At 56.5% G+C, this 57,671-nt stretch carries 53 protein-coding genes (1 of these 53 running past the window's edge); 18 read left to right on the top strand and 35 right to left on the bottom strand.

All coding sequences use genetic code 11. The features are described from left to right. The 3 genes in view from hflK to hfq are tightly spaced (at most 44 nt apart) and all read right to left on the bottom strand, a layout consistent with a single transcriptional unit that may run on beyond the window. A protein-coding gene (hflK, locus tag AB4090_RS10245; protein ID WP_369573776.1) for a protease modulator HflK crosses the window boundary here: on the bottom strand, nt 1-279 show its start. Its footprint begins 852 nt before the window's first position; the window shows 279 of its 1,131 coding nt (coding positions 1-279); it begins with the start codon at nt 277-279; its stop codon lies off the left edge, out of view. Between the two features lie 20 nt (nt 280-299). Continuing rightward, nucleotides 300-1,562: a ribosome rescue GTPase HflX gene (hflX, locus tag AB4090_RS10240; protein WP_369573796.1), complete on the bottom strand. Its 1,263-nt coding sequence runs from the start codon at nt 1,560-1,562 to the stop codon at nt 300-302. A gap of 44 nt (nt 1,563-1,606) precedes the next feature. Next, nucleotides 1,607-1,879, bottom strand: a complete 273-nt coding sequence (gene hfq, locus AB4090_RS10235; RefSeq protein ID WP_369573775.1) for an RNA chaperone Hfq — start codon at nt 1,877-1,879, stop codon at nt 1,607-1,609. Nucleotides 1,880-2,065: 186 nt separating this feature from the next. Between hfq and ppc the strand changes: the two genes are divergently transcribed. After that, the gene (gene ppc / locus AB4090_RS10230) at nt 2,066-4,867 is read left to right on the top strand and encodes a phosphoenolpyruvate carboxylase (RefSeq protein WP_369573774.1); all 2,802 of its coding nucleotides are present in this window, start codon (nt 2,066-2,068) and stop codon (nt 4,865-4,867) included. Further along, on the top strand, nt 4,833-5,441 hold the full coding sequence (locus AB4090_RS10225; RefSeq protein WP_369573773.1) for a nucleoside triphosphate pyrophosphatase: 609 nt from the start codon (nt 4,833-4,835) through the stop codon (nt 5,439-5,441). Before ppc ends, AB4090_RS10225 begins: the two co-directional genes overlap by 35 nt. A 3-nt stretch (nt 5,442-5,444) precedes the next feature. Here the strand turns inward: AB4090_RS10225 and pstA are convergent, their stop codons facing one another. The 21 genes from pstA to rluC form a co-directional block, all read right to left on the bottom strand. Further along, entirely contained in the window at nt 5,445-6,359 is a 915-nt protein-coding gene (gene pstA, locus AB4090_RS10220; protein WP_369573772.1) for a phosphate ABC transporter permease PstA, read from the bottom strand. Further along, nucleotides 6,356-7,315 carry a phosphate ABC transporter permease subunit PstC gene (gene pstC / locus AB4090_RS10215; protein WP_369573771.1) on the bottom strand — a complete coding sequence of 320 codons (960 nt, stop codon included), beginning with the start codon at nt 7,313-7,315 and terminating at the stop codon, nt 6,356-6,358. Before pstC ends, pstA begins: the two co-directional genes overlap by 4 nt. Nucleotides 7,316-7,435: 120 nt before the next feature. After that, nucleotides 7,436-8,521 carry a phosphate ABC transporter substrate-binding protein PstS gene (gene pstS, locus AB4090_RS10210; protein WP_369573770.1) on the bottom strand — a complete coding sequence of 362 codons (1,086 nt, stop codon included), beginning with the start codon at nt 8,519-8,521 and terminating at the stop codon, nt 7,436-7,438. Nucleotides 8,522-8,673: 152 nt separating this feature from the next. Then, nucleotides 8,674-9,309 (bottom strand): molybdopterin-dependent oxidoreductase, encoded by a 636-nt coding sequence (locus tag AB4090_RS10205; RefSeq protein ID WP_369573769.1) that lies wholly within the window; start codon nt 9,307-9,309, stop codon nt 8,674-8,676. Between the two features lie 12 nt (nt 9,310-9,321). Continuing rightward, nucleotides 9,322-9,897, bottom strand: a complete 576-nt coding sequence (locus AB4090_RS10200; RefSeq protein ID WP_369573768.1) for a cytochrome b/b6 domain-containing protein — start codon at nt 9,895-9,897, stop codon at nt 9,322-9,324. 172 nt (nt 9,898-10,069) lie between these two features. Next, a complete protein-coding gene (locus tag AB4090_RS10195) occupies nt 10,070-10,555 on the bottom strand; it encodes a histidine phosphatase family protein (protein WP_369573795.1) in 486 nt (161 codons plus the stop codon). After that, entirely contained in the window at nt 10,542-10,952 is a 411-nt protein-coding gene (locus AB4090_RS10190) for a hypothetical protein (RefSeq protein ID WP_369573767.1), read from the bottom strand. Before AB4090_RS10190 ends, AB4090_RS10195 begins: the two co-directional genes overlap by 14 nt. After that, a complete protein-coding gene (der, locus tag AB4090_RS10185; RefSeq protein ID WP_369573766.1) occupies nt 10,949-12,295 on the bottom strand; it encodes a ribosome biogenesis GTPase Der in 1,347 nt (448 codons plus the stop codon). The genes AB4090_RS10190 and der overlap by 4 nt, the downstream gene beginning before the upstream one ends. Nucleotides 12,296-12,300: 5 nt before the next feature. After that, entirely contained in the window at nt 12,301-13,500 is a 1,200-nt protein-coding gene (gene bamB / locus AB4090_RS10180) for an outer membrane protein assembly factor BamB (protein WP_369573765.1), read from the bottom strand. Beyond that, nucleotides 13,500-14,108, bottom strand: coding sequence for a YfgM family protein (locus tag AB4090_RS10175; protein WP_369573764.1), 609 nt, complete (start codon nt 14,106-14,108; stop codon nt 13,500-13,502). Before AB4090_RS10175 ends, bamB begins: the two co-directional genes overlap by 1 nt. A 43-nt stretch (nt 14,109-14,151) precedes the next feature. Next, the gene (gene hisS, locus AB4090_RS10170) at nt 14,152-15,420 is read right to left on the bottom strand and encodes a histidine--tRNA ligase (protein WP_369573763.1); all 1,269 of its coding nucleotides are present in this window, start codon (nt 15,418-15,420) and stop codon (nt 14,152-14,154) included. A gap of 12 nt (nt 15,421-15,432) precedes the next feature. Continuing rightward, a complete protein-coding gene (gene ispG, locus AB4090_RS10165; protein WP_369573762.1) occupies nt 15,433-16,533 on the bottom strand; it encodes a flavodoxin-dependent (E)-4-hydroxy-3-methylbut-2-enyl-diphosphate synthase in 1,101 nt (366 codons plus the stop codon). After that, nucleotides 16,502-17,497 carry a helix-turn-helix domain-containing protein gene (locus AB4090_RS10160; RefSeq protein WP_369573761.1) on the bottom strand — a complete coding sequence of 332 codons (996 nt, stop codon included), beginning with the start codon at nt 17,495-17,497 and terminating at the stop codon, nt 16,502-16,504. The genes ispG and AB4090_RS10160 overlap by 32 nt, the downstream gene beginning before the upstream one ends. Further along, entirely contained in the window at nt 17,490-18,299 is an 810-nt protein-coding gene (locus AB4090_RS10155) for a tetratricopeptide repeat protein (RefSeq protein WP_369573760.1), read from the bottom strand. The genes AB4090_RS10160 and AB4090_RS10155 overlap by 8 nt, the downstream gene beginning before the upstream one ends. A gap of 54 nt (nt 18,300-18,353) precedes the next feature. Beyond that, a complete protein-coding gene (gene rlmN, locus AB4090_RS10150) occupies nt 18,354-19,436 on the bottom strand; it encodes a 23S rRNA (adenine(2503)-C(2))-methyltransferase RlmN (RefSeq protein ID WP_369573759.1) in 1,083 nt (360 codons plus the stop codon). Beyond that, nucleotides 19,433-19,861, bottom strand: coding sequence for a nucleoside-diphosphate kinase (gene ndk, locus AB4090_RS10145; RefSeq protein ID WP_369573794.1), 429 nt, complete (start codon nt 19,859-19,861; stop codon nt 19,433-19,435). The genes rlmN and ndk overlap by 4 nt, the downstream gene beginning before the upstream one ends. A gap of 97 nt (nt 19,862-19,958) precedes the next feature. Continuing rightward, nucleotides 19,959-20,813, bottom strand: a complete 855-nt coding sequence (locus AB4090_RS10140; protein ID WP_369573758.1) for a DUF1641 domain-containing protein — start codon at nt 20,811-20,813, stop codon at nt 19,959-19,961. 59 nt (nt 20,814-20,872) lie between these two features. Further along, nucleotides 20,873-22,159 carry an NAD(P)/FAD-dependent oxidoreductase gene (locus tag AB4090_RS10135; protein ID WP_369573757.1) on the bottom strand — a complete coding sequence of 429 codons (1,287 nt, stop codon included), beginning with the start codon at nt 22,157-22,159 and terminating at the stop codon, nt 20,873-20,875. A gap of 112 nt (nt 22,160-22,271) precedes the next feature. Then, the gene (locus AB4090_RS10130) at nt 22,272-23,282 is read right to left on the bottom strand and encodes an ABC transporter ATP-binding protein (RefSeq protein ID WP_369573756.1); all 1,011 of its coding nucleotides are present in this window, start codon (nt 23,280-23,282) and stop codon (nt 22,272-22,274) included. After that, nucleotides 23,283-24,008 carry a molybdate ABC transporter permease subunit gene (locus tag AB4090_RS10125; RefSeq protein WP_369573755.1) on the bottom strand — a complete coding sequence of 242 codons (726 nt, stop codon included), beginning with the start codon at nt 24,006-24,008 and terminating at the stop codon, nt 23,283-23,285. Between the two features lie 180 nt (nt 24,009-24,188). Next, nucleotides 24,189-25,133, bottom strand: coding sequence for a 23S rRNA pseudouridine(955/2504/2580) synthase RluC (gene rluC, locus AB4090_RS10120; protein ID WP_369573754.1), 945 nt, complete (start codon nt 25,131-25,133; stop codon nt 24,189-24,191). A gap of 189 nt (nt 25,134-25,322) precedes the next feature. On the opposite strand from rluC, the gene AB4090_RS10115 reads away from it, so the two are divergent. Beyond that, nucleotides 25,323-27,647, top strand: coding sequence for a ribonuclease E/G (locus AB4090_RS10115; RefSeq protein WP_369573753.1), 2,325 nt, complete (start codon nt 25,323-25,325; stop codon nt 27,645-27,647). Between the two features lie 21 nt (nt 27,648-27,668). Here AB4090_RS10115 and AB4090_RS10110 read toward each other — a convergent pair whose 3' ends face one another. Genes AB4090_RS10110 through gltX form a run of 3 tightly spaced genes read right to left on the bottom strand, consistent with a single transcriptional unit; the run spans nt 27,669 to nt 30,933 of the window. Beyond that, nucleotides 27,669-28,124 carry a low molecular weight protein-tyrosine-phosphatase gene (locus tag AB4090_RS10110; protein WP_369573752.1) on the bottom strand — a complete coding sequence of 152 codons (456 nt, stop codon included), beginning with the start codon at nt 28,122-28,124 and terminating at the stop codon, nt 27,669-27,671. 4 nt (nt 28,125-28,128) lie between these two features. Next, nucleotides 28,129-29,520, bottom strand: coding sequence for a cysteine--tRNA ligase (cysS, locus tag AB4090_RS10105; RefSeq protein ID WP_369573751.1), 1,392 nt, complete (start codon nt 29,518-29,520; stop codon nt 28,129-28,131). 18 nt (nt 29,521-29,538) lie between these two features. After that, complete coding sequence (gene gltX / locus AB4090_RS10100) at nt 29,539-30,933, bottom strand: glutamate--tRNA ligase (RefSeq protein ID WP_369573750.1); 1,395 nt, start codon at nt 30,931-30,933, stop codon at nt 29,539-29,541. Between the two features lie 75 nt (nt 30,934-31,008). Between gltX and AB4090_RS10095 the strand changes: the two genes are divergently transcribed. Next, nucleotides 31,009-33,495, top strand: a complete 2,487-nt coding sequence (locus AB4090_RS10095; protein ID WP_369573749.1) for a penicillin-binding protein 1A — start codon at nt 31,009-31,011, stop codon at nt 33,493-33,495. A gap of 26 nt (nt 33,496-33,521) precedes the next feature. On the opposite strand, the gene purL is transcribed toward AB4090_RS10095, so the two are convergent. From purL to AB4090_RS10065, 6 genes are all read right to left on the bottom strand, one after another. Then, on the bottom strand, nt 33,522-37,379 hold the full coding sequence (gene purL, locus AB4090_RS10090) for a phosphoribosylformylglycinamidine synthase (RefSeq protein ID WP_369573748.1): 3,858 nt from the start codon (nt 37,377-37,379) through the stop codon (nt 33,522-33,524). A gap of 42 nt (nt 37,380-37,421) precedes the next feature. Next, nucleotides 37,422-38,135, bottom strand: a complete 714-nt coding sequence (purC, locus tag AB4090_RS10085) for a phosphoribosylaminoimidazolesuccinocarboxamide synthase (RefSeq protein WP_369573747.1) — start codon at nt 38,133-38,135, stop codon at nt 37,422-37,424. Next, the gene (purB, locus tag AB4090_RS10080) at nt 38,132-39,439 is read right to left on the bottom strand and encodes an adenylosuccinate lyase (RefSeq protein ID WP_369573746.1); all 1,308 of its coding nucleotides are present in this window, start codon (nt 39,437-39,439) and stop codon (nt 38,132-38,134) included. Before purB ends, purC begins: the two co-directional genes overlap by 4 nt. Further along, a complete protein-coding gene (gene bamC / locus AB4090_RS10075; protein WP_369573745.1) occupies nt 39,436-40,611 on the bottom strand; it encodes an outer membrane protein assembly factor BamC in 1,176 nt (391 codons plus the stop codon). The genes purB and bamC overlap by 4 nt, the downstream gene beginning before the upstream one ends. Beyond that, nucleotides 40,608-41,510, bottom strand: coding sequence for a 4-hydroxy-tetrahydrodipicolinate synthase (gene dapA / locus AB4090_RS10070; RefSeq protein ID WP_369573744.1), 903 nt, complete (start codon nt 41,508-41,510; stop codon nt 40,608-40,610). The genes bamC and dapA overlap by 4 nt, the downstream gene beginning before the upstream one ends. Nucleotides 41,511-41,608: 98 nt before the next feature. Next, on the bottom strand, nt 41,609-42,418 hold the full coding sequence (locus tag AB4090_RS10065; protein WP_369573743.1) for a tetratricopeptide repeat protein: 810 nt from the start codon (nt 42,416-42,418) through the stop codon (nt 41,609-41,611). Between the two features lie 177 nt (nt 42,419-42,595). Between AB4090_RS10065 and AB4090_RS10060 the strand changes: the two genes are divergently transcribed. The 5 genes from AB4090_RS10060 (at nt 42,596) to AB4090_RS10040 (ending at nt 49,201) form a co-directional block, all read left to right on the top strand. Beyond that, a complete protein-coding gene (locus AB4090_RS10060) occupies nt 42,596-44,116 on the top strand; it encodes an efflux transporter outer membrane subunit (protein WP_369573742.1) in 1,521 nt (506 codons plus the stop codon). Between the two features lie 48 nt (nt 44,117-44,164). Continuing rightward, entirely contained in the window at nt 44,165-45,250 is a 1,086-nt protein-coding gene (locus tag AB4090_RS10055) for an efflux RND transporter periplasmic adaptor subunit (RefSeq protein ID WP_369573741.1), read from the top strand. A 9-nt stretch (nt 45,251-45,259) separates the two neighbouring features. Then, a complete protein-coding gene (locus AB4090_RS10050; protein WP_369573740.1) occupies nt 45,260-48,361 on the top strand; it encodes an efflux RND transporter permease subunit in 3,102 nt (1,033 codons plus the stop codon). Between the two features lie 142 nt (nt 48,362-48,503). Next, a complete protein-coding gene (locus AB4090_RS10045; protein WP_369573739.1) occupies nt 48,504-48,794 on the top strand; it encodes a type II toxin-antitoxin system HigB family toxin in 291 nt (96 codons plus the stop codon). Continuing rightward, on the top strand, nt 48,794-49,201 hold the full coding sequence (locus AB4090_RS10040) for a type II toxin-antitoxin system HigA family antitoxin (protein WP_369573738.1): 408 nt from the start codon (nt 48,794-48,796) through the stop codon (nt 49,199-49,201). The genes AB4090_RS10045 and AB4090_RS10040 overlap by 1 nt, the downstream gene beginning before the upstream one ends. A 222-nt stretch (nt 49,202-49,423) precedes the next feature. Here the strand turns inward: AB4090_RS10040 and AB4090_RS10035 are convergent, their stop codons facing one another. Beyond that, nucleotides 49,424-49,900: a tetratricopeptide repeat protein gene (locus AB4090_RS10035; protein WP_369573737.1), complete on the bottom strand. Its 477-nt coding sequence runs from the start codon at nt 49,898-49,900 to the stop codon at nt 49,424-49,426. Between the two features lie 292 nt (nt 49,901-50,192). Beyond that, nucleotides 50,193-50,603 (bottom strand): helix-turn-helix domain-containing protein, encoded by a 411-nt coding sequence (locus AB4090_RS10030; protein WP_369573736.1) that lies wholly within the window; start codon nt 50,601-50,603, stop codon nt 50,193-50,195. 313 nt (nt 50,604-50,916) lie between these two features. Here AB4090_RS10030 and AB4090_RS10025 point away from each other — a divergent pair, with 313 nt between their 5' ends. From AB4090_RS10025 to AB4090_RS09985, 9 genes are all read left to right on the top strand, one after another. After that, on the top strand, nt 50,917-51,411 hold the full coding sequence (locus AB4090_RS10025) for a prepilin-type N-terminal cleavage/methylation domain-containing protein (RefSeq protein ID WP_369573735.1): 495 nt from the start codon (nt 50,917-50,919) through the stop codon (nt 51,409-51,411). 80 nt (nt 51,412-51,491) lie between these two features. After that, nucleotides 51,492-52,010, top strand: coding sequence for a prepilin-type N-terminal cleavage/methylation domain-containing protein (locus AB4090_RS10020; RefSeq protein ID WP_369573734.1), 519 nt, complete (start codon nt 51,492-51,494; stop codon nt 52,008-52,010). A gap of 28 nt (nt 52,011-52,038) precedes the next feature. Beyond that, nucleotides 52,039-52,218: a hypothetical protein gene (locus AB4090_RS10015; RefSeq protein ID WP_369573733.1), complete on the top strand. Its 180-nt coding sequence runs from the start codon at nt 52,039-52,041 to the stop codon at nt 52,216-52,218. A gap of 21 nt (nt 52,219-52,239) precedes the next feature. Beyond that, complete coding sequence (locus AB4090_RS10010; protein WP_369573732.1) at nt 52,240-53,760, top strand: diguanylate cyclase; 1,521 nt, start codon at nt 52,240-52,242, stop codon at nt 53,758-53,760. 69 nt (nt 53,761-53,829) lie between these two features. Further along, nucleotides 53,830-55,386 carry a diguanylate cyclase gene (locus AB4090_RS10005; RefSeq protein ID WP_369573731.1) on the top strand — a complete coding sequence of 519 codons (1,557 nt, stop codon included), beginning with the start codon at nt 53,830-53,832 and terminating at the stop codon, nt 55,384-55,386. A gap of 240 nt (nt 55,387-55,626) precedes the next feature. After that, nucleotides 55,627-55,992: a type II toxin-antitoxin system RelE/ParE family toxin gene (locus tag AB4090_RS10000; RefSeq protein ID WP_369573730.1), complete on the top strand. Its 366-nt coding sequence runs from the start codon at nt 55,627-55,629 to the stop codon at nt 55,990-55,992. Then, nucleotides 55,985-56,311, top strand: a complete 327-nt coding sequence (locus AB4090_RS09995; protein WP_369573729.1) for an XRE family transcriptional regulator — start codon at nt 55,985-55,987, stop codon at nt 56,309-56,311. Before AB4090_RS10000 ends, AB4090_RS09995 begins: the two co-directional genes overlap by 8 nt. 590 nt (nt 56,312-56,901) lie before the next feature. Then, nucleotides 56,902-57,171: an AbrB family transcriptional regulator gene (locus tag AB4090_RS09990; protein WP_369573728.1), complete on the top strand. Its 270-nt coding sequence runs from the start codon at nt 56,902-56,904 to the stop codon at nt 57,169-57,171. A 29-nt stretch (nt 57,172-57,200) separates the two neighbouring features. After that, nucleotides 57,201-57,521, top strand: a complete 321-nt coding sequence (locus AB4090_RS09985; RefSeq protein WP_369573727.1) for a type II toxin-antitoxin system PemK/MazF family toxin — start codon at nt 57,201-57,203, stop codon at nt 57,519-57,521. Nucleotides 57,522-57,671 lie beyond the last annotated feature (150 nt).

The raw sequence follows: 57,671 nt of genomic DNA, 5'->3' as shown, positions 1-57,671 counted from the left end.
CCCTTCCTGCCCAGTACCCACTTCGTAGAAACCGGAAAGGAGCCAGATACCGATCAGCACCACAATAGCGATAAGAGGCAGCCAACGGAGAAAGGGCATTTTGTTTCGTGGACCAGAACCTGGGGCTGACGAAAACTTGCCACCCAACTTGCGCAGTTCTTTCGTGATCTTATCGATATCCCACGTCGCACCCGGTTTTTTGGGACGCTGCCCCCAGGGGCTCTTAATACCGCCGTTACCGTTTTGCTTACCGTTTCCGCCCGGATCACTCCATGGCATCCCGCTCTCCTTACCCCGGACTATGGGCGCATTGTAGAAGGCAGATCCTCCTGCTGACAACTCTCTGCCCCGCAGTGTTTTTGCAATCCTGCCCAAACTTGTTCGTCTATCTCAATGAGCAAGTGATTGCTCCCATCGCTGTCAAAACGTTCCTCCAACACCGAGGCCACGCGAAACAGGCGCGCCCGCAGCGCGCCCTCTCCCGGCCGCAAAGCACAGCGCAAGCGCAATCGCGCGCCATGCACTCGCCGCGCAATGACCTCACGGAGCCGCGCAACGCCTGCACCAGTATAGGCACTGAGCCACAGATCACTTACCTTGCCATTTTCATCAAAGCGCTCTCGCGCCTCCTCAACCAAGAGATCGATTTTGTTGAATATCCGAATGCGCGGCACAGCGGCAGCTCCAATCTCGGCAAGGACATTTTCTACTGCGAGGATTTGTTCATCTCGATCTGGCGCTGCAGCATCGATAACATGAAGCAGCAACTGCGCTTGGCTAACTTCCTCTAAAGTAGCGCGAAATGCGGCGATCAGTTCAGTCGGAAGATCACGCAAAAAACCCACCGTATCGGCCATCAGCGTACTCGGGCCATTGCCGGCGAGGCGGCGAATAGCTGGATCAAGGGTAGCAAAAAGCTGATCAGCGGCGTACTGTTCATTAGCGGTCAGCACATTGAACAGAGAGGATTTACCCGCATTAGTGTAGCCCACCAACGCAACTGTCGGTGCTGGAGCTCGCATCCGCGCTCTCCGTTGCGTAGCACGCTGCGCCGAGACTCGTGTCAAACGTTCACGTAAGACACGAATGCGCACACCAATCAGTCTACGGTCTGTTTCCAGCTGGGTCTCGCCCGGCCCGCGCAAACCGATACCACCCCGCTGTCGTTCCAAGTGTGTCCAACCGCGTACCAATCGCGTACGCAGGTGATCCAATTGCGCCAACTCCACTTGCAGTTGCCCCTCGTGGGTGCGTGCACGGCGGGCAAAGATATCGAGAATGAGGCCCACGCGATCAATCACACGTGCCCCACAGGCGCGCTCCAGGTTACGCTCTTGAATCGGACTCAGTGGCCGATCGAAGAGAATCAAATCAATCGCGTTGGCCTGCACAAAATCAGCTATCTCTTGCACCTTGCCACTACCAATACAGGTGGCAGGGTCCAAACGAGCGCGCGAAACCGTCCACAGAGCTAGAATCTCTGCTCCAGTATCCGCAGCCAATTGCTGAAACTCATCCCCCCCGTCGTCAGCTTGCACCCCTGGGGTCGAAACGTGGATCAGTAAAGAGCGGTCCCGATGTGACCGCTGAATCCCGAGACTCTGACTCAGTCGGCGGCCTCGTCTCCGGCACTTGTCTCACCTTCCGATTCGGGCAAAGGCAAGCGCACGTCGCGGCTGGGAACCACCGTAGAAATAGCATGCTTGTAGATCATCTGGCTGACATTGTTTCGCAACAGCACGACAAATTGATCGAACGACTCTACAAACCCCTGCAGCTTGATGCCATTAACCAGATAGATCGCGACTGGAACGTGCTCCTTGCGCAACAGATTGAGGAAAGGGTCTTGCAAAATTTGCCCTTTTTGCTGACTGGCCATTATTGTCTCCTTTTTGACTTGCATCATGCCATCGGCTAGTCATATTAGACTATCTCAAAAGTCGCGATGATGCTACGGGTAGGATGCAATTGGGTTCGCGCGGCGATGGTGGTGCTTTGACCTCTCGCCGGATTACCGATAAGTTCTCTCCATATCAATGCCGCCGTTCTGTACTGGGGAGAGTCTGTGGACGCAAAAAAACCGACCAGCGACCGCGCCCTGCGCGCTCGCGTAAAACGCTTGGGCAACATTTTGGGCGATGTGCTACGCGAACGCGCCGGCGAACGGGTGTTCAGCGCCGTTGAGCAGCTTCGTCAGGGCTATATCCGCCTACATCGTCGTGACGACCCCAAGTTACGCCAGCGCCTCGCCCGCTTTATCGATGCGCTACCCCAGGATGATCTCGTACTCGTCATTCGCGCCTTTAACACTTACTTTAGCTTGGTCAACATTGCCGAGGAAGAGTTTCAGCACGTGCAGCGGCGGCGCATGTTACAGCGCGGCAATGGGCTCTGGGTTGGATCCTTCGAAGATACCTTTCGACAGTTGCAAAGTACCGGAGTAAACGCCGGGCAGCTTCAATACCTGTTGGGGCAGCTCCGTTATCTGCCGGTATTCACGGCGCATCCTACGGAGTCCAAGCGGCGCACGGTACTCCATGCACTGCGCCGCATCTTCCTTACCAGCAAGGCACTGGATGACCCGACCCTGACAGAAGAGGAAGAAAATGACATCCTGCGCCAGTTACAGGCGCAGATTCAGATTCTTTGGGAGACCGAGGAGGTGCGTACCAACCGCCCGCACGTACAGGACGAGGTGGAAAACGGCCTCTTCTACTTCCGTGACAGCCTCTTTACAGCCGTCCCCATGGCCTATCACGCGGCCAGGCGTGCCGCCCGCCGTGTGTATGGCGAAAGTCAGGTGGATATTCCCGCCTTCATACGCTTTGGCTCGTGGATCGGAGGGGATCGCGACGGCAATCCAAACGTTACGGCGGCGATTACGGGCTGGACCTTGCGCACCCAAAGTGTGGAGGTGCTGCGCGAGTACCAGCAACGCCTTTCCGAGCTCTATCCACTGCTCGGGCACTCGGCGCGCTTCTGCACCATCTCACCGATTTTGCTCGCCTCTCTCGAAAAGGATGCGGACGATTTTCCCGAACTCGCCGAGTGGGTGAACCAAAGGTTTCCAAGCGAACCGTATCGGCGAAAATTGCGCTACATGATCACCCGCCTCGATCTGCGCCTACGCCAGTTGGAAAACGGTCAAAGCAGTAATGGCTTTGCGGCTAATGGCCCGGCCTACGCAAGCGATCAGGATTTTCTCGCTGATCTGCTCTTGGTGCGCGACTCTCTGCGCGGTCATGGTGATGACTATATTGCCAATCATTCAGTGCAGGACTTGGTCTGGCTCGTCGAGACCTTCGGTTTTCACCTGGCCTCCCTTGATATCCGTCAAGAATCGACCGTACACACGCGCACCGTTGCAGAGCTCTTTGTAAAGCTGCCGGAATTTCAGGGTTATATGGAGATGGACGAAGAGCACAAGCTTGCCCTTCTCAGCAATGCCTTGCGCAAACCGGGAAAACTCGTGGAAGACCTGCCGGAACAGTTATCACCGCTCGCGAGTGAAACCTGCGCGATGTTTAAGTGCATCGCGCAGCTCCGCCGGGAGATCGGTGAGCGTTCCTTTGGTCACTACGTAGTATCGATGACGCACGAGGCGAGCCATATACTGGAAGTTCTGGTATTGGCGAAAGAATTTGGCCTTGCGGGCTGGTCACGCCAGGGCCTGTACAGCGAGATCTCGGTCAGCCCTCTTTTCGAGACAATCCACGATCTGGAGCGCATGGAAACGGTGATGGGTCGTTTGCTGGACGACCCGGTATACGCAGAGATCTTACAGAGTCAGGAAAATATCCAGGAAGTCATGCTCGGCTATTCTGACTCTTGTAAAGATGGCGGCATTCTCTCCTCGAGTTGGTCGCTGTATCAGGCACAGCTCGAGTTAGCGGCTCTAGCGGACCGGCGGCGCATTCATATCCGTGTCTTCCATGGCCGGGGCGGAAGTGTCGGTCGCGGCGGCGGCCCCACCCATGAGGCCATCCTAGCCCAGCCGGCCAACACCGTACGTGGGCAGATCAAGATTACCGAGCAAGGTGAGGTGCTCTCGTTCAAGTACGCCAACCTGGAAACTGCAGTCTACGAGCTCACCGTGGGCGTGACTGGATTGATGCGCGCCAGCGTTGGTTTGGTGCAAACGGTGCCCGCCGATGAGCCCACTTTTCTCGAGGTCATGGCGGCCCTCACCAAAAGCGGTGAGACCGTCTATCGCGAACTCATTCAAGATACCGAGGGTTTCATCGACTATTTTTACGAGGCTACGCCTCTCAATGAAATTGCCCACATGAATATTGGCTCGCGGCCTTCCCATCGCCAGCGTGGCGACCGCTCCATGAGCTCCATTCGGGCGATCCCCTGGGTCTTTGCCTGGGCACAGTCGCGCCATGTGCTTCCCGCTTGGTATGGACTCGGTTCCGCTATTCGCGCATGGCGTGGCGATGACCCCAAGCGTCTGGAAACGCTGCAGAAAATGTATCAACACTGGCCCTTTTTCCACGCCTTGCTGGGCAACATCACTATGGCCATGGCGAAGGCGGACATGACCCTCGCGGCCGAGTATGCCACCCTACCCAATGATCAAAAATGTGCACAAAAGATCTTTGCGAAAATCCGCCAGGAATTCGAGCTCAGTCTTAGCGAGATGCTTCACATCCAAAACCAAGTGGAGTTGCTCGCCGAAGTGCCCGGCCTCGCTTTTTCCCTGCAGCGGCGCAATGTCTACATGGAACCGTTAAATCATATTCAGTTGGCCCTACTCCGTCGCTACCGCAACGAAGACACCCCACCAGAGTTTCGCGAAACTTGGCTCGACCCCCTGCTGCGCAGCATTAATGCCATTGCGGCTGGCCAGCGTAACACCGGATGATATGCAACTGATTCTGGCCTCATCCAGCCCTTATCGACGGGAACTCCTCGCTCGCCTCGGACTGCCCTTTACCTGGCAGTCTCCCGCCATCGATGAAACGCGGAAGGCAAACGAGGAGCCGGAAGCCCTGGTGAAACGCTTGGCATACGAAAAGGCATATGCGGTGTGGCATGAGCACCAGCAAACCTGGGTAATTGGTGCGGATCAGTTGGTTCGATGTGGCAATGTGCTACTGGGCAAATCCGGCTCTCGGGAAAAGGCCTTCACCCAATTACAGGCGATGCAGGGCAAAACAGTCGAGCTGTTGAATGGCCTTTGCCTATTAGCACCAAAGGGAATGGCGCAGGTAGAACTGGTTTCCTACCATGTTGTTTTGCGCAGCCTCAGCGAAGCCGAGATCCGCCGCTATATCGACAAAGAACAACCCTTCGATTGCGCCGGTAGTCTGCGCGCCGAGGGGCTGGGCATTTGCCTGATTGAACGCATGGAGGGGGAGGATCCCAATGCCATTATCGGCCTCCCCCTGATTCGCCTCTCCGCCATGTTGCGCACGGCAGGATTCTCTCTACCCTGAGATCTAACGATATGCCCCGCGTTTGCGTAGTTGCCGCACCATCAACCAGCGCCCAAAGAGGATCAAACTCAGCACCACCATAGTAATCAAAAAGGCAGCAGCGAAGGCCAATATGTGGGCCTCTTCAAACGGCTCATTGATGAAAGTCCAGATGACATAAGTGAGGTAACCAATTGGCTCATTGGTAAAATGACCAGTCCACATATAGTTGGACCAGCCTGCCGTGTAGATTAGCGGCGCGGTCTCGCCCATTGATAACGCCAGAGCGTAAAAGAGGCCGGTCATCACGGCGGGCATGGCCCCCGGCATAAGGATGCGAAGGATGACCGTCCCTTCACCCGCACCAATGCCAAAGCCCGCCTCGCGCACCGCCTGAGGAATGTTACCCAGAGCCATCTCCGTGGTGCGAGCGATGTAGGGTAAGAGCATGATACTCAGGGTAATGATGCCAGCGGCGACGGAAAACTGCCAGCCGAGATATATTACCATGGTGATATATCCCACATAACCAAGCACGATGGAAGGCACACCGACGAGGACGTCCGACAGAAAACGTAACGATTTGCCCGCCATGCCTTTGCCAAACTCGCAGAGATAGATCCCCGCGGCGATGCCAACTGGGGCAGCAATGAGCAGCGAGCCAAGCGATAGCACCAGAGTGCCTTCGATGGCGTTTTTCAGGCCACCGCCCATTCCCGTACTCACTTCGGTGAGCAGGCTTAACTTCAGGCCGGGCAGTGCTTTGAGGAAGACATCCAGGATGATGGACAGAAAGGCAATGGCTACAACCGTAAAACTAAACCAGACGAAGGCGATTCCACTAGCACGGAAGAGGTGGCGTTTCCAGGAAACGCGGATCTGCCGATGGGTGTCGCTGGCGCTTGTTGTCATCGTGGTTGTGAGATCGGTAATACTCATGACCGTACCTTCGCCCCCCAAAGTATCATACGCGCGACAACATTAACGATAACCGTCAGCAAGAGGAGTACCAGGGCGATTTCAGCCAGGGCTTCGACCGCCATGTTGGTCGGATCCTGCAATGCGCTCTCTAACTGCGACACAATAAACGCGGCCATCGTAGAGATCGGCGTATAGATATTATTGGGCAAATAATTTAGAGCATTACCACTGACCATAACGACTGCCATAGTCTCGCCCAAAGCACGTCCCAAGGCCAAAATCGACACACCTACCAAGGTCGTTTTGAGCTTGGGCAGGATGATGTTCCACAGCACTTCCAGGCGGTTGAGGCCCAAACCCAAGCCCGCCTCCTTGAGCGAGGGCTCAATCGCGCTAATGCCTTCGCGCATCGTTGCCGAGATGAGAGGAATAATCATAAACGCCAGCACGATAGCCGTCGTCAGCAAGCCATAGCCACTGCCGGCACTCCCGCCAAAATACGGGATGAAACCAATATGTTGGGTCATCCATGGGTAGACCGTCTGACCGAGGAAGGGAATCAGCAATGCGTAGCCCCAAAGCCCAAATACCACGCTGGGAATGGCAGCCAGCAAATCGACCAGCAAAGCAAGTGGTCCAGAGAGCCACTTGGGCACCATCTCCACCAGAAAATAGGCGGCACCCACGGCAATGGGCAACGCAAAGAGCAACGCCAAAAAGGAGCTAGCCAAAGTGCCCACCACCAGAAACCGAATTCCGTAGCGTGCCCCGGGCATGACCTGCTGGCCATGAATTTCTACGGGGTTACCGTAAAGGTTCCCAAGGTTCCAATCGTTAGTCCAGAGGAATTGTAGACCGTTGTAGTGAATGGCAGGCCAGGAGTAGGCCGTAAGAAAGACAACAAGGGCTATAAGCGACAGGGGCAAAAAACTGGCCGTACCGACCAAACCGATACGAAAGACGGAAACCTTCATGCTCTCCCTCCGTAGGAGTAGGCATCATAATAAACGCGCGGCACTTTGGAAAAAAGGGCCGCGACGTTGATTATGTTTGGCGCCGGGCGCCAAACGGGCCCAGCACCTGATGCCGGCGATTTACTGAATCTCGGCAACCTGCTTGCGGGACAATTCCGCAGCACTGGCAGGTAGCGGAACAAAATGCACCGCTTCCATGAAGTGCAGCGCATTGCCACCCTTCGGATCCAACGCCCAGTTGAGGAAGTCGCGCATGGCAGTCGCAGTTTCTGCATTGGGCTGTTGCTTCTTCACAATGGCATACTCGTAGTTGATGATCGGGTAGGCATTCTTGCCCGGTGCGAAAACCAGACTGATGCGCTCATCGGCCGGTGTCTTGCTGACCATTTCACCCGCCGCAGCCTTGGCATTTTCTACGGTCGGCAACACAAAGTTACCAGCGCGGTTCTGCAGCATGGCGATGCCTAAACCAGCCTTCTCCACCGGCGCTTTCCAACTGATGCCAATGTAGGCCACGCCATAGGGGGTAGACTTCAGAGCTTCGACCATACCTGGGTTGCCATCCGCACCGATTCCACCCTGCACCGTCGGCCAACTGACCGTGGTGCTGTAACCGATGTTCTTCGACCACATTGCATCGGTATCAGACAGATACGTGGTAAAAATAAAAGTATCTCCAGAACCATCAGTACGATGGATGGGGATAATCTTGTGATTGGGCAATTTGACGCCAGGATTGATTTTCGCGATCTCCGGGGCGTCCCAGTTGCTGATTTTGCCGGAGTAAATGCCCGCTAAAATCGGCCCAGAGAGTTTGATGTGCTGCTTGTTCAGGCCCGGCAGATTGTAGTTGATCATCTGGATGGAGATGGCCAATGGAATGTTGAGCATGGGGCGCATCTTCACCTGCGCGTCCGACATATACGCGTCGGAGGCACCGATTTGCGCTACACCAGAAATGGATTGGGCGATACCCGTGCCACTGCCAGTACCCTGGGTGGTGATCTTCACGTTCGGATGCATCTTGGTGTACACCGGCACCCACAGGTTGAACAATGGGTATAGCAGCGTAGAACCCGTCTCCAGCAAGCTGACTTGCGGAGCGGCAACAGCGGGTGTAGCGGCAACGGCGGCAAGACCGAGGAGGGAAGCAGCAACAGCACCCTTCATGGCACGGGCGACAGTCTTCTTGGAACCTAGCAACATAAAACCTCCGAAGATGGCGTTATCGAGTGTACTCAAGCACAGTAGAGAATTTCGCTATCTGAAACCCCTACGCGAGCGCCATCATACCGAAAGTTCATGACAGTATCATGAACCTTTTATGACACTTTTATGACATTGTACTTTAGAAAGTACTAGAGAAGATCGCTCCAACTGAAGCCTTTCTTGATGTAAGCGTTGCTCGGATACCCATCTCGTTCCCAAGTACCCTCGGGTCTTTTCGCAACTAGCTCAATGCGATTAACCCACTTTACACTTTTGTAGCCATACATCTGCGGGACTAGCAAACGCAATGGGTATCCGCCTTTGCGCAAAAGAGGCTGGCCAGAGATGTGGGTAGCGAGCATTACCCCTGGCGCCCGCGCCTGCTCCATACTTAGGCTGTCGACATAGACACCATCGGCACTGTGAAAGACGACATAACGAGCCGCATCGTTGGGCCGCAGATCACTGAGAAAGTCCGCCAGTAAGATGCCCTGCCAATGTACGTCAGCCACCGTCCAGCCCGTCACACAATGGAAAGTGTGGACTTCAGGGAGAGCACTGCGCTTATAGAGCTCAGCGAGCGTAAAGCTCTTGGGTTCTTCTATCAGACCGCCGCAATGCAAGCGATACAGTTGCGGATCGATTTTCGGATAGAAGCCCGTATAGGTGTAGTACTCGGGAAAGATTGGGATGGTAGCTGCGCGCGCCCAGGCTGGCAGTAACAAGCCGCTCGCTGCCCCACTCAGTAGGCCGGCACTCCGGAGAAGAAAGTCACGTCTTTGCATTGCTTTTCTCCCTTACCAAATCACAAAAATGGACCACAAAGGCTGGCGCCGCAAGGCGTGGTAAAAAGCCATTGCTACATGCCCTAGCCAGAAGTACAACAATATGGGCGTACCGAGACGCATGGAGCTGAGGCCAATATGCGTTAGTCCGGGAACAGTCAGGTAGCCCTGCATGGTCATCCACGCTCCGAGACCGGCATAATTCACCCAACTGACAAGTAACAGGAACATCCCCTGCCACCAGGACGAAAGCCCAGGCTCTGGACCATGACCGGGTAGCTGGCCACGCAACAGGCGACCTAGATCGCGGAAAACGACTACAAGGTTACCCGGCCAGTACCAGACATAGAGTAAACGACGCCCCCAAGGGGTTGCGCAGTAAATAACCCAGGACAAAGTTAGCCAAGCTGACAAGGCCAAGCCGGCCAAGACGTGCCATTGAAATAGGGAAAAATGCTGAAACCAAAGGGCCAGAATCGAGTTGAGCAACTCAAAGCTGAAGAGCAATACCAGCCCCAAATGCAAGACGCGCGCCCCGCGTGGATAGCTCGCAGATTTCTGCGTAGGTTCTACGATGGAAACTGCCATGGTCACCCCGTCTCCGCGTACTATTTTAGAATACGCATGACCTCGTCAGACAGATGCAAGCGTGCCCACCCAGGCGCAGGCATACTGATTACCAAAGCTTGACTGGAAAATGTAAACCCACAACAGGAAGAGTTCGGCCAAAATTATCTCGGACGATTACTCTATCCTTTCGTCAGGATAATTTCCCGCCAGAATTGTCCCCAAGCGTGAAAACATTCTGGAAAAGCTCTTCGCGAAAATAACCAAGGAGCTGGAAGTGCCCATTGGAAGATTTTTCACGCAAGAAACTCACGCTCGCTTTGGCAACCGGCAGATGCAGGCCGCCAAGTTCTGCAATCCAAACACCAAGAAACGGTTGATGACCAACGAGAATCACATGTTCAGCGTGCGATTCCTGCCAAGCGAACTGCAAAAGAGCAAAATTGCCCGTAGCCAGGGCATCCTGTGCTTGATAGACCGGTGCATGCAATTCTGCCTGCAGTGCTGCCGCGGTCTGACGCGTACGCTCCTTGGGGCTATACCAAATTTCTGCATTGCGCAACCCAAAACTACGCAGGGCGCGGGCCACCGTCGCCGCCTGTGCCTCGCCACGGGCGGTTAGGCGACGTCCAGCATCAGTCCCATCGGCACTGTGATCTTCTGCTTCAGCGTGGCGAATAAGGACGAGATCCAGGTTTCACCTCCTGCCCAAACCAGAGCTTACTCCATGTCGTTGGCACGAAACGCGCTAAAATCGAGACCAACGCAATGCCGATGAGGGCAGTCATCCAGGTATCAATGCGCTGTGCCGATGCCGGTCCCGGCCCCGTGAACACGTCGATGCCCGACAGGATCGCGCCAAGAAAAATCACTAGCGGTCGCCAAGCATAAGGCGTGAGCGTAGGCCAACTGCGCGCGATGGCACCCAAGGCCAGTGCCGCCCAAAACGCGTAGGCAACGGCCGGGCCCCAGTGCCAAGCGGGCAATTGCAGAATATTCATAAAGTGCTGCAACAAGTAGGCGGCGTATATGATCCAGGTCGGTAACCACCAGCGATAGGATTGCGCCAAATTCACGCGCGCGCTCCCTGGGGAGCATAGGGATTTTCCCCTTGGCGGAAGACCAAACGAATAGGTACGCCATCGAGCTTCAGCGCCGTGCGAAAGGCGGTCTCCAGATACCGCTTGTACGCACCAGGCAAGCGGTCGAGCTGATTGCCGTGGAAGACCAGAGTGATGGGCTGGGTGCCACCCTGATGGCAATAGCGTAGTTTGATGCGCCGTCCCCCGACGAGAGGGGGCTGGTGCGTATTAATAACGTCTTCCAGCATGCGGTTGAGTTCGCCGGTGGAGAAATGTCGCTGGCTATTTCTCCACAATTTGTCGATGCTGCGGTACAGCTCCCCTACCCCACTTCCGTGCAACGCCGAAATACTGTGAAACGGTGCATAGCGCAAAAACACCAGGCGGCGTTCCAATTCTGCTTTGATACGGTCACGCTCGCGTGCGTCTAGTCCGTCCCATTTGTTCAGCACCAAAACGATAGGGCGCCCGAGCTCGACGGCTACACCCACCAGATGCGCATCCTGATCACTGACTCCCGCATGCGCGTCCATCACCATCAGCACGACATCGGCCTCGCGCAGAGCGGCCAGGGTCTTGAGTACCGTCAGTTTCTCTAAGCCCTCCCCGACACGCGCGCGCCGCCGCACTCCAGCAGTATCGATCATCACATAACGCCGCCCCTGGCGCTCGTAGGGAATGCGGATACTGTCGCGTGTAGTACCCGGTTGATCGAAAACAATGACCCGCTTTTCGCCAAGCATGGCATTGACCAAAGTAGACTTGCCAACATTAGGCCGCCCGAGAACCGCTATCGCCGGCCCATCTTCCATCTCCTCGGACGCGACCGACCCCTCCGGCTCTTGCCCAACAGCGTCACTGATGGCCGACCAAAGCTGATCCATACCATGCCCGTGGGCAGCAGACAGTGTAATGGGGGCGCCGAGCCCGAGGCGGTGAAACTCCGGCAACTCCGCGACGGCATGGCGTACATCCATCTTGTTGACCAAGAGCAGAACCGGTTTGCCACTGCGCCGCAATTCGCGAGCAATCTCGTCATCCTGTGCCGAGAGCCCTTCTTTGGCATCGACCAGAAACAAGAGGACGTCGGCCTCAGCAATGGCCTGGCGCGTCTGAGTAGCCATTGCTGCCACCAGTCCCTGTTTCTCTTCCGGCTCAAAGCCGCCAGTATCAATGACGAGATAATCGCGATCCTGATGCCGTGCCGTGCCGTAATGTCGATCCCGGGTGAAACCCGGCAGGTCTGCCACCAAGGCCTCGCGACTTCGGGTAAGCCGGTTGAATAGTGTTGACTTGCCGACATTGGGTCGACCCAGGAGCGCGAGGATAGCAGCCATATGAATTACGGCTTCTGGAACTGGAGCTGGTACAGGGTGCCGACGCCACTCAATACCAGGAAGCTACCCTTGCCGACACAGACGGGTGCGGTTTGGATACCACTACTGGAGACGGTTTCCTGCCCGGTACGATGGCCCGTTTGCGGATCGAGGGTAATCACCTGTCCGGCGTAATTGCTTAGCAGGAGTTTGCCATCGCAAAGCGCCATTCCGCTCAAGGATTGCCCTTTAAGTGCAGTATTGCGCCATTCCACGGTTCCACTGCTGGGATCCATGGCGTAGACCTGACCATCGCTCCCGGCTACAAAAAGTTTGCCATCGTGCAAAATGGGGGTAATGACGGTCGACATGGGCCGACTCCAGTCTTCTTCACCGCTATCCCTGCTGAACGCGGAAATATTGCCCTGATAGGCAGCAGCAATCACGCGATTACCATCAAGAACTGGTGTTGCCGCAACGTCGACCATGCGTGCCAGCTCGTTGTTGCCGTGCGGGATAGCGACCGTGGCGCGCCAGAGCTCGGCTCCGTTGCTGGCATCGAGGGCAATCAGTTTACCATCGGCAAAACCCGTATACAGAGTTTGCCCAGCGATAACGATTCCGCTATTACGACGCAGCAACAAAGAAGGTTGCGGGAGGGAGAAGGTCCAATCTATTGCGCCGTTGCTGGTGTTCAGGGCGAGCAGATGGCCATTCGACAACTGCAGAAAAAGCCGATGATCAGCGACGCTGATGGGACTTGTGGGTTCAGCACCCAACTGCACATCCCAGAGTTTTTTTCCATCCTGCGCGGAGATAGCGTACAGCTTGCCACGATCCGTGCCTACATAGACGACTCCGCTGGCAACTGTCGGTCCGCGCGGACTTTTGCCATCCAGGCGGTACTCCCAACGCAAACTTCCACCACGAGTAAGCGCGAGAAGATGCCCAGAGTCATCGCTTAGATAAATTTTGCCATCCGTCACCGCCAGTTGTGTGGCGTTATAGGGATCTAAACGCCAATCACCGTACAGGCGAGCCTGCCAATTGGTGCCAAAGCCGACAGTGACCTGTTCCTTGTGCATAGCCTTGACCGGTTTGGGGGCAGGTTCTGCCGGACCAAAGGCCCAATTCCAAACACCGCAACCGCCCAAAGCGAAGAACACCCCCAGCATAGCGGCGGCACGCAGTCCGGTACGCACACCATGGGTCTTAGCATAGCTCATCAAGAAACTCCCAAATTTGCCATTTTCATTTGCAGGTAAGCCACGTATGGATCGGTCGCCGGTAGTGCTGCAATCGCTTTTTGATAGTCGTCACGCGCCTGGCTGTAGTGCCTCAATCCCGCCTCTGCATCTCCACGCAGCTCCCAATCTACCACCGCAAAAGCGCTATCTGACTTTTGCAACAACTGCAGGACTTGCTGATTTTTCCCATTCTGCAGATACAAGCGCGCTAATGCTACACGCGCCATGGGCTGCATGCCCGCTGGCAAGCCACTGTGATCGCTAAGCCACTGCAATTGTGCTTCTGCTTTGGCATCTTGCTTGGCCTCGGTGTCGATACGCGCCAGATAAAAACGCGCCATGCTTGCATAGGGGGTAGCACCATAGTCGTGAACCAAGGTTTCGGCACTGGCGCGCACCATGGCATCGTTATTGCTCGCCAGACTATCGCTCATTTCGCTATAGAGGACACCTGCGCGCTCCATTTGATGGCGCTGATATTTGTCATAGGCAAAAAAAGCCAGAACTCCGGCGATAATCAGCACGAAGAGGATGATCAAAAGCTTACGATGACGTTGAAGAGATTCGGTAAATTCTGGGCCAGTCATGATTTTTTGCCTAATGCGCTTGGCGCGTAGTATGGCGGGGTGGCTACGTGAAATCAACGCCGAGGGCGGTCAGACCACGGTGCAATTCATCCCAGGGACCCCGCCACTCGCCCTGCCCCTCCTGCTCTTTGAGCAACACATCTCCAGCGGCAAGGTCGGCGGCACCGACCAATACCTGATAACGCGCCGCGCTACGCTGGGCCTGTTTCAACAAGGACTTCACCGATCCGGGGCCAGCTACTACAACACTGAGTCCGTTCGCCCGCAATCCCTCCGCCTGCCGAAACACAGCGGTCAAGGCCGCATCGTCCAAGGCACCAAGAAAGAGAGCAGGTACTGCGTCCGCCTCCGCCAATTGCGCGAGTGCTCGCAGGGCCAAGATCCGCTCCATGCCGAGCGCAAAACCGATAGCCGGCGTTTCCGGCCCACCGAGCTGCTCTACCAAACCGTCATAGCGTCCCCCGGCCAGGACCGTACCCTGCGAACCCAAGCCTTCTGCCACCCATTCAAAGACCGTGCGATGATAATAGTCCAGACCACGCACCAAACGCGGGTTGATGACATAGGCAATACCCATCCCCTGTAAAAGTTCCTGCAACAGGGAAAAGTGCGCGGCTGATTCGGGGTCGAGATGCTGCAGCAACTGTGGCGCATCCTTGGCGACCAGCTGACAAGATTCGACTTTGCAGTCGAGGACTCGCAGCGGATTGCGCTCCAGTCTCTCCTGACAATCACCGCAAAGTTTTTCTGCTTGGGGACGCAGGTACTGAAGGAGAATTTCGCGATAACTGGCACGCGATTCTGGCGTACCCAAGGAATTCAGTTGCAGCTGTGCGGGTATCCCCGCTGCGGCCAAAAGACGCGCAGACAGTGCAATGATTTCTGCATCGGCACTTGCACTGGCAATGCCAAAAAACTCGACCCCGAGCTGATGAAACTGGCGGTAGCGCCCGCGCTGTGGCCGCTCATGGCGAAACATCGGGCCCAGGTAATAAAGCCTGGGGGTCTGCCCACGCAGACCGCCATGTTCGATCAGGGCACGCACTACACCCGCGGTGCCTTCGGGGCGCAGCGTCAGGGAGTCGCCATTGCGATCGGCAAAGGTGTACATTTCCTTCTGTACAATATCTGTAACGTCACCAATGGCACGGGCAAAGAGCGCGCTTTGTTCGACAATGGGCAGGCGAATCTCGGCACAGCCATAACGGGAAAGTACGCTACGGAAGGACTGCTCGAGTTGCTGCCAAGCAATTGTCTCTGGGGGGAAGATATCATTCATCCCCCGCACGGCAGTGAGGGTAGGTTTTGCCACCGGAAGCTATCCTCAGGCGTCGTTGCGTGCAGCGCGACGCTCCGCTACTTCGGCGCGAATCCGCTTTTCAAGAACATCGACAATATCCTGGTTTTCGACTCTATCCACCTGCTTGCCACGATAGTACAGGATACTGCGTTTGTCGCCGCCGGTCAGACCAATGTCTGCTTCCTTCGCCTCGCCAATACCGTTGACCACGCAGCCGATCACCGAAACATCCATGGGCTCGAGGATATCCTCCAAGCGTCCTTCCAAGGCATTGATGGTTTTGATCACGTCAAACTCTTGCCGCGAGCAGGAGGGGCAGGCAATCAGGTTGATGCCTTTTTGCCGCAGGTGCAGGCTCTTCAAGATATCAAAGCCCACCCGAATTTCCTCGACCGGGTCTGCCGCAAGAGAAACGCGGATGGTATCACCAATCCCTTCATTCAAGAGCAAACCTAATCCGATAGCCGATTTGACCGTGCCGGAACGTAGACCACCGGCCTCGGTAATCCCGAGGTGCAACGGGTAGTCGACCTGTTGTGCGAGCAGACGATAGGCGCCGACGGCAAGGAAGACGTCAGATGCTTTGACGCTGATTTTCACGTCGTGAAAGTTGAGCTCGTCGAGAATGGCCACATGGCGCAGCGCTGACTCTACCAACGCCTCCGGGGTCGGCTCACCATATTTTTCCTGCAGGTCTTTTTCCAGACTGCCGGCATTCACGCCTATGCGGATGGGTATCCCCTTGTCTTTGGCCATTTCCACAACCAGGCGCGCCTTGTCGATGGTCCCGATATTGCCCGGATTGATGCGTAACCCATCGACACCATCCGTCATCACCTGCAGGGCAATGCGATGATCAAAATGAATGTCGGCAACCAAGGGGACCTCTACTTGGGCACGAATGGCCTTGAATGCCTCCGCCGCGTCCATACTCGGTACAGATACCCGCACGATGTCAGCACCAACCGCCTCCAGCCTACGAATTTGGGCAACCGTCGCCGCTACGTCGCGGGTTTCGGTGTTGGTCATGCTTTGCACAGAGATCGGCGCGCCGCCTCCAATGGCGACCTTGCCCACTTGGATCTGCCGGCTCTTACGGCGCTGAATGGGTGACTGATGTTGCATGAGCTACCTCGCTGAAAGTGGATTCGTCACTCGCTACGGCGGAAACGCGAGAGGACGCGGTAGTAGCGGAGGGGCGAAGGGATTTAACCGATTGTGCCGCGGTAAGTGGGTGCTGGGCAAGTTTCACCGAAGTAGTTGGCGCTGCCACTGGCGCCGCACCCACTTGTACACGCGCGACATTGAGGGCGTTCGCCGGAAGGGCCACGGGTTTGCCAGCATAGGTAATCTGCACGGCACTCGCCTTACCAATCAGGATACGATAGGGAGGCTGGCCTTGTGTTACGGTAACGTCCTGCCCAGCCTTGCCCAATGTCGAGAGAACAATATTGCCGCTGGCATCACGTACCTGCACCCAGCAATCCCCGGTAAAATGAAAGACCAGGGCGCCACTCATGGCAGATAGGGTCATAGCGGTAATGGGAGACGGCGACGCCGCAGCAGCAGTGGTGGTGGTAACCGAAAAAGCGGGGCTGGTAAGAGCCGCGGTTTCCACTGGCGTAGACATTACCACTTGCGCGGCACTCCGATTGCTGGCGGAGGCACTAGCAGCAACAGCGGCTGGCGCCGACACTGCCGAGCTGCCCCTACCCCAAAGCCACCATCCAAGAATAATCAGGGCAATGGCTAACAGGATGGAAAAAAACAGCATTTTTCGACTGTAATCCAGAAGCGGTAGTTCGCTGCGCGGCAGCACTTCTTCGCTCGGTCGCAGACCAGAACTGCCGTGGTAGCGATCATATGCAGCAAGCACGCCCTCCACGTCGAGATCGAGAAGACGCGCGTAATTGCGGAGGTACCCTCGGGCAAACGCAGCGCCCGGCAATTCTTGGAAGCGGCCCTCTTCAAGGGCGGCAACCTGCGTGCTGGTAATGTGCAATTTTTGCGCGACTTGTGCGAGATCCCAGCCACGCGCTACGCGTGCCGACCGTAACTGCGTCAAAAGCTCCGCGAATACCTCATCCATTATTGCCTGCACCGTGCTGTAAGAGCAGTGTTTGTGCCTCTTTCCCAGCAGCCGAATAAGGGCTGGAGTTGACACAACGCTCCCATAACGAGCGCGCGCGGACCTGCTGTCCTTGTTGCCAGGAGATTTGGCCAGCCAAGAGCAACGCTTGCGCGTTATCTGGCTCCTGTGCCAAAACACCTTGCAAATGCCCATATGCGGCCGTTAGATCATGATCCTGGTATTCCATTTCTGCCCACAGCAACAGGGCGGGCGAATAGCCAGGCTTGAAATAGAGCGCCTTCTGCAACGCCACAATTGCCAGGTTTTCTTGCTTGAGTCCGCGATAGGCGGCCGCCAGATTGGTCCAGGCAAACTCCGGTGTGCTGTATAGAGGGTCTTTAGTGGCCTTGCTGAGCTGTTCTACTGCGGCAGAGAACTTCCCTTGCTCCAGAAGAAATGCGCCGTAATTGTTCAAAAATTGGGGGTCGTCGGGTTCTTCGCCGAGGGCGCTGCGAAAGGCATCCTCTGCCAAATCCGCCTGTCCTAAGGCCTGATAGGCCAAACCTAGGATGTTATAGGCGTCACCGTGCTTGCCAGGCAAACTTATGGCCTGCTTCAACTCGCGCACCGCGGCACGCGGATGGCCGCCTTGCAAATACGCTGTACCGAGAGAGGTATAGATGGCCACCTGATCGGGAGGCGCAGCGCGCAAAGAGGCAGCGGGGTTGGGTGGCGCATTCCGTGCCGCCGCTGCCGCTTCTTCCGCTGGAGTCAGTTTCTGGTGGCTAGAAAACAAGGCGCAGGCACTTGATGAAAGCACCAAGCCAACAAGCAAACCCGTACGAATAAATGTCAGATTTTGTCTCTGCATCGGTTAATTCAACACCCGTAAAGGTACACTACGCCGCCCCTGCTGCACCTGTCCGGCAAGCTGGCCGCATGCTGCAGCAATATCGTCACCGCGGGTCTTGCGTGTAACCGTCATCAAGCCAGCGCGTAGGATAATCTCGCGGAAGGCATCAATGCGTGCCTGCGAACTGCGACGGTAGCGCGCTTCAGGAAATGGGTTGAAGGGAATCAAATTTACCATCGCTGGAATCCCAGCCAGCAAACGCACTAACTCCCGTGCGTGCTGATCTTGATCATTAATGCCATCCAACATCACGTACTCAAAGGTAATCCGTCTACGTGGCGGAAGAGGATATGCGCGGCAGGCCGCAAGTAGCTCACGTAGCGGGTAATGGCGATTGATGGGGACCAATTCATCACGAATATCGTCACGCGTTGCGTGTAGGCTGATAGCCAAGTTCACCGGACTTTCCCGACCCAACTGTGCCAAGCCGGGCAGCACCCCCGCCGTACTGACGGTAACCCGTCGCGAACCCAAGCCATAACCGTAGTCATCCAAAAGTAGTCGGATTGCGGGAAGAACCTGTTTCAGGTTGAGCAGTGGCTCACCCATTCCCATAAATACCACGTTACTGATGGCATCCAGGCCGAGCTCACGCCGCGCGACGCGAATTTGCGCGATAATTTCGTGGGTTTCCAGGTTGCGGTTGAGACCTTGAGCGCCGGTAGCACAAAAGCTACAAGCCAGGGAACAGCCTACCTGAGAGGAGATACACAGAGTGCCACGCTCGTCTTCGGGAATGAATACCGTCTCGATGGCATTGCCATCCGGCAGCCCAAGCAACCATTTACGCGTACCATCGCCAGCGTGCTGTTCGCGCAACACAGCAAGCTCACCCACCTCGCAATTTTCTTCCAAGCGCTCGCGCAGCACTTTGTTGACATTGCTCATTTGCGCAAAATCGCCAACTTGCCGCGCATGCAACCATTGTAAGACTTGCGCCGCGCGGAAACGTGGCTCGCCCCACTCAACAAACAGCGACTCCAACCCGATCCTATCTAGGCCAAGGAGCTTGGGTCGGTCAGACGCTTGCGCGGATACGCTCATGGGCGTGGGCAAAGCTCCCGTTGCGAAAAGAAATACGAAATTTCCCAAGCTGCGGTGTCGGCGCTATCAGAGCCATGCACGGCGTTGGCATCAATACTCTCGGCAAAATCCGCGCGGATCGTGCCTGGGGCGGCATCCTTGGGATTGGTGGCGCCCATCAGATCACGATTCTTGGCGATTGCATTTTCCCCTTCCAGAACCGAAACCAGTACCGGGCCACTGCTCATAAAGGTGCACAACTCACCATAAAATGGCCGTGCTTTGTGCACCGCATAGAAACCACCAGCGTCTTCGGCACCGAGATGCAACATGCGGGCCGCAACAACCTGCAACCCCGCATTCTCAAAACGGCTCAAAATAGCACCGACGGCGTTTTTCTGCACGGCATCAGGCTTGATAATGGACAGGGTGCGCTCGAGAGCCATAAACATCCTCTTCAGTAGGCTATAAAATGGCGCAATCCTACCATCAGGCTCCTCCGTGAGCAATTTCCAGCGCTGCCCACAACGGATACCCTGTGAACTAGGCAGCAACCTCTTTGGGCAGCACCCCAGCCTTCTGCAAATATACCGGCAAAACCGCCACGACCCGCATGCCACGTTGTACATCGGGATCCTTCAGCATGTGGTAAAGGCCAGAGATTCCGCCTGCCTTGCCACGCGCTTCATGCTCTGCAGCATCTGCCAACGCCTTGCTCATTGCCTTACTAGAATGCATCAGTGTTGCAAAGGCACTCAGCAAGGGACCACTTTCTTGTTCCTGTAGAAGCTGACCCATGAGCGATTCGACTGGGATAGTTTCGGCAAGCAAACCAATCTGTCGGCTGAGATCGGCGACACGCTGCAAATTACCGTCGTCCTGTAGTTGACGAAGCAAACGTAGCGCCGCGACCACACTCTCATCGGCTCGTGTCTCTTCCCAGAGATCGCCCAATTTTTTCAGTTGCGCAACCAAGTCATTGCCGGCGCCGGTTTGCAAAAATCCCCACAGCGCTTCCACGCGCGGCAAAACATCACTGAACAGTTTCAGTGTCTGCGGCAAAATCGCCCAGGGGATCTCTTGCATTACCTTGAGTAATTGCGGGCCAAACCCTTGCAACAATTGGACGTTGTCGCGCACGAAGTCTGCATTATCCCGAACCCATTTCAAAATGCCCGCATCGCGCAAGGCATTAAGGGTCGCCAACAATTCCTCAACTGAGGCATCTAACTGATAGCGCTCATTCCAGTCACCAAAACGTAATGCTAGGCCGATGACGGCACTACTCGCGGGGCTACCAAGAAAAGACTCCGTACTGCTAACCATATCTCCCAAACGTGCCAAGCCTGCCCACTGTTCTGGGCTGAGGCTGGGCATGACATTTTGTTCCGTGGTCATTCTGCTCTCCTTTTTCTAGTACTCTATGGAAGAAGGGGCTCGCGCCCCCCGACCTCCCATCAAGCGGCAAAGATCTTTTCCGCCAGAAGCTTCGAGGCATCCAAGCCCCATTCCGGCATCTTTCCACGTGTCTTGAAGAAGAGATTTTTGTATTGCATCTTCAGCAAAAACGGAACATGACCCATTTTCAGGATCTGATCCGGACCGCCGAACCAGCTATTGGAACGAATGTAGAACGCTTGGTTTGCGCCCATGTCGCCAATACAGTAAACCACCGGCTCCAACTCTTTATCGGCATCTGCCGCACTCATCCGCCGCAAATCCTTGGCGATCTGTTTTGCGACAATCTCAGCCTCGGCATGGCCAATGCCACCCAGCTTCGGAACAGTGATGGCTGCCGCGTCACCAGCCGCAAACACATTGGGATACTTGGGGTTACGCATAGTGGTGTCAGTAACCACGAAACCCTCGCTGTCAGAAATCGGGAGACCCTTGAGGAAGTCGTGCGGCACCCAATCGGGGAAGATGATCTTCAGCTCCGCCTCAATGGTCTTGCCACTCGCCAATTCAACGCCATCCTTGGTGATGCGGGTGATGTCCTTGCCATTATTGACGTAGTTGAAGCCCATCCCAGACGCAATCTTCAGCAGGCTACCGACCACCTCTTCACCGGCATCTTCGGCAATCAGGTTAGCAGGGGTGAACACCGTGATCTTCTCGGGACCACCCATGCCATGTTCCTTGAGCCAAGTAGCGGTCGCCAACATGGTTTCTACTGGTGGCCCCTCACAAGCTGCCTCGGCACTCGGGAAGGCATGCCCACCATAGAGCTTGATATCCTTGGTGCCGTCACCCTGATGAAAACGCGCCGAACCTATCGCTACCGGCCCACCCTTGTATTCTTCGTGCAGATAGCGACGCAGCTTGTTGCCATAATAAAAGTCTGTGCAGGTTTGACCATGCTCGGCAAACCCTTCGATTTTGTCGAAGGCCAAACGATTACCAACACCAACGACGACATAATCGTAGGACATTGATTCACTTGCCGCACCAGGGCGCTCATTGGGGACAAAATCGACACGCTTGGCGTCCACATCCAGTGCCTTCACTTCGCCCTGAATGAAGTCGATATCATCCTCGGCGAGGGTGCTGCGTAAATCCATCGCCAATGTTTTGCTGGGATCACGGTCCTCATACACTTCCGCCGGAATATTTGGAACAAACAATAGATAATCCTTACGATCCAGCACGGTGATGCGCACAGTATCGCCACAATATTGGCGAATCTTCTGGGCGGAACCTAGGCCAGCGAAGTTACCCCCTAAAACGACTACATGCGGTTTCATACGTTACACTCCTCCGTTTTCATCGGAACCAAATACATCACGCTTTAAGTGTAGTATATGAATGCAAGTTGTGCGGAAAAGTAATATTCTAAAAAGACATATAAAACTATTGTTATTCTTTAGGCCACAGCAATAATCGCTCGGCGGGCAGTACGATCCGAACTCCTTCTCCTGAGACTCCCTCTCTATCTCGAGCAAGAAAGCGCCCGTGCAGCACCAGCGGCGCACTCGTGATAAAGCGCTGCCACAAGGTCTCTCGCCGCCATTCCTGCAGGGTAGTGGCTATTAGATTCTCTGCTGCGATTTCTCCATCGCTAAGTAGCATGACATCCTCGGCCCTTATGCCCAAAGTGACTTCTTCACCTGCCAAAAATCCCGGCATACCCGTTGCGCGCAAACGATGCTGTGCAACACGGACCCAATACCTGCCATCGCTGAGCGTTTCTTCGATCCTTCCAGAAAGAAAATTCTCCATGCCCAGCAATTGCGCCGCACGAGGATTGGGCGGACGGGAAAAGATCCCAGATGGATCGCCTTGGGCCGATATTTTCCCGCCCTGCAAAATCGCCATACGCTGCGACCGCGCGCAGATGCCGATGTCGTGGCTTACTACTAGCAGCGGTACGGCAAACATTTCTGCCTCTTCCACCAAGGCACCGATGATTTCATCGCGAGTTTGCAGATCCAGACTGGAAGTTGGTTCGTCGAGCAGTAGTAAACGCGGCTTGCGTGCCATAGCGCGCAGCAGAGCAACGCGCTGACGCTGACCACCGGAGAGGGCAGCAGGATAATGCTCCGCATGTGTTGCCAGGCCAACGCGCTCCAGCAGTTCCAGTGCCGCGCGCTTTCGCTGTGGGCTGTGCTCCGGCATAGGGAACGCGACGTTTTGCCAAACCCGCAGATGCGGAAAAAGGGCATAGCCTTGGGGCAAATAACCTAGCGGTCGACGTTCGGTGGGTAGATTTCCCCATGGCTCTACCCGCGCCGGCACTAGCCCGAGCAGGGCGCGGAGGAAAGTCGTTTTGCCTTCGCCAGAGCGGCCCAGCAATACCGTGAGCCCGTCCACCTCGAGGGAGATATCGAGGGAAACTGGATAGTTACTCTGGCAGCGTAATGCCAGCATCTACGCCAGGGACCGCTTACGTGCGCGCAAGCCAATCCACAGAGGAAAAGGGATTGCCACCAAGAAGAAGATCCAGAGCAGCGGATATACCGCGCTGAGGCCAATGTCTTCGAGATTTTGATAGAGTTTCACGGGGATACCCATGGGGTAATACGCAACAATCAAAACCACACCAAACTCGCCCATCGCCCGCACCCATCCCAAAGCCGTCGCCGTGGTCAGACCAGACCGGGCCAAAGGCAAGGTCACTATCCAAAAGGTTTGCCAAGAGGATTTTCCGAGCGTATGGCTCATTTCCTCTAATTCCCTGGGCACACCTTCGAACGCCGCGCGGGCGGAGAGCACATAGTACGGCATTGCCGCGTATACCTGTGCCATGATGAAGGCCGGCGCTGTATTGACCAACTCCACGCCCCAGCGAGAGAGTAGTGCACCCGCCGGAGCGTAAGGACCGAAAAAGGACGCAAGCAATATGCCCAGGGCCAAAGGTGGGGTGAGGAGAGGGAGCAAGATCAAGGCCTCTACTATGGGACTCCAGCGATAGCGCCGATGCGCCATCCACCATGCCAATGGCGTACCAAAGACTATACAGAGGAGCAGGGCGAAACCACTATAGACGAGGGAAGTACGGATGGCTTGCAGGTCGTTGGGAGCAAACTGCAGGTGCTGCCAATCCAAGCCCAAAAACATCTCGGAAAAGGGCGCGATCAGGATGGCAATGATCACCAGAGAGAATAACAGTAAGGACGCGTCAAATGAGAGCCGACGCAGAGAGTTAGAGCACTTCACTTCCAGTATACCGTTATATTACCTTGCATACGGCCATTATTTCGCGGGAACTGGACGCTGTCCAGTCGCACAACTTCGCCATGGCCCGCCCGACAAGAAGAGTGAGAATTTTTTCGCCTAAGACGCAGATAACTCGCGGAGCAGCGCTTGTAGTTGTTCGGGTAATGGCGCTTCCACACGAATGATGCGCTGATCCCGTGGATGTGGAAAAGCCAACAGGCTGGCGTGCAAGAATAGTCGGCGTAGACCACGCTCGCGCAACTGGGCGTTGGCACTGGCATCGCCGTATTTTTCGTCTCCCAGCAGCGGATGGCCGATGGACTGCAAATGCACGCGGATTTGATGCGTGCGCCCGGTTTCCAGCTCGGCCTCGAGCAAGGTGCAGTGGGCAAATCTTTGCATCAGTGCAAAACGGGTAGCCGCGGACTTACCGCTCTCCTGATCGACCCGCACGATGCGTTCGCCCGAGCGCAGAGTATTCTTGCGCAAAGGCAAATCCACACGGCGCTCGCCACCCGACCATTTGCCCCAGGCCAAACAGAGATAGCGTTTTTGAAAGGCAGAGTCACGCAAATCGGCATGCAGTTGGCGCAACGCCGAGCGGCGTTTACTGAGCAGCAGGCAGCCGGAGGTTTCTCGATCCAGACGGTGCACCAGTTCTAGCTCGCGCAATTCGGGGCGCAAGCTACGCAGGGCCTCAATCACCCCCCAGGCGATACCGGAACCACCATGCACCGCCAAGCCGCTGGGCTTGTCGAGCACCAGCACACGGTCATCTTCGTACAGAATGCGGGTGAGCAAATCATCGGCGAGCTTGGGCGCCACCTTGGGTGTGGGGCTGGGGTCGGCTTGCCGCACGGGCGGTACGCGTACCTGATCGCCAAGCGTTACATGGTATTGCGCCTTGGCACGTCCCTTGTTTACGCGTACCTCGCCGCTGCGCAGAATTTTGTAGACGTGAGAGCGCGGCACCCCTTTCATCACCCGCAACAAAAAATTGTCCAGGCGCTGTCCTGCCTCTGCTTCGCCAATCTCCAGATAGCGAACCCCGCTTTCCACCATGTGCCACTCCCGCGCAAACGTTTGCGATTCTAATCTCTTCTGTCATATATTGCGACGTAGGCCGCGCAGCAGTGAGAGTGCACCGGTCGAATACATAGGTATAAGCACCGGCCGCGACCGGATATGCTGCCCAGTTCACGCAATACGTTGCGCTCCCCGCTGTGGGTTTGAGCGCCGGAGAAGATGGTAATGAAAAGAATGTTGATTAATGCCACCCATGCCGAAGAGCTGCGGGTGGCGCTGGTAGATGGTCAGAAACTGCTCGATTTGCATCTGGAACACGCCTTTCGCGAGCAGAAAAAAAGCAATGTCTACAAGGGCAAGATTACCCGTATCGAGCCCAGCCTGGAGGCCGCTTTTGTCGATTACGGTGCCGAGCGGCACGGCTTTCTTCCCCTAAAAGAAATCTCCCGCGAGTACTTCCAAAAGCAAGAGCCTGGGCGCAAGCGCATTCAGGAGTTGCTGCGTGAAGGCCAGGAGGTCATCGTCCAGGTCGATAAAGAAGAACGCTCAAGCAAGGGCGCGGCGCTCACCACCTTTGTGAGCTTGGCCGGGCGCTATCTAGTGCTTATGCCCAACAACCCGCGTGCTGGCGGGGTATCGCGACGCATTGAGGGCGATGACCGCGCGCAGATTCGCCAGCATCTGCAGATGCTGGATATTCCCGAAGACATGGGAGTCATTGCCCGCACCGCCGGCATCGGCCAGGATTTTGAGGCGCTGCAGCGCGATCTGGAGTACCTCAAGCAAATCTGGCAAGCAGTTACCGCGGCGGCCTCCGAGCGTTCTGCCCCCTTCCTCATCTACCAGGAAGGCAATGTGGTGGTGCGTGCCCTGCGCGATCATTTTTCCGAAGACATTGGCGAGGTGCTGATCGACGAGCCCTCAGCCTTCGAGGCGGCGCAGCAATTTATGGGCGGAATGATGCCACGCATGGTTTCGCGCCTCAAATCTTACGAAAACGACATCCCACTCTTTAGCCGTTATCAGATCGAGCAGCAGATTGAGTCGGCCTTCAGCCGCGAGGTGCGTCTGGAATCCGGTGGCGCGATCGTGATCGATCACACCGAGGCATTGGTCGCCATCGATATCAACTCCGGCAAGGCCACCAAGGGGCAGGACATCGCCGAGACTGCGTTCCAAACCAACTTAGAGGCGGCGGAGGAGATCGCGCGGCAAATTCGCTTGCGCGATATTGGTGGCTTGATCGTAGTCGATTTTATCGACATGGATTCACCCAAACACCAGCGTGAAGTCGAAACTCGCATCCGGGAGTCGCTAAAAATCGACCGGGCGCGAGTGCAGGTGGGACGCATTTCGCGCTTTGGGCTGTTGGAGATGTCGCGGCAACGCTTGGGCGCGAGTCTGGACGAGGCCACCTACGAACCCTGCCCGCGCTGTAGCGGTACCGGACAGATTCGCGGGTGCGAAGGCACCGCCATGCATGTATTGCGCTTGCTGCATGAGGAAGCGCTCAAGCGTAACTGTAGCGAGTTGGAGTGTCAGGTTCCCATCGACGTGGCGGTCTATCTCTTAAACGAGAAACGTCAGGCAATTTTGGAGCTCGAGGCGCGTAGTGGTGTGCGCCTCAACATCATCCCCAACCCGGCGCTGGTGACCCCGCATTACGATATTCAGCGCATCAAGGGCGAGGCTAGTGCCGAGCGCCCGGTCGAGAGCCGTGTGAGTAGCGTGCCGCAGCGTCCGAGCAAAGCAGTTGCCGCCAGCAGCGCTGCGATTACACCACTCACCGCGCCACCACCGCCAGACGAATTACCACCCCCACGCATGCCGGTAGCAAAGGCGAAGCCAGCCCCCGAGCCGCGCGAAGAAGGCATCCTCGCCCGTTTGGTGCGTGCCTTGGTGTCGCGCTATGTACCCATGGATGCCGAGGCCTTTGCCGCCCTTACCAGTCTGGGGGAAGCCGTGGAGACCACGGAAAAGCCCAGCAACGACAATGATGACGACAATAGCCGCTCTGGTGGGCGTCGCCGCCGCCGTGGTGGCCGCCGCGCCCGCGCCCGCCGCCAGCACAATGGTGAGAGCAGCGAGAGTGCAGTTGACGAAAGTGATGTCGAGGAAATCGCGGACGTCACACCACCCCCGGCTGATGGTGGCATGGTAGACGAGGAACTACGTTATCCTGGTTTGGTGCCGACTGCCGATGATTGGCATCAGATGCTCGTGCCCGCCAGCACCCTGGCGCAGCCGACGCTTAGCCATGCGCCTGTCGAGCAGGCAGAGGAGCCTCTTGCCCACCAGGAAGGGCTTGCCACTGCACAACTCAGTGAGACCATTGAAGAGAGCGAGACTAGCACCACGCAAATGGCGGCAGGTGACTCGCAACTTACCCCATTCGCCTTTGCCAGCGGCGAAATATTGTTCGCGCCAGTTCCCGAGCAAGAAGCCGACGTACTGGAACCCGTTAACGCGGAAATGTCGGGCTCAGATTCTGAGGTAAGCGACGACGACCCTACGCAGAAGGGTCAGGGTGATCTCCTTGGGGATGGCTGACAGGGCGAAGCTGCCAGCCAGCTACCCAGCCCGCTCGATAAACTTTTCCGCAGCGCGCTGAATTTTCGCACGACAGGCACGAAACTCTTCTATATTGCCCCAATAGGGATCGGCGACTTCCGCGGGCTCTTTCCCCTCCAAAAAGGGGTCGAGTAACAGGCCAATTCGCGCGGAATGTTGCGCCCCGGCAAGGGACTGCAGCTCGCGCAGATTGGCGCGATCGAGGGCGAGTATCCAGTCAAAATGGTCAAAGTCGGCCTTCTCCACTTGGCGCCCACGGAGATTTTCGATGCTAACGCCAGCTTCTGAACTGACTTGGCGCGCGCGGCGGTCGGGCGCCTCGCCGATGTGGTAATCTGCCGTGCCGGCGGAGTCGATCTTCCAGTCGAGCCCGCGCTCATGAGCGAGCTGTCGGAATACACCCTCCGCCATTGGTGAGCGGCAAATATTCCCCAGGCAAACCAAAAGTATCTTCATAGTGCTAGCGCTGCCGCCAGGTACTGCCTCCAGCACTGTCTTCGATCACGATTCCTGCGGCATCGAGTTCATCGCGAATGGCGTCGGCGCGGGCAAAGTCGCGTTGCGCCCGCGCGTTCTGTCGCTCGACGAGCTTTTCTTCAATCCACTTTGCATCGCCCGCTTCACCCTGAAAGAAGCGTTCCGGATCTTGCGTCAACAGTCCCAAAACCCCACCCAATGTACGCAAGAGCGCGCCCAGAGGCGGCGCCAGTTCACTGCCCTGCTCGCGCAGCCGATTGATCTCCCGTGCCAGGTCGAAGAGCACGGCCAGGGCCTCGGGGGTATTGGCGTCGTCCGCCAACGCGGCGAGAAAGCGCGCCTCCCAATCCATACCCAGCTCGGGGGCTCTCTCATGCTGCACGAGACCGCGTAGCGCCGTGTACAGGCGCGAGAGCGAGCTTTGCGCCGCAGCCAAGGCGTCATCGCTGTATTGCAAGGGACTGCGGTAGTGGCTACCGAGAATAAAAAAGCGCAATGCTTCACCGCCATACATAGGGAGCAGATCACGCACCGTGACGAAATTCCCCAACGACTTCGACATCTTTTCGTCGCGCACACGGATGTGCCCGTTATGCAGCCAATAGCGAGCAAAGGCACAACCCGCACCCTGGGACTGGGCAATTTCATTCTCATGATGGGGAAACTGCAAATCCAGGCCACCGCCGTGGATATCGAATTCACAACCCAAGGCCTCGGTAGACATCGCCGAGCATTCGATATGCCAGCCTGGGCGCCCCTCTCCCCACGCTGAAGGCCAAGCAGGTTCCGCCGCCTTGGCGGCTTTCCAAAGCGCAAAATCGAGAGGATCGCGCTTGTTTTCACCCGGCTCGATGCGCGCACCGACCTGCAGTTCGTCGAGACTACGCCCGGAGAGCTGGCCATAGGCGGGAAAGCTACGTACCGCGTAATAGACGTCGCCATTATTGGCGACGTACGCGTGGCCTTTCTCGATCAGTTCGCTGATCAGACGCTGCATGCCAGGGATATGTTGCGTAGCACGCGGCTCTTCGTCGGGCGGCAGGCATCCCAACGCCTGCTCATCCTCATGCATAGCGACAATAAAGCGCTCAGTAAGCTCGCCGATGGGCTCCTGGCGTTCTGCCGCACGCTGAATGATCTTGTCATCGACATCAGTGATATTACGCACGTAACGGGTCTGTAGACCCCAATAACGCAGAATGCGCGCCCAGGTGTCGAAGGTGACCATGGCGCGGGCATGGCCCAAGTGACAATAGTCGTAGACCGTCATGCCGCAGACATAGAGGCTGACCTTGCCGGGCTGCAGCGGGGTAAAGCGGACTTTCTGCCGTTGCAGGCTGTCGTGAAAATGCAGAGGGGGCAATTCTTTCGGCATGTGTTCCTCGAGACTCGCTCAGGATGCGAGGGGTGCCAGACGATGCAGCACTTCCGCATGCGGGATCAGGGGCAGCAATTGCGCCAGCTCCGGACCCTGTTCACGTCCAGTAAGCGCTATGCGCAAGGGATGATACAGGTCGCGGCCCTTACAGCCAGTCTGCTGCGCAAGCTGGCGCGTCCAGGCGCGAAAATCCTCGGGCTGCGCTGTGTAGCAGGCCCGCGCTTGCAACCAGAAATCTTCTGGAGTCTCGCGCAATTCCTTGCGCGCTTCCTCGCTAAGTTGCAGGGGCGCGAAACAGCACTCTGCCCAAATAACGGCATCTGCGGGAAAGCGGATATTACCGCGTACAGCAGCCACAAAATCATCACGTTTTTCGCTAGGTACCAGATCCAGAGCCGGCTGCAACCAATGGATCAGGCCTTCGAGCTCTGCATTCTGGATCGTCTGCTCCTGCCAATACTGTAGTTGCTCCGCATCGAAATGCGCCGGGGCGCGCCCGATCTGCGGCAAGGAAAAATCAGTAATGAGCTCGACGTCGCTGCGCCAATGGGCCTCGGCATAATGGTGTCCGAGTTGCCCCAAATAATTCCGCAGCGCTGCCGGGAGATAACCCTGTGCCCGCATCTCGCGTAGGCTTGCCGCGCCATTGCGCTTGGAGAGAGGCTGCCCGTCGTTGCCTTGCAAGAGTGGCAAGTGGGCATATTGCGGCGTCGGCAAATCCAGCGCCTGCAGAATCAAAATTTGGCGCGGGGTATTGGTGAGATGATCCTCACCGCGAATCACCAGGTTAATACCCATCAGGGCATCATCCACAGCGTTGGCAAAGAAAAAAGAGGGCGAGCCGTCGCTGCGCCGGATTACGAAATCCCCGAGGTCCGCTAGGGCATAACTGCGCGCTCCCCAAACGAGATCGTCCACCTGCAAGGCACCAGAACGCGGTACGGCAAAGCGCAGGGTAGCCTCTTCCCCTGCCGCCAAGCGCTTTTGCGATTCTTCGCGCGACAACGTACGACAGCGCCCCGAATAACGTGGAGCCCTACCCCGCTGCCGCTGATTTTCGCGCTCAGCGGCAAGCTCTTCTGCCGTGCAAAAACAGGGGTAGGCATATCCGGCATCGAGAAGTTTTCGAAAGAGATCGGCGTAGATGGGCAGGCGCTGCATTTGTGCATACGGCCCGTGTGGACCGCCACAATCCGGGCCTTCATCCCAGTTCAGTCCGAGCCAGCGCAGGTCATCTATAAGAGCCGCCGCCAACTCTGCCGGGGAGCGTGCCTGATCGGTATCTTCCATGCGTAGAACGAAACGTCCGCCACTTTGCCGCGCGAGAAAGAACGCGAACAAAGCCGTGCGAGCGTTACCCAAGTGAATGTAGCCCGTAGGGCTGGGCGCAAAGCGACTCGTGAAATTCATCGTGGTATGATAGAAGCCCAAGGGCCTCGCCGCAATCGGCGGGGCCTGAAAATATCGTCATCGTAGGGAAGGTACATGGGCAAAGGGCAATCGTCGGGTGCGGCCAAGGTGGCGCCGCGCAAGCAGCGTCATATTGGACGTTGGGTGTTCGTCATTGGGCTGTTAATCATCGCCAACATCTTCATCGGTGCGGCGATTTTTACCTACCGTATCTGGTCCACCCTACCGCCTGTGCATGAGCTCAAGGAGTGGCATCCTGACGAACCCCTGCGTATTTATGCCGCCAATGGCAGCTTGCTGCAGGTAGTCGGCCCACAGATGCGCTACGCCCTGCCTTTACAGCAGATTCCCAAACAACTGCAGGAAGCTTTTATTTCTGCAGAAAATTCTCATTTTTACAGCAACAACCCGTTGTACTATCCCGTCAGTTTACCCGGCATTTTACGGGCCGCTTTTGTCGACCTGACCCATTTGGCGCCAGTGCAGGGGGCCAGTACCATCCCTGAGCAGGTGGCCCGCAACTTCTACCTTACACCGCAGAAGACCATCACCCGTAAAGTGGCGGAGATCTTGCTCGCCTATAAGCTTGCGCAGCATTTTTCCCACGCCCAGATTCTCGAGCTCTACCTCAACAAGATCTATCTCGGGCAAGGCGCCTATGGCGTCGAGGCGGCAGCAGAGACCTATTTTGGCAAGCGCGTCGATCAACTCACCCTTGGGGAAATGGCGACAATTGCCGGCCTACCGCCTGCACCTTCTTACTTAAACCCCGTGGTCAATCCCCAACTGGCAACTAAGCGTCGGGATTACGTGTTACGCCGCATGTACGCGCGCGGCTACATCAGCCACAGCGAAATGAATGCGGCCAAACAGGAACCGATCCTCTCCCGTTATCACGAATCCGCGTCCAACAGTGCTCCCTATGTCACGGACTGGATCGCCAATTGGCTGAGCCAACAGTTTGGCACCGATTTCACCTATCGTTCAGGCTTGAAGGTCTACACCAGTATTGATCCGCAGGATCAGCAAGCGGCCAACCAGGCACTGGAAATCGGACTGGAAAATTACGATATGGGCCTCAATAGCCTCGACCCGAAAAGCTATCGCGGTCCCATCGCCCGTCTGCAAGGTACGGAATTACAGTCGGCACTCGCTGGCAAGCGCCCGAGTGAGCTTCCTTCGCATGACCCCGCCAATCTGAAATGGGCGGTCGTCACCGCGAGTTCCGCAAAAAGTGCCCAACTTTCCCTACAGGGCAAACAAACGGTTACGTTGGCCCTACGCGACGTCGCCTGGGCGCGCTCGCGCATCGGCGGACCTAAGCCGCGCAGCGTCGATAGCGTATTGCACCCAGGCGATCTGGTCTGGTTGCGCCCTTATGTGCGAGCGGTAACGGTGGGTGCAGATGCGGAATGGGGCGCCAATGTCTGGTCTTCACCTGGTCCTAATGCTGGCTGGCAATTGACGCAGATACCCAAGGTGCAAGGCGCCATTGTCAGTCTGGACAGTCAAACTGGGGCAATTCTCGCCATGAGTGGTGGCTTTAGTTACGAACTGAGCCACTTCAATCGTGCCGTCTTTGCCTACCGGCAACCCGGTTCTGGCTTCAAGCCTTTCGTTTATGCTGCGGCCATGGATGCTCCCGCACTCCTCGCCTCGGGTTCCAGCACCTACATGACCCCGCAGACTTTGATTCCCGACACGCCGCTGTCAATTACGTTGCCATCTGGCCAGGTCTACAGCCCGACCAATTACAGCAATCAATTTTCTAATACGCCGATCCCAGTCTGGTCGAATTTGGCCTATTCCCACAACGTGCCCAGCGTACGCATCCTCATGGATATTGGCATTCCGTACGCGGCACAGTACGTGCAGCGCTTTGGCTTTCCGGCCAAGCAGGTGCCAGGAGTGCCGTCCATGGTTCTCGGCTCTGGTGACTTCGCGCCCATACAGATGGCGCGCGGTTACGCGGTCTTCTCCAACGGCGGTCATCTAGTCAAGCCCTATCTCATCCGCAAGATCGTCAAGAGCAACGGCACCCAGGTGTCGTTACTCGGTTGCCCGATGGGGTATGAAGCGCCGCCCACAGAGTCGGCAATTCCAGCCGGAGTTGCCTACCTGATGACCGAAATGATGCAGCAGGTAATCAAAATTGGTACGGGTGTTGCCGCCCAAAGCTTGGGGCGCCACGACATCGCAGGAAAAACTGGCACCACGAACAACGAAAACAATGCCTGGTTCAACGGCTTCAGTCCGCAGATTACCACCAGTGTCTGGGTGGGCTATGACGATAACCGTACGATGGGGCATTGGGCAGCCGGAGCGCGCCAAGCACTACCGATCTGGATTCACTACATGAAGACGGCTCTGGCCAAAACGCCTGATCTACCCTTCCCCCGGCCAGCTAGCGTGGCAGGTGCAACACAAAGCTTTTCCAGTCCGGTTGGCGTATCTGACTACTTGACCGGATATCCCACGGTTGCCAGCGCAACTTCCTCCACGGCAAGTACCAGCAGTGGCGAAAGCAGCAAGCTGATCGAAACGATCAAAAACCTCTTCTAATAAGGGAGGCTAGCCGCAGCGTATCGTCAGGAAACGCTGCGGTAGGTGTTGCGGAAGATCTCCAACCAAGGGGTATCAGCATCCCAGTCTGCTGGTCGCCAACTCATCTGCACGCTGCGCACTACCCGCTCGGGATGTGGCATAAGGATACTCACCCTGCCGGTATCTGAACACAAACCGGTGACACCAAGCGGAGAACCATTGGGATTGGCGGGATACTGGCTGGCTGCCTGCCCATTTCCGTTGATATAACGCATGGTCACCGGCGCATGGACAAGATGGGCTGGCTCACGGAACTCGGCACGCCCTTCTCCATGCGCAACAACGATGGGCGCTTGCAACCCTGCCAGTCCGGCAAACAGTGGCGATGGGGATTCAAGAACCTCGACCATAGCTAGACGCGCCTCGAATTGTTCCGAGCGATTGCGGCGGAAGCTTGGCCAATGTTCTGTACCGGGAATGAGCTCGTGCAACTCTGCCAACATCTGACAGCCATTACAGACACCCAGGGCCAGGCGCGTGGAATCGGCAAAATACTCGGAAAACTGGCTGCGTAGATCAGCATGGTAAAGGATTGACTTGGCCCAGCCAGCGCCAGCGCCCAACACATCGCCATAAGAAAATCCCCCGCAGGCAGCGAAAACCGGGTAGTTGCGTATGTCGTCGCGGCCGGCGAGCAAGTCACTCATGTGTACGTCTACTGCGGTGAAGCCGCTGCGGGCGAAGGCCGCCGCCATCTCCACCTGACCATTGACACCCTCTTCGCGCAGAATCGCTACCCGAGGTTTCGCAGCGCCGATCTGCGGAGCCGGAAAGCTGCTGCGCTTCGCTTCTTGCCAATTGCTGAATAGGCTAGGCAATGTCTCTGTTGTCTGGGCATAGGCCTCGGCGGCACAGTCGGGGGCATCACGCAGGGATTGCATGCGATAGCTGGTCTCCGCCCAAGCGCCGAGCAAATCCGTGCCGGCCTCATCGAGCAGGGGCGCACCATCCTGTAGCACCCGCACGCGCCAATCCGAGTTCACCCGACCCAGGCAATGTAGTCGCGCATCCAGCCCTACGGCGCGCGTGAGACTCCGCAAAAGCGCCGCGTCTTTCTCCCGAATTTGCAGGAGGCAACCTGGCTCTTCGGCAAAAAGAAAGGCCATGGCGTCGGTATTTTCGGGAATGGTGACTTCCGCGCCTAGTCGCCCGGCAAAGGACATCTCGCAGACACTCGCCCAGAGCCCGCCATCCGAGCGGTCATGATACGCGAGGACAACGCCTTCCTGCCGGAGTGTATGTAGCAAATTGAAGCTCGCTCGCAGCAGTTTCGGATCGTCTAGGTCCGCGGGCTCCGCGCCCATCTGCCCCAGCACCTGCGCCAGCACCGATGCGCCGAGACGGCCACGCCCCAGGTCCAAAAGCCAGAGATCAGTGTCGGGCAGGCCCTGCAATTGCGGGGTCCAGGTCTTGGCCACATTCGCCACCGGCGCCACTGCGGTCACCACCAGGCTCAAGGGCCCAGTCACGGATTTTTGCGTATCGCCGTCTTGCCAGACACTCTGCATAGAGAGGGAGTCCTTACCAACGGGAATACTCAACTCCAGGGCCGGGCAGATTTCTTCTGCCACACTACGCACGGTATCAAACAGGCGTGCGTCCTCGCCGGGCACATTGACTGCCGCCATCCAGTTGGCCGAGAGCTTGATCTGCCCGAGCTCCTGCACATCGGCAGCAAAGAGGTTGGTCAGTGCCTCGGCGAGGGCAAGGCGGCCACTCGCCGGTGCATCGAGCACCGCTACCGGTCCGCGTTCACCCAAAGCCATAGCCTCACCATGGAGCCGCCAGAAATCGGCGGCCGAAACCGCACAATCGGCTACCGGTACCTGCCAGGGCCCGACCATCTGGTCACGGGCAATCAGGCCGCCAACACTGCGGTCGCCAATGGTAATGAGAAACTCTTTGCTGGCAACCGAGGGATGGCGAAGTACCGCGTACGCAAGTTGGCGCAGATCCTCGTCCGTTACGAGGAGTGATCGCGCTTGCACCGCTACACTGTGGGCATCACGTTGCATACGGGGTGGGCAGCCGAGCAAAGCATCAAGAGACATATCTACGGGGGAATCTTGCAACAGCGTGTCCTGCATGCGCAGACGGTCGCCCTCCTCTGCCTCGCCCAACACTGCTACCAGGCAACGCTCGCGCTTACAGAGGGCAAGAAATTCTTCCAGACGCTCCGGCAATATAGCCAGCACATAGCGCTCTTGCGCTTCATTGCACCAGATTTCCATGGGCGACATGGCGGGGTCTTCATTGGGCACCGCGCGTAATTGCAGGGCGCCGCCACGCCCACCATCGTGCAGCAGCTCGGGCAGGGCATTGGACAAGCCACCGGCACCCACATCGTGGATGGCGAGGATGGGCGAGTCATCTCCCAAAGCAATGCAACGTTCGATCACCTCTTGCGCACGCCGTTGCATCTCTGGGTTGCCGCGTTGTACCGAGGCAAAGTCGAGGGTTTCTTCACCCTTGCCGCTCGCCACACTCGAGGCGGCACCACCGCCCAGACCAATGAGCATGGCCGGACCACCGAGTACCAGCACCTTCGCACCTACCGGCAAAGGAAGCTTCTGAATCAAGCCAGGACGAATTTGTCCGACGCCGCCAGCCAGCATGATCGGCTTGTGGTAGCCCCAATGGCGCCCATCCTGGTCGCCCTCAAAGACGCGAAAGTAGCCAGCGACACTGGCCCGACCGAACTCGTTGTTGAAGGCTGCGGCACCAATCGGGCCTTCCAGCATGATCTCCAGCGCCGAACGAATCCGTTGTGGACGCCCGTAAAAATTCGTTTCCCAGCTTTGTTCATAGCCCGGAATACGCAGATGCGATACCGAAAAACCGCAGAGCCCCATCTTTGCCTTACCACCACGGCCGGTAGCGCCTTCGTCGCGAATCTCACCGCCGCTGCCGGTGGCTGCGCCGGGAAAGGGCGAAATGGCGGTCGGATGGTTATGGGTTTCGACCTTGATGAGAATTCCCAGTTTCTCATCATAGCTGCGATATTCACCATCGCCAGCCGCACAAAAATACTGGCTTGGGGCATGGGCTTCGATCACCGCAGCGTTGTCGTGGTAGGCAGAAAGCGTGCCCTGCGGATGGGCACGGTGAGTGGAGCGGATCATGCCAAAGAGGGTGTTTTCTTCTTCTTTGCCATCCAAGCGGAACTGGGCGTTGAAGACTTTGTGCCGGCAGTGCTCCGAGTTCGCCTGGGCAAACATCATCAATTCGGCATCGCTGGGGTCACGCTCTAGCCCGGTAAACAGCTGCGCGAGGTAGTCCAGTTCTGCTCCGGAGAGGGCAAGGCCCAGCTCTTCATTGATGGCCTGCAAGGCTGGCAGCCCCTCCCGTAAAAAGGGGATACGGCGCAAGGGACGTGGCTCGGGATGCACGAACACCATCTCGGCATCCTGCCAATCCTCCAATACCGATTCGGTTAGGGGATCATGGAGTATGGCGAGCAATTTCGCTCGTTCTGCTGGCAGCAGGGTTTGCTCATGATCGACGTAGTAGGCGATGCCGCGCTCAATGCGCCGTAGACCCGCCAAGCCACAGACCTGGGCGATTTCTGTCGCCTTGCTCGACCACGGAGATATCGTGCCCAAACGCGGCACCACGGCGATCTCCATGGCGGCACAGTTATCATCCCAGTGTTCGCCGTAGGTCAACAGGGCTTCGAGACGCCCTTGCTCATCGCTGCCAGGAGTTTTCTCCCAATCGAGCAGGTGTACGAAGCGCGCGGCAAGGCCACGTATGGCGAGCCCTTCAGCTTGGGCACGCTGCACGAGGCGTTGCGCACGGAAAGCGGACAGGGCGCGAGCCCCGCGATGCATGGCGAAGGTCACGGCAATCTCCTGGAAAGCCTAGGAAACGGTATTTTTAGCTGCTTAGTCGAGGGGCACACCGATACGGCGTGCCACTTCGACGTAGGCCTCCACCACACCGCCCAGATCGCGGCGAAAGCGGTCTTTGTCCATTTTCTCCAGGCTCTCGGCGTCCCACAGGCGACAGCCATCAGGGCTGAATTCGTCGCCGAGGCGCAGTTCACCATGGAAGCGCCCAAATTCAAGCTTGAAATCAACAAGAATTAGGCCAGCGCGGGCGAAGAGATCGACCAGCAGCACGTTTACGCGCTCGGTCCAGCGCGCCATCAGCTCCACTTCTTCCGCTGTCGCCCAGCCAAAGCTGCGGATGTGGGAGCGGTTAATCATCGGGTCGTGCAGCGCATCGCTCTTCAGGAAAAATTCCATCACTGGCGGCGCGAGGACACGGCCTTCCTCAATCCCCAAACGCCGAGAGAGAGAACCAGCGGCGCGATTGCGAATGACGCATTCCACGGGAATCATCTCCAGACGCTGTACCACCGACTCCTGCGTGCCACTACGACGGAGAAAGTGGGTAGGCACACCGGCCTTTTGCAGATATTCCATGATAAAGGCGTTGAAGGCATTGTTCACTTCGCCTTTGCGCGCGAGCTGGGCGAGTTTTTCGCCGTCGAAGGCAGAGGTGTCATCCTTGAAATGCAAAATCAATTCATCGGGGTTTTCCCCGGCATAGACGATCTTCGCCTTACCTTCATAGAGCTTTTCCTGTGCACTCATGCTGGTTGCCCCTCGGGAAAGACCCGCGCAAAGATGCTGGCGATCTGTTTGGTATGGTAGCTAAGGTCAAAGAGCTCGCGGATATCTGCTGCCGAGAGATAACGCTGCAAGTCGCCATCTGCCAACAACAAGGTCTGAAAATCCAGCCCTTCCTGCCAGACGCGCATAGCATTGCGTTGCACCACACGATAAGCATCCTCGCGCAGCATGCCTTTTTCCGTGAGAGCCAAAAGAACACGCTGCGAAAAAATCAGGCCGTGCATCTTGTCGAGGTTCTCGCGCATACGCTCGGGGTAGACCACCAAACCTTCCAGCAGCCCGCTGGCGCGATGTAACATGAAATCGAGAACAATGCAGGCATCCGGGCCAATCACGCGCTCCACACTGGAGTGAGAGATGTCCCGCTCATGCCATAGGGCGATGTCCTCCAAGGCCATCCCCGCATAGCCACGCAGCAAGCGCGCGAGGCCCGTGAGGTTTTCCGAGAGGATCGGATTGCGCTTATGCGGCATCGCCGAGCTGCCCTTTTGGCCGGCAGTGAAGGGTTCTTCCGCCTCCAACACCTCGGTACGCTGCAGGTGACGAATTTCAATGGCGATCTTTTCGATGGACCCGCCAATCAGTGCCAAGGTGTTGAAGAATTCCGCATGGCGGTCACGCGAGATAACCTGGGTACTCGCCAGCTCCGGCTGCAAACCGAGCTCTTTGCATACGGCTTCTTCGACATCCGGACCAATGTTGGCAAAGGTGCCGACTGCACCCGACAACATACCTACAGAGACTGATACAATGGCGCGTTCGAGGCGTTGTAAATTGCGTTGTGCCTCCGCCCGCCACACAGCCACTTTCAGGCCAAACGTGACCGGCTCAGCGTGAATACCGTGGGAACGACCGATCATTACCGTGTCTTTGTATTTCCAGGCCAAACGCACCAGGGCTTGATCCAGGCGTTGCAAACCCGTTTTCAGAAGGTTACCGGCATCGCGTAATTGCAGAGCGAAACCAGTATCGACCACATCGGAAGAGGTAAGCCCCTTGTGGATAAATCGGCTGGAGGGGCCAACAAATTCGGCAATCGAGGTCAAGAAGGCAATAACATCGTGCTTGACTTCTTTTTCGATAACATCGATGCGGGCAACATCAAATTGTGCCTTGGCTTCAATTTCCGCCAGATCCTCTGTTGGAATTTCTCCCTTTTTGGCCAAGGCGCGACAGGCCGCCAACTCAACCTCCAGCCACGCGCGATATTTCGCCTCCTGGGTCCATAAAATGCCCATCTCGGGGCGGGTATACCGCTCAATCATGAAGCATTCCCTTTTTCTGGCGTCAGCGCCGTCTGCAGCTTGTCGAGGATTACCATGGCTGCCTTGTTTTCTTCTTCCCCTTGAGTGCTGGAAGAGGTCTCGAGCACACTGCCATTATCATCTTTCATAGCGAGCAGCTTTACCTGTACGGCCAGCGGCTTGACTGGTTTTCCACCGCCCCAAATGCCCTCAATGCTATGCCAGGCATTGCTAAACATGCCACCAAAAATGCCCTTGGATTTCTGCGCTGCTTGTCCACCACGCAACTGCAGCGACCAGGTCCCCGTCGCCGTGGTCTGGACCGGATAACCAAGGCTGTTGATAGCCATCTGCACTGCCGGTTGTGCCTTGAGTGGCGGTTGATCAAGAACCAGATAGGGGCCAAGGTCGTCGCGGTAGCGAGTCACCTTGATAGCGGGCATTTCTGCCATCACCACCGCTTGGGCAAGGCGCTTCTGCACGGCCTCTAACAGGTGACGATTAGCATCCAGATCAGGATCATGTGGCTGCCAGTCCATAGATTCAGAGGTCGGGCTGATCCATTGCCGATTTTGTTTTACGGTCAACAACTGGCTGCCATCAGCCTGTTGCTGCAGAGCGAAGGTAAATTGCATGCGACGATTGGCGCCCAGGCTGTTGCCAAAGAAGCTGGCAATACCACCGCGCACGTAATCCCAATCGGTGACCAATTCATTCTGCTCAGGCGAAAAGCGTTTTATGCCGATTTTTCGCTTTGCCAACTGGGCACGCAGCGCCGACCAGATCTGATCTGGCTTGGCCTGGGTACGCAGGGCTAGATCCTTTCCTTGCCCAACCAACTCGGCCTGGACACCCGGGACGGTTGGCTCGGCAACAGCACTCTGCCCTGGTGCGAGACGGGGCTGGAAAACCTCATAGCCATTACTGGTGCTGGCATTCTGCATACCAGATTGTTGTACCGCCTCAGCGGCACTCAACCCGCCACCCGGAACGGTCACCCCCGGCTGCGGCGCAGACGCGAGCAAATCCGGTGGCACTGCCAGCGGCTTCAACACCTTGGCATCGGTATATTCCGGGCCATTATTGGTCTTGAGAAAAGGTATATAGGAACACCCGCTCAGCCCTAGGCTGAGCAAAGTGGCAACGACGAGACTACGTGCAATCGGTTTACGCATGGTAGCAAGCGTACTCATGAGGCGGGTGAAAGGGGAGCAGAACTGGCATACTGCAGAGCGGAACGCAGGCGCACATGCAGAGATTCGCTGAGTGGCGTGAGTGGCAGACGAATTGTCGGTCCCACGCGTTGCATGTCTGCGAGCAGCCATTTTGCTGGTATTGGGTTGGACTCCGCGAAGAGATCGCGATGAAGCGGCACTAGCGCATCGTTGATGCGTCGCGCCAGAACAAAATCATTTTCCAGTGCGGCATACATCATCTGCGCCATGGCACGCGGGGCGACATTGGCGGTGACGGAAATCACGCCACGCGCGCCGATGGCCATAGCTGCCAGTGCTGCGCCATCATCTCCACTGAAAACTTCGATGCTTGCATCATGAATCGCACAAAGGTGCAAGATTTCGGCCACGCGGTCAACTTTGCCGCTCGCCTCTTTCACACCCACGACGTTGGGACGCTTTGCTAAGCGTGCCACCGTTTCTGGCAGGATATCGCCAGAGGTGCGCCCAGGCACGTTGTACAAAATGATGGGAAAATGACAGGCGTCAGTAATGGCGCTGTAGTGCTGGAAAAGACCTTCTTGGGTTGGCTTATTGTAGTAGGGGCTGACCAAGAGAGCGGCGTCTGCTTGCGCCTCCATGGCGGCACGGGTGAGTTCGATGGCCTCTGCCGTGGCGTTGGCGCCGGTGCCAGCAATTACGGGAATACGCCCATGCACTTGCTGGACGACACTGCGAATGACAGCGACGTGCTCTTTTACCGTCAGGGTCGCGGACTCTCCCGTCGTGCCTACGGCAACGATGGCATGCGTGCCCTCAGCAATGTGCCATTCTACCAAGTCGCGCAGGGCGCGATCATCAACGGCCCCGCTCGCATCCATTGGCGTTATCAACGCCACCATACTTCCATGAAACATCAAAACTCTCCAGCCATTTCAGCGCAGACCGGCAAAGGCTGAATGGTACTGGTCGCCGGTGATGCTTGGCAAGAAGAGGCCTGCCAAGCTCACTTTCATTACACCCAGCTGTCGTCGTCACCACCCATACCGAAATCACCCGCACCCGAGGCGTCTCCGCCCCAGGAGCTGTCGGTCATGCCAAATTGATCATTTTGCTCACTGTTATTGCTGGCATCACCAGCGTCATGGTGACCAAACAGACTACCGGCTAACGCATTACCAGCGGCCATACCGGCACCAATGCCAACGCCAGTAGCAATACCCGAGGCCAAGCCCGAACCAATGCCCCCCTGGCCCGGCATCCCCGCCGGCCCATAGGGACCTTGTGGTCCATAATTTCCTTGCCCTGGGAATCCGCCCATATTGCCAAAGCCGGGTTGCATCTGCTGGTAGGCGATGGCTTGGCGCTGGCGGCGGCGACGCAGGAACCAAGAGATTGCTGCAATCATGGCGATCAGCCCCAAAAACCAAGCGATGGCGGCACCCAGGCGAGAATGCGATTTCTCGTTACTGACTGCAGCGGGAGAGGTCTTGCCGACTTGATGCTGTAACTGTTTTTCGAAGCCCGCAAGCACCTTTGCTTGCACGAAGGATAGGCTGGGGTCGAGAGTCTTGGCGCGTTGCAGGGCAGCAGACGCCTCACTCCATTTTCCTTCTTTCGCCAACAGGCGCGACTCCAGGTACTGTGCCTGGGCAGAGTTGGGGTGTGCCGCCAAGACCTCAGAAAGCTGCTGCTGCGCTTGCGTGTACTGTTTACTTTGGATGGACTGGATGACCTGCGGAACCGATGGCTCAGCCATGGCAAGCGGGGCAAACACAGTAAAGCTGAAGGCCGAGAGGCCAATGAGTAAAGCACGACGAACCATGGATTACGCTCCTGACAACCATCAAATGTAGTGGATGAGAATATGCGTGGCACGCTGGTGAAAATCAAGCGTTTTCATACTCTGAAATCATTTGCCTTGCATTTGTTTTGCATTGACAGAGTGGGGTTCATTACGCATTATACCGAACGGTCGGTTACATCCTGGAGTTCCCCGTCCATGCTCAGCTCATCACATTCCTATCGTGGCCTCACGCTCGCAGTGCTTCTTGCTCTGGGACTGTCGGCCTGTAGCTTCGAGCCAAAACTGCGCGTTCCCAGTAGTCCTGGGGATCACGCACCCTATACCGTCAAGGGAAATCCTCAGCATACGCTTAGCGGCACGGGAGTGGCGGGTACAGCGCAGGAATTTGTCTATGGCAAAACACTCGACGCGGAGTGGTGGAAGCTCTTTCACTCGAAAGAGCTGAATACCCTTGTACAAACAGGACTGAAGAACAGCCCGAGCATTGCGCAGGCGCAGGCGCAATTGCGTCAGGCACAGGCCGAGGAACGGGTGAATGCCAGCATTTTCTATCCGCAGGTTAGCGGTAGCCTGCAATCCACGCGCGCCAAGGCATCCTCTGCCGCCTTTGGCGGCGGCAAAGGCGGGTTCCATTATTCGCTCGTCACCGGCAGCCTGGGCGTGACCTATTACCCGGATATTTTTGGGGTAAATCGCTTGGTCTACAAGAACAGTAAGGCTTTAGTCGATTATCAACGCTGGGAATTGGAAGCAGCACGCCTGACGCTGACGGGGAACATCGTCAACACCGCAATTGATGCCGCAGCAACGCGGGCGCAGATCGCGGCAACCCAGGAGATCGTCTCGCGCGAGTCGAAACTATTGCATTTAACGCAATTGCAGTACCAGGCCGGGGCAATTCCCTACAACACGGTAGTGACCCAGTCCAGCCAACTGGCGAGCCAAGAGGCAAAATTGCCGCCCCTGCAACAGCAGCTCACCGTCTACAATCATCAATTGGCAACCTTACTGGGGGAATTCCCCGGAGAGGCGGCGATCCCGGAGTTGCGGCTGGATCAAATTACCCTGCCCGAAAAAATTCCGGTGAGCCTGCCTTCCACCTTGCTCAAACAACGGCCCGACATTCAGGCGGCCCTGGCGCAAATGAAGGCTGCCAATGCCACGGTTGGCGAGGCAAATGCGCAATTTTACCCGACTGTTCAGCTAAGTGCCGCAATTGGTTCCACTGCCGCGCACCCTGGATTATTTTTTGACCCCGTCAGCAGCATTTGGAGCTTGGTGGGTAGCCTCTCCCAGCCAATTTTTGAGGGCGGCAAGTTGCGCGCGCAGGTCTCCGAAGCCAAGGCGGCTTACGAGGTAACCTATCAGGAGTACCGTACTACCGTTCTCGGCGCCTTCAGCCAAGTGGCCAACGCCTTGCGCGCGTTGCAGCGCGACGCCGAAACCTTACGCGCGCAGCAGGCAGCACTGAGTGCCGCAAGCAAATCCTTGCATCTCAGCGAGGTAAGCTACCGTAGTGGCGCGAGCGACTATCTCACCTTGTTAACCAGCGAGATACAGTACAACAGCGCTAAGATAGCTGTGGTACAGGCAGAATCCCAGCGCTATCAGGATACTGCCGCCCTACTCGTTGCCATTGGCGGTGGCTGGTGGAATGACCCAGGCAAGGGTGCACCAAAGTTGCAAAATGTCGGCGCCAAACACGCAGCTTCGTGATGAAATCGATTCTCTAATCCCCCCGGCAAACTGTACCGGAGATCTTCCATGAAAAAAGCATACGCTATCGTCATCCTAGGTTTGGTTATTCTTTTTGGCGGCATTTTTGGCTTCAAAGCTTTTGTCAATCAAATGATTGCCAAAGCCATCGCCAATGCGCCCAGGCCAGTCTTCTCCGTCTCGGCAGAAAAGGTGCTAGAGCAGGATTGGCATCCAGAGCTTCAGGCGGTTGCCTCCCTCAGCGCGGTCCAGGGTACAGAATTGAGCACGCAAATTGCTGGCAACGTCACCGCCATTCATTTTCATTCAGGCTCTTACGTGCAGTCCGGGCAGCTTCTGGTGCAGATCGATAACAGTAATCAGCTTGCCCAACTCCGCGTTGATCGCGCAAATCTGCATCTTGCTGAGGTCAATCTGAAACGCACGCAAACCCTGATTGCCGACAAGGCCGCCAGTCAAGCCCAACTCGACCAGGCACAGGCCACCTATGCCGTCGATCAGGCATCCGTACAGAATGATGAAGCTACCCTGCACAAGCTGGCGATCACCGCTCCCTTCAGCGGCCAAATCGGCATCCGCAAGGTAAATGTAGGGCAGTATGTGACGCCGGGCACCGCTATCGCCGATTTGCAGAGCTGGGATCCGCTATACATAGACTTCACACTGCCCCAGGCCGATCTTCCCGAGCTACAGCCCGGAACCCCGGTGCAATTCCACTCCGACGCCACCGGTGCACAGATCTTCAACGGTAAAATCACGGCATTGGGTTCCGCCATCAATCCCCAGACACGGCAAGTCGAAATCCAAGCCACCTTGGAAAATCCGAAAAATTCGCTGCGGCCGGGGATGTTTGGCAATGTGACCGTAGTACGCAACATAACGCAAAAAGTCCTGACGGTGCCGGCAGCGGCAATTACCTACAATACCTATGGAAACTTTGTCTATGTGGTGCAAAGCAAGACCGTCGATGGCAAGAAGAGTCAGATTGCCGTTCAACAGGTAGTCCAGACAGGAGAGGAGCGCGACGGGAATGTCGCTATCGTCAAGGGACTGAAGGCTGGCGAACTCATCGTCACTGCCGGGCAAGTCAAACTTACCAACGACGCACCGGTCAGCGTCGCCGCGTCGCACTGAGGCAAAGTTATGCGATTTACGGAAATTTTTGTTCGCCGGCCAGTGATGGCTACGGCACTCAATCTGGTAATTTTTTTGCTTGGTCTGCACGCCTTTATGATGATGACGGTGCGGCAGTATCCAGCCTTGACCAACACTGTAGTCACTATCACCACCGCCTACCCAGGCGCCAATCCTGCAACAGTGCAGGGATTTGTCACTACCCGCCTGGAAAAGGTCATCGCCAGCGCACCGCACATTGATTATTTGACCTCTAATAGTTCCGAAGGCGCCTCAACCATCACGGTTTACATGAAGTTGGGGACTGCCCCCAGCTCGGCCCTGGCCAACATCCAGGCCAAGGTGCAAGAGGTAACGGACCAGTTACCTACTGGTAGTCAATTGCCGGTCATCAACGTTACGGTCGGTAATACCACCGATCTGATGTATGTGGCATTTTACAGTAAGACATTGAATCAACAGCAGATCACCGACTACTTATTACGAGTGGCGCAGCCGCAGTTGGCTACGGTGCCTGGAGTGGGGGAGGCACAGATTCTTCCTCCGGGAGCGGGCAATGGTAATACCTATGCCATGCGCGTTTGGCTCAATCCGCAGAAGATGGCGGCATTGGGGATTAGCGCAGCGCAGGTATCAGCGGCACTGAAGAGTAACGATTTCATTTCAGCGGTTGGGCAGACGCGCGGCAAGACGGTGCAAAACACCATCGTCGCCACCACCAGCCTGCACAACGTGAAAGAGTTTGAAAACCTGGTGATTACCCAGTCGGGTAGTACGCTTATCCGGCTCAAGGACGTTGCCAAGGTTGAACTCGGCGCACAAGACTACACCTCTTATGCCTTCTTTGATGGGCGTCCCGCCGCCTTTATCGGCATTCAAGAATCGCCCTCCGCCAACTCCCTGGATGTCGCCAGCGGTGTGAAGGCAGCACTGAAAAATATTGACAAAGGTCTGCCTCCGGGTCTGCACGAAGCGATCCCCTACGATGCCAGCGTCTTCATCAAGGCATCGTTGGATGAAGTTATGCTGACCATCGGGATCACCCTCGCGGTAGTGCTTTTGGTGATTTTCTTTACCCTGGGTTCGTGGCGCGCGGCAGTCATCCCCGGCGTGGCTATTCCATTGTCCATCGTGGGCTCTGGTCTCATCATGTGGAGCCTTGGCTATTCTATCAACCTCATCACCTTGCTGGCCTTCGTCCTGGCAATTGGCTTAGTAGTGGATGACGCCATCATCGTGGTGGAAAACGTGCATCGCCATATCGATGAGGGGCATTCAGCTTTTGATGCCGCAATGATGACAGGGCGGGAGTTGGGTTCCCCCATCGTTGTCATGTCCACAACCCTGATTGCGGTATTCGCACCGATTGCCTTTATGGGTGGGCTTACCGGCAGCCTCTTTGGTGAGTTTGCCTTTACCCTGGTGGCAGCAGTCTTTATTTCCATGATCGTCGCCCTCACTCTCTCGCCGATGCTGGCGAGCAAGGTTTTGCGCCCGACCAAGGAGCATGGCTTCGAGCACTTCATTGATAGTCGTTTTCATGCCTTCACCCGTTTTTATGATCGCTTACTACGCGGCAGCTTGAACTACGTGCCGGTAACCCTGCTGTTCGCGGCTGTGGTCTTTGCCAGTATCTACTTCCTGTTCACTACCTCGAAGTCAGAGTTAGCGCCCAAGGAAGATCAAGGCATTGTCTTTAATATGGGTACTGGCAGTCCTACGGTTACGCCAACTGCGCTGGTGCACTACGGTAAGCAGATTCTTCACGTACTAGACCAATACCCAGAAAAGGCAGCCACCTTTATGGTTACTGGAATTTCCGTTGGAAGTGGTGCAGCAAGCAATAGTCTCTTTGCCGGCATGCGTCTAACCCCTTGGGACGCACGCAGTACCACAGCAATGCAGTTACAACCCAAGGTGCAGCAGGCTTTGCAATCGGTTACTGGTTTGCAAGTGGCGTCTTTTTTGCCCCCTTCATTACCCGGTTCGGCAGGCGGTCTTCCCGTTCAGTTCGTTCTCCAGAGCCCAGGAAGCTACACCAAACTTGATCAAGTGGCAGACCAAGTGGTAGGGGCCGCCTATAAGAGTGGCCTCTTCCTCTACGTTACCAAGGATCTGCGCATTGACAATCCCGAAATAGTGCTGAAAATCAACCGCAACTTGGCAGGAAATCTCGGCATCAGCATGGCAGATATCGCTAATGATTTGCAGCCACTTTTGGGTGGGAATTATGTCAATCGCTTCGATATGGATGGGCGTAGTTATAAGGTGATTCCGCAGGTGCCAGATCGTTTTCGCGCCGACCCAGGGATGCTGAAGCATTACTACATCAGTACCGCGAGTGGCGCCCTCGTTCCGTTGTCTACGGTGGTGAGCATTCAGACGCGGACAGAACCGCAGTTCTTGCCACAATTTGACCAGCTCAATGCGGCCACCATCCAGGCGGTTCCCAAGCCGGGGGTAAGTATGGGAGAGGCGCTAAACTTCTTTCGCCAAGCCTCGGAAAAAGTGATGCCAAGCAACTACCAGATCAATTATGCCAGTCAATCGCGCCAATACATGCAGGAAAAAGGCGGTTTGTTGGTGACCTTCCTGCTGGCCATCTTGCTGATCTACCTGCTGCTTTCGGCGCAATTTGAGAGTTTCCGCGACCCGTTGATCGTGTTGATCACGGTGCCGATGTCTATTAGCGGTGCGCTAATCTTCATCAGCCTTGGCTTCGGTTCCATCAATATTTATACCGAGGTCGGGCTGATTACCCTCATCGGCCTCATCGCCAAGCAAGGTATCCTGATCGTGCAGTTTGCTAATAATATCCAGCTTCATGAGGGGCTGGATAAGCGTGCAGCCGTGGAAAAGGCCTCCAGCATACGTCTGCGCCCCATCCTCATGACCACCGCGGCTATGGTCTTGGGTGTAATGCCATTAGTCTTTGCTATGGGTCCAGGTGCAGTCTCTCGTTATCAAATGGGCCTGGTTATCTGTACTGGCCTCGCGATTGGCGCCCTCTTCTCGCTGTTCGTGGTGCCAGCCATGTACATGGCCGTGGCGAAGGACATCCGCGACAAACGCGAGCAATTGTTGGGGGATAATGCCAACACGCCTGCCTGAGTATTGAAACGCGTACTCTTCGGCGCCGCCTTGTGCGGCGCTTTAGTGAGAAAAACGGAAAAAAACTTGCCATGGCAATCACTTGCAAGCAATCTCGAAACGAGATATTCTGTGAATACTGGGTAACGAGGCAATCAGAGGCATGCATGTCATCACGCACCGCCGCATTACAGAAGCCATGAAACAGCATGCAGACTGCGCCACGGCGCTAGATCAGTGGTATCGGGTCATGAAAAAGGCGCGTCTGGCGGACTTCGCGGAGATGAGGAACCTTTTCAACAGCGTGGACAAGGTAAACGATGTGTATGTCTTTAATGTTGGAGGCAACAAGCTGCGGATCATCGCGGCAGTTCACTTTAACACCGGGAAGGTTTTCATTCGGTGGGTGCTCACCCATTCTGAATATGATAAAGGGCGTTGGAGGGTAAGATGATGAATACTAACACGTACGTCAACGACGCGATCGCACATTGGCACCATGTGGCGCCCCTGTTGCAGCCAGCACGCACTGAAGAAGAATATGACACCCTCGTAGAGGCTCTGGATACCGTGTTGGACGCGGGCGGGGCCAACGAATCGCACCCAATGGCTCGTCTAGCGGATTACCTCGGAGAATTGGTGGCGGAATGGGAAGCGCGGGATTCCATGCCGGAAGGCGCGACGCCATTGGAAGTCTTGCGTTTTCTCATGGTCCAGCACAAATTGAAGCAGGTCGATTTACCGGAAATCGGCAGCCAGGGCGTGGTAAGTGAAGTGCTTCACGGCAAGCGCACCCTGAATCTGCGGCAAGCGCGGGCCTTGGCCGAGCGCTTCGGGGTGCCAGAGCAGGTGTTTTTGTAATTGGCTCGGCGTTGACTCCCCGATTAAGGGGACAATCATCATATCGCGCTGGCCGTGTCTGTATGTCCCGGATGCTTGGCGCGACGGCACCCTCGATAACCTTGCGCAGACTTTCTACGGTTTCCTGTAGATCCATGCTTTCACCTTCCTGAGCGTTATGCCTTTACTTTGTACGCAGCGATGGCGGAGAGGTCAATTTCATAGGGTTTGAATCCATGCTTCTTAGGACGATGTTTGCAGCGCCTCGATCTTGGCTTGTGCAACTGCATGACCCGCCGTTGCCGCCTCCCCTAGCCAACGCAGGGCTTGCGCCAAGTCGGGAGTAGTACCCAACCCTTCGAGAAAACAGATGCTAATCCAGTCCATTGCATCCACGTCCTTTTTTTCGGCAGCCTGTAGCAGCCAAGTGAAGGCGGTGGTTTCTCGCCCTTCCGCGAGAAGAAAAAGGCCAAACTCGCGCATGGCGGCGGCGCCCCCGGTATCCGCAAGGGCAAGGAGTTCTCCGGCCTCTACCGTCAGGTTCAAACCCAAGCGCTGCGCCAAATCTTGCGCACAAAACTCCAGGCGGTTATTTTCCGTATGACGAATGGTTACCTCACCACTATCCGCCAGGCGATAGCAGGCCTGCCTGCTGGCTCCCGTCAAAAAGCCGGCACTTTGCGCGCCTATCCAAATACTGTCATTGCCTGTAGCTGACAAGGTCTGTGGCTCCTGAGCCAACCTGCACAGAAGGTAGCATAGAGCCCACTGGCGAGAAATGCATCTACTTGCGCGGCATATTGGGTGCGTGCGTTGGCAATGTCCTGGCGGAAACCGTTTGCAGTTGCATCCGTGTAGCGCTGCGATCCGTTACTGCATCCAGCTTTTCCAGAACACGATCTTTCAGAAGAAGCAAGTGGTGTCCTGCAACGGGTCATATTCCAGTTGCCCGACCTTTTGCCCGTGGACAAAAACTTCCAGGGAATCCTTTTGGGGTGGCATGGCGGGAACCTCAGTAGACGCGCTTTTTTGTGGCGTATTCCAGCCGGGCTGCCGCCATGAGTTGCTTGATGGTGAGGCGCCCACGGGCATCTCCCGTAAAATTGGCGGGGTTTTCCCCTGCGGCGTCCTCTTTCGCCACCTCTTGCATTTCCAGGCGTAAATCCAGCGCGGTCAGGACGGCTTCCAGCGTCCGCTGTTGCACACTCTGCCCGGATTCCAGCCCGATCAGCGTAACACGGCTGCAGCCTGCACGCTCGGCCAGTTGTTGCTGCGTGAGCCCCATCGCTTCGCGCCGCGCCTTCACCATACTGGCATACGCCATAAAACCCCTATCGGTACGCACGACGATCCAGCCTCCGGGACCCAAAAAGATCATCGCAACGTACCGCCGCTCTATTATGATGTCAATTTTTCTGTACATCTGCGCGCGGACACAATTTCGTGTAACCAAAAAACGGCGCGGACACGATTTCGTGTCCGCCTGCTTTTCCCGAAAATTTACCACAAATTTGTTATCTATCAATTAGTTATATAATATTGCTCCAGAATGTTAGCAAAATACGGGTTTCTGATGTTACACGATTTCGTGTCCACGATGACGGAACGAAAAGAATCAGATTTTGCTAATTCCAATAAAAACAATGGGCTATTACTATGGCACGGCTATTGCTTTAGTCTTCCTGCGACTCGCATGGTGCGTGTTGGAATTATCCCCCTGCAGGAGGACGGTACACATGAGTATGAAGGTACAGAACGCAAAGAACGCGGCCCAGGCCGGTTTCACCCTCATCGAGCTGATGATTGTTATTGCCATCATCGGCATTTTGGCGGCCATCGCCATTCCGCAGTATGAGCAGTATATCGAAACGTCAAAAGCCACCACTATCTCCCAAGATTTCCATCAGTTGGTGACGCAGGGAACAGCTGCTGAAGCAGCGGGCGCTGCGGGGCAAACTACCAGCATTTATACGCCTAACAATTCTCAAACCCCAGGTGTAGAAGGTTGTGCAGTATTTTCTGTTCCCACGGGCACTTCGACTGCTGCAGGAACTAGTACTTTGGTTACAGTTGCGCCTAACACAAGTGTTGGTTTCACGGTGGACTATTCAACATGTAGCTCGGGATTGCGGACAAAGATCACCAATGCCCTAACAGCTGCTGGCATTTCCGCTTCTGGTACCTCAACCACCGCGACCATCAACACAAACGGTGGCGTGAGCTACAGCTAATCACATTACGCACCCCCTCGGGGGTGCCCCTTTCGGACAGTGCTCTTGCCAAAAGAGTCCTTTCGGAAAGGAATCACGAGATGGAAAAAATCGCTCACAAATCTGTGGCGCAGGATGGCTTTACCCTAATAGAACTGATGATTGTGATTGCCATCATTGGCATTTTGGCAGCGATTGCGATTCCCCAATATTTTCAGTATCTCGAAACGGCAAAGGCGCAAACTGTGGCAGCAGATTTCAAAATGGCAGTGGATGCCGTAAGCAACGGTTTTGCCGCGGCAAATAATGGCGCGAAAACCGATCTCTACAGCACGCTAAACGGACAATCGGCCCACGATGTTGCCGACCCGGTTTATGGCACGGGCACTGCTGCTTTTGTGGTGGGCAGTACCGGATCGCAATGCGGCCAGGTAAGTATTCCCGGTGCTACCAGTATTACCCAGTCCGGCCCAGCACAACTGTATGTATCCGTCGTTACCAGCGGTTGTGCCGGCAATCTCGGTACGGCCATCGCCCGCGCCATCAGCGCCGAGGGGTTTCCCGCTGCGGCGACCGGCTCCGGCGTCCTCATTACCCAAAATGGCCGGGTTACCCCCTAGCCATACCAGCAAAACAGGAGAGTGAAAGATGAACGTACCAGAAAGAATCCAGCACTTGCAGTCCCGCCGCCATTTGTTGCTCGATCGCCGCAGTGAGCGCGGCGCATCCGTCGCCAGCCTCGATATGGAGCTGAATGTGGTGCGCAGCGAGCTGTTGGCGCTCTACCAAATCCAGCGCGAGCGTCGCGGCGTGCGCCTGGCGAGTTGATCGCTCGCAAGGTCCTGATCCATGTCTGATTCTGCCGACGATTCCCGCAACCCCAGCGCCCGCTTTTGGCGCTTGTTGGGGCGTGGCGGGCAGTCGGACAGTAACCTCCGCCAGCAGCAGCAACTGCTCGCCTGGCGGGGGGCGTTAGCGGCGGTCCTCGTGCCGACGACAGAGGAGCGACAGGTCCTCCGGCATTTCTGCGAGATTACCGTGCAGCATGAGGTGGCGGATCTGGCGGCTGTGCTGCGGCCGGGCGCGCAGTCGATTCTGCAGCCGGTGGCCTTGACGGGTCCGCGGGCCTTTGTCAGTGATATTTGCTGTTCGCCGCTCGCTGCCATTACCAATACCCAAAGCCCCTTGGGGATGGTCTGGCAGGAGGAGCGAGCCTGGTACTCCTCGTCCGTGCCCGCTGCTGCCACTCCGGGCGACTGGAATGAGCGATTGACCGGCCGGGGGCTGCGGTCCTGGGGCGTTCTGCCCGTACCGCGGCGGGGACGGGTCTGGGCGCTGCTACTCTTGGCCCGGCACCGGCACAGTGACTGGGCCAGCGATAGCCAGATGCTGTTGCAGTCTACGGCGCAGTTGCTCGGTGACGTACTCGACGATCTGGGCAAACAGCAGTTACGGCTGATTTTGGGGGATGGTCTGCGCGCCGCCTTGGATGCTGTAGTATTGACTGATGCCCGGCGGGACGTGCTCTATGCCAATCAGAGCTTTACCCTGATGACGGGCTACAAGGAAGCGGAAATCTGTAGCAAGGGACTGAAGGTTTTGCAGGGGCCGGAAACCAGTCTGGCGGATCTGGAAAGCCTGAACAGGGCCTTGCGCAACGGTGTCGCTTGGTCGGGCAAGCTGCTGAATTATCAGCGCGACGGAAGTTCGTTCTGGAATCATGTGAGCATCGTCCCAATCCACGATCCGGCCGGGGAGCTAACGCATTTTCTCGGGCTTTTGCGTGATGTGAGCCACGAACACCAAGCGCTGGGGCAACTGGAATACGAGGCGCGGCACGACCGCCTGACTGGCCTGGCCAATCGCCGCGCACTGGATGACGAGCTGGATCTGGCTCTGGCCCGAGCCAAGCGGAATCGCTCCAGCCTTACCGTCTGCCTGATCGATCTGGATTCCTTCAAACCCATCAATGATCGGTACGGTCACGAGGCCGGGGATCAGGTCCTGCAAGTGCTTGCCCAGCGGCTGCGCGATGGCCTGCGACGCACGGATTATGTGGCGCGATTGGGCGGCGACGAATTCGTGATCCTGCTGGAAGGTTACCGGACCCTCGAAGAATTGGCTGTGGTACTGGTCAAGCTGGAAACTCTGGTCAATGCGCCGGTCCTGCTGGGCCAGGGTCAGGAAGTGTCGGTGCAGTTGAGTATGGGCATTTGCCGTTATCCCGAAGACGGTGAGAGCAATACCGGCCGCTTGTTGCGCTTCGCAGATCTGGCGTTGTATCAGGCCAAGGCGGACCGGCAGCAACGTCGCCGGTACTGGATGTTTTATCACGAGCGGATGGTGGCTAAGCAAGGCGTTGGCGGCTGAAGATATTTGTTGCTCTCCGTTTTTCGTTAAAATACCAGCCCGCGCTCTTTTCGTAAGGATTCCTACCGTATGTCCGATTCTGCCGACGATTCTCGCAACGACCCCCCCAGCGCCCGCTTTTGGCGCTTGTTGGGGCGTGGCGGGCAGTCGGACACTAACCTCCGCCGCCAGCAACAACTGCTCGCCTGGCGCGAGGCCCTGGGTGCCATTTTGGAGGCGCGGCGCAGCGAAACAGAGCTAATGCAACGCTTTTGCGATAGCGTGTTGCAAAAGCAAGTCGCTGCCTTTGCCGCCATCCTCCGCCCCGACCACGAGGGCATCCTGCAAACCGCCGCCCTGGCCGGTTCCCGTTCGATCCTGGCGGGGGTGCAGTGCTCCATCCATGCCGATCTGCCCGAAGGCCAGGGGCCGCTGGGCCTGGTCTGGCGCGAGACGCGGCCCTTCTATTCCTCGCGGCTCCACAATGGCCCCGCCTTGCGCGTGTGGACCGATCGCTTGCAACGTCTGGGGATTTCCTCTACAGCGGTAATCCCCCTCGCGCGTTTGCAGAAGGGTTGGGGGGTGTTGTTGCTCTTGCGCCATAGTGGCGACGCCTGGCCGAGCGATGAGCAGATGCTGCTGGAATCCACCGCGCGCGTTCTGGCCGAAACCCTGGAGGATGTCGCGATCTATGAGCTGCAGGCTACCCTGGGGGCAGGCTTGCGCTCGGCCTTCGACGCGGTGGTGCTCACCGACGCCAAAAAACAGGTCTTGTATGTAAACCAGAGTTTTACCTTGATGACGGGATACCGCAGCGACGAGATCATGGAAAAGGGCTTGGCGCTGTTGCAAGGCCGGAACACCAGCGTGCAGGAATTGGCGTCACTCGATCATGCCTTGGCGCAGGAGTCTGCCTGGACCGGGAAACTCCTCAATTATCGCCGCGATGGTACGGATTTTTGGAACCACATCAGCATCATTCCGGTACGCGATGCGGCGGGCGTGCTGACGAATTTTTTGGGGATATTACGCGACGTCAGCCGCGAGCAGCTCCTCCTGGAACAACTGGATTATGAATCGCGCCATGATCGCCTTACCGGGCTGGCCAATCGCCGTGCCCTGGATGACGAGCTAGAGCTGGCCATTGCACGGGCGCAGCGCAACGAATCGCACCTGGCGGTGTGCATGATCGACCTTGATCATTTCAAACCCATCAACGACCTCTACGGGCATGATGCCGGTGATCAGGTGCTGCGCGCGGTGAGCCGCCGCTTGCGCGAAAGTTTGCGGCGCACGGATTATGTTGCGCGTTTGGGTGGCGATGAATTTGTCGTGCTTATCGAGGGCTATCGCAATCTCGATGAGCTGGAATTGGTGCTGGTCAAGATCGAGGCGGGGGTCAATGCACCCATCAGCCTCACCGACGGGCGCGAGGTGGCGGTACGCCTGAGTATGGGGATTTGTCGGGTGCCGGAAGACGGCGTGCAAGATCTGGCAAATCTGCTGCGCTACGCGGACCAGGCCCTCTACCGTGCCAAGTCGTTACGTGGTGAGCGCACGAAGTATTGGGTGTTTCATCAAGACTCGCGCTTCGGTTTGCGGCTCGAACAGCGGGCGGGCCTGCTCACCGAACGAGAGGAAGAATGATAACTTGTGAGGAAATACTCGCCTTTTGAGGCGTCCCAACCGCACATAACTTGCAAGCCTATGCGTGCATCGTGGGGCGGCTATATAGTGGACCCGTGCAAGCTGAGTATGGTCAGAAAAATTGATGGCTTTGGATGCCCGGCGCGAGCCCCGATCTGTCACGATACTTTGGCGTTCCCGAACTTTCCATTAGCGGCGCATTCCATTGACGGAATATTCCATCAAGGCTATATTTAACGCATGAATTGGGATGTTGAGTACACCGATGAGTTCGGGGCGTGGTGGGGTGATTTGTCCGATGGCGAGCGGGAATCGCTTGCCGCGTCCGTGCGCCTGCTGGAAGATCGTGGCCCCATGTTGGGCTTTCCACACAGTAGCGGAATCAATGGCTCCAGGCATAGCCACATGCGCGAACTTAGAACACAGCATGATGGGCGTCCGCTTCGCACGCTGTACGCCTTCGACCCCAGGCGATCCGCCATCCTGCTGATCGGTGGAGACAAGACGGGCAACGACCGCTGGTATGATGTGCATATCCCCATTGCTGACCGGTTATATGACGAACACCTTGCGCAACTTCAAAAGGAAGGAGTAATCAATGGGTAAGAAATTTTCAGATCTGCGGGCGCGGATGTCGCCGGAATCCCAGGCTCGCGCCGATGCCATGGCGCAGACCATGCTGGCCGAAATGCCGCTCAATGAACTGCGCCAGGCACGCGGGCTGTCGCAAAAGATGCTGGCCGATGTGCTGCACGTCCAGCAGCCATCCATCGCCAAGATCGAGAAGCGCACCGACATGTACATCTCCACCTTGCGTAGCCACATCGAAGCGATGGGTGGGCATCTGGATGTGGTGGCGCGCTTCCCGGACGGCGTCGTCAAGATCAGCAACTTCTCCGATCTCGGCGGCAGCGCTGCGACCTAACCTGCGGCAAGCAAGCAGGATAAGCGGTACATCTCCGTATCTTTACCTTTTTTGATGCTGGTGACCTCTCGCGCATAGCGATCCAGCAAATCCGCTAGGGTGCTGCTCTTGGCCCTGGTCTGGTCTTTCCACGTCCCGCGAACCATTTCAGATTCGACAGCTGTTCATAGAAACCTGCCATCTGGACACTAATCAACGATTGATTCACCGAAACATCTGATCTCAACCCGTGCAATCATACCAACGGTTCAATAAAACCGTCCATGAGATGACAGCAAGTGTCCAGAAAATTGTCCAGAAAATGAAAAAGGCTTAGAGCGTATTGCCTAAGCCTCTGATTTATTTGGTGGGCGGTACAAGGTTCGAACTTGTGGCCCCTGCCGTGTGAAGGCGAAAAATAGGTAAATAAGAACAATAGAATATAAAATAACTGAACTACTCACCAGGCAACCGCCGTTCGGCGGACAGGTATGCCGACATGTTCTCCATCTCAGGAAAAAAGTCCCTGGAAAGCGGTGCCTGGTTGCACTAAAGTCACATCTACTCTAAGCTGCTGAAGTGTCGATGGGCTTAAGAGGTGGCACCTAACAATGTTGGTCACAAAGATTCGTAAGCAAGGCGGCGCGGCTGTGGTTACGCTTCCCGCAGAAGTGTTGAGGCGGTTGGATGCTAGTATTGGTGAGAATTTGAGTGTCGTGGTTTCTCAGGGGACCGTTATCATGCGCCCGGCACGCGGTGAGCGGCGGCGCTATAAACTGGAAGAATTGCTTGCTGGCGTCACTGAACAGGATCTGGAAGTTCTCGCCGAGAATACCGCCTGGGCCAGAGACGGTGAGCCTGTCGGGAGGGAGTTGATTTGATTGGGCGAAGGATTCCGTCCCCCGGCGATGTGTACTGGATCAATCCAAACCCAACAGCAGGAAACGAGATCCGAGATCGACATCGGTTCGTGGTCATTACGCCGACCGAGATCAACAAGCTGGGCCTCGTTACGTGCGTACCTATTACCAGTGGTGGCAATCATGCGAGACAGAACGGATTGACCGTGGCCATCGCCGGACACGACACAACGGGCGTAGCCGTCTGTAATCAAATGCGCACCTTCGACCTGCACGCCAGGGCGGCGGCCGTGAAGTACGTGGAGACGCTGGACCAGCAGACCACGCGCGAAATCATCAACCGGGTAACCAGCGTCATCGATCCAGCGTGAGGTGATTGCAGGCAGCGTTACACATTCTGGAAAAAGATGACAGCAAGCGTCCAGAAAATTGTCCAGAAAATGAAAAAGGCTTAGAGCGTATTGCCTAAGCCTCTGATTTATTTGGTGGGCGGTACAAGGTTCGAACTTGTGGCCCCTGCC

It is taken from the genome of Acidithiobacillus sp. IBUN Pt1247-S3, assembly GCF_041146875.1.
Classification (GTDB): Bacteria; Pseudomonadota; Gammaproteobacteria; order Acidithiobacillales; family Acidithiobacillaceae; genus Igneacidithiobacillus.
The sequence above is the reverse complement of the archived record's forward strand: the minus strand, read 5'-3'. Positions and strand labels throughout refer to the sequence as shown.

Coding starts and splice junctions, on each gene's coding strand:
- AB4090_RS10045 (WP_369573739.1), top strand. CDS start 48,504: ATGCATGTCATCACGCACCGCCGCATTACAGAAGCCATGAAACAGCAT.
- AB4090_RS10135 (WP_369573757.1), bottom strand. CDS start 22,159: ATGAAACCGCATGTAGTCGTTTTAGGGGGTAACTTCGCTGGCCTAGGT.
- AB4090_RS10025 (WP_369573735.1), top strand. CDS start 50,917: ATGAGTATGAAGGTACAGAACGCAAAGAACGCGGCCCAGGCCGGTTTC.
- AB4090_RS10225 (WP_369573773.1), top strand. CDS start 4,833: ATGCCATTGCGGCTGGCCAGCGTAACACCGGATGATATGCAACTGATT.
- AB4090_RS10055 (WP_369573741.1), top strand. CDS start 44,165: ATGAAAAAAGCATACGCTATCGTCATCCTAGGTTTGGTTATTCTTTTT.
- bamC (WP_369573745.1), bottom strand. CDS start 40,611: ATGAGTACGCTTGCTACCATGCGTAAACCGATTGCACGTAGTCTCGTC.
- AB4090_RS10130 (WP_369573756.1), bottom strand. CDS start 23,282: ATGCTGGCATTACGCTGCCAGAGTAACTATCCAGTTTCCCTCGATATC.
- AB4090_RS10060 (WP_369573742.1), top strand. CDS start 42,596: ATGCTCAGCTCATCACATTCCTATCGTGGCCTCACGCTCGCAGTGCTT.
- AB4090_RS10140 (WP_369573758.1), bottom strand. CDS start 20,813: ATGACCACGGAACAAAATGTCATGCCCAGCCTCAGCCCAGAACAGTGG.
- AB4090_RS10110 (WP_369573752.1), bottom strand. CDS start 28,124: ATGAAGATACTTTTGGTTTGCCTGGGGAATATTTGCCGCTCACCAATG.
- ispG (WP_369573762.1), bottom strand. CDS start 16,533: ATGCAACATCAGTCACCCATTCAGCGCCGTAAGAGCCGGCAGATCCAA.
- dapA (WP_369573744.1), bottom strand. CDS start 41,510: ATGTTTCATGGAAGTATGGTGGCGTTGATAACGCCAATGGATGCGAGC.
- AB4090_RS10030 (WP_369573736.1), bottom strand. CDS start 50,603: ATGTACAGAAAAATTGACATCATAATAGAGCGGCGGTACGTTGCGATG.
- rlmN (WP_369573759.1), bottom strand. CDS start 19,436: ATGAGCGTATCCGCGCAAGCGTCTGACCGACCCAAGCTCCTTGGCCTA.
- gltX (WP_369573750.1), bottom strand. CDS start 30,933: ATGAATTTCACGAGTCGCTTTGCGCCCAGCCCTACGGGCTACATTCAC.
- AB4090_RS10065 (WP_369573743.1), bottom strand. CDS start 42,418: ATGGTTCGTCGTGCTTTACTCATTGGCCTCTCGGCCTTCAGCTTTACT.
- AB4090_RS10010 (WP_369573732.1), top strand. CDS start 52,240: ATGTCTGATTCTGCCGACGATTCCCGCAACCCCAGCGCCCGCTTTTGG.
- purC (WP_369573747.1), bottom strand. CDS start 38,135: ATGAGTGCACAGGAAAAGCTCTATGAAGGTAAGGCGAAGATCGTCTAT.
- AB4090_RS10005 (WP_369573731.1), top strand. CDS start 53,830: ATGTCCGATTCTGCCGACGATTCTCGCAACGACCCCCCCAGCGCCCGC.
- AB4090_RS10095 (WP_369573749.1), top strand. CDS start 31,009: ATGGGCAAAGGGCAATCGTCGGGTGCGGCCAAGGTGGCGCCGCGCAAG.
- AB4090_RS10000 (WP_369573730.1), top strand. CDS start 55,627: ATGAATTGGGATGTTGAGTACACCGATGAGTTCGGGGCGTGGTGGGGT.
- pstS (WP_369573770.1), bottom strand. CDS start 8,521: ATGTTGCTAGGTTCCAAGAAGACTGTCGCCCGTGCCATGAAGGGTGCT.
- purB (WP_369573746.1), bottom strand. CDS start 39,439: ATGATTGAGCGGTATACCCGCCCCGAGATGGGCATTTTATGGACCCAG.
- AB4090_RS10050 (WP_369573740.1), top strand. CDS start 45,260: ATGCGATTTACGGAAATTTTTGTTCGCCGGCCAGTGATGGCTACGGCA.
- AB4090_RS09995 (WP_369573729.1), top strand. CDS start 55,985: ATGGGTAAGAAATTTTCAGATCTGCGGGCGCGGATGTCGCCGGAATCC.
- AB4090_RS10040 (WP_369573738.1), top strand. CDS start 48,794: ATGAATACTAACACGTACGTCAACGACGCGATCGCACATTGGCACCAT.
- cysS (WP_369573751.1), bottom strand. CDS start 29,520: ATGCCGAAAGAATTGCCCCCTCTGCATTTTCACGACAGCCTGCAACGG.
- rluC (WP_369573754.1), bottom strand. CDS start 25,133: ATGGTGGAAAGCGGGGTTCGCTATCTGGAGATTGGCGAAGCAGAGGCA.
- AB4090_RS10160 (WP_369573761.1), bottom strand. CDS start 17,497: ATGGATGAGGTATTCGCGGAGCTTTTGACGCAGTTACGGTCGGCACGC.
- der (WP_369573766.1), bottom strand. CDS start 12,295: ATGGCTGCTATCCTCGCGCTCCTGGGTCGACCCAATGTCGGCAAGTCA.
- hfq (WP_369573775.1), bottom strand. CDS start 1,879: ATGGCCAGTCAGCAAAAAGGGCAAATTTTGCAAGACCCTTTCCTCAAT.
- pstC (WP_369573771.1), bottom strand. CDS start 7,315: ATGAAGGTTTCCGTCTTTCGTATCGGTTTGGTCGGTACGGCCAGTTTT.
- bamB (WP_369573765.1), bottom strand. CDS start 13,500: ATGAGCTATGCTAAGACCCATGGTGTGCGTACCGGACTGCGTGCCGCC.
- AB4090_RS10020 (WP_369573734.1), top strand. CDS start 51,492: ATGGAAAAAATCGCTCACAAATCTGTGGCGCAGGATGGCTTTACCCTA.
- AB4090_RS10200 (WP_369573768.1), bottom strand. CDS start 9,897: ATGGCAGTTTCCATCGTAGAACCTACGCAGAAATCTGCGAGCTATCCA.
- AB4090_RS10175 (WP_369573764.1), bottom strand. CDS start 14,108: ATGACTGGCCCAGAATTTACCGAATCTCTTCAACGTCATCGTAAGCTT.
- AB4090_RS10115 (WP_369573753.1), top strand. CDS start 25,323: ATGAAAAGAATGTTGATTAATGCCACCCATGCCGAAGAGCTGCGGGTG.
- AB4090_RS09990 (WP_369573728.1), top strand. CDS start 56,902: ATGTTGGTCACAAAGATTCGTAAGCAAGGCGGCGCGGCTGTGGTTACG.
- AB4090_RS10015 (WP_369573733.1), top strand. CDS start 52,039: ATGAACGTACCAGAAAGAATCCAGCACTTGCAGTCCCGCCGCCATTTG.
- ndk (WP_369573794.1), bottom strand. CDS start 19,861: ATGGCTCTCGAGCGCACCCTGTCCATTATCAAGCCTGATGCCGTGCAG.
- AB4090_RS10205 (WP_369573769.1), bottom strand. CDS start 9,309: ATGCAAAGACGTGACTTTCTTCTCCGGAGTGCCGGCCTACTGAGTGGG.
- pstA (WP_369573772.1), bottom strand. CDS start 6,359: ATGAGTATTACCGATCTCACAACCACGATGACAACAAGCGCCAGCGAC.